Annotated in this window: 44 protein-coding genes; 32 read left to right on the top strand and 12 right to left on the bottom strand. The window is 45.0% G+C overall.

The genetic code is table 11. From position 1 onward, the window contains the following. Window positions 1-11 precede the first annotated feature (11 nt). Window positions 12-800, top strand: coding sequence for an MBL fold metallo-hydrolase (locus tag C8U37_RS11685; RefSeq protein WP_245879832.1), 789 nt, complete (start codon window positions 12-14; stop codon window positions 798-800). Between the two features lie 415 nt (window positions 801-1,215). Next, window positions 1,216-2,493, top strand: coding sequence for a S1C family serine protease (locus C8U37_RS11680; RefSeq protein ID WP_425445665.1), 1,278 nt, complete (start codon window positions 1,216-1,218; stop codon window positions 2,491-2,493). Between the two features lie 919 nt (window positions 2,494-3,412). Here the strand turns inward: C8U37_RS11680 and C8U37_RS11675 are convergent. After that, entirely contained in the window at window positions 3,413-4,081 is a 669-nt protein-coding gene (locus C8U37_RS11675) for a potassium channel family protein (protein ID WP_108033400.1), read from the bottom strand. A gap of 24 nt (window positions 4,082-4,105) precedes the next feature. After that, window positions 4,106-5,485, bottom strand: a complete 1,380-nt coding sequence (locus C8U37_RS11670; protein WP_108033399.1) for a TrkH family potassium uptake protein — start codon at window positions 5,483-5,485, stop codon at window positions 4,106-4,108. Between the two features lie 326 nt (window positions 5,486-5,811). Here C8U37_RS11670 and rlmH point away from each other — a divergent pair, with 326 nt between their 5' ends. The 7 genes from rlmH (at window position 5,812) to C8U37_RS11635 (ending at window position 14,639) form a co-directional block, all read left to right on the top strand. Beyond that, complete coding sequence (gene rlmH / locus C8U37_RS11665; protein WP_108033398.1) at window positions 5,812-6,291, top strand: 23S rRNA (pseudouridine(1915)-N(3))-methyltransferase RlmH; 480 nt, start codon at window positions 5,812-5,814, stop codon at window positions 6,289-6,291. Window positions 6,292-6,571: 280 nt separating this feature from the next. Next, window positions 6,572-7,303, top strand: coding sequence for a MurR/RpiR family transcriptional regulator (locus C8U37_RS11660; RefSeq protein WP_108033397.1), 732 nt, complete (start codon window positions 6,572-6,574; stop codon window positions 7,301-7,303). 225 nt (window positions 7,304-7,528) lie between these two features. Beyond that, window positions 7,529-10,096 (top strand): glycoside hydrolase family 38 N-terminal domain-containing protein, encoded by a 2,568-nt coding sequence (locus C8U37_RS11655; protein ID WP_170100279.1) that lies wholly within the window; start codon window positions 7,529-7,531, stop codon window positions 10,094-10,096. Between the two features lie 28 nt (window positions 10,097-10,124). After that, window positions 10,125-11,750 carry a PTS transporter subunit EIIC gene (locus C8U37_RS11650; protein ID WP_108033395.1) on the top strand — a complete coding sequence of 542 codons (1,626 nt, stop codon included), beginning with the start codon at window positions 10,125-10,127 and terminating at the stop codon, window positions 11,748-11,750. Between the two features lie 102 nt (window positions 11,751-11,852). Continuing rightward, a complete protein-coding gene (manA, locus tag C8U37_RS11645; protein WP_108033394.1) occupies window positions 11,853-12,812 on the top strand; it encodes a mannose-6-phosphate isomerase, class I in 960 nt (319 codons plus the stop codon). Window positions 12,813-12,854: 42 nt separating this feature from the next. Beyond that, on the top strand, window positions 12,855-13,361 hold the full coding sequence (locus tag C8U37_RS11640) for a PTS sugar transporter subunit IIA (protein WP_108033393.1): 507 nt from the start codon (window positions 12,855-12,857) through the stop codon (window positions 13,359-13,361). A gap of 120 nt (window positions 13,362-13,481) precedes the next feature. Continuing rightward, complete coding sequence (locus C8U37_RS11635; RefSeq protein WP_108033392.1) at window positions 13,482-14,639, top strand: glycerate kinase; 1,158 nt, start codon at window positions 13,482-13,484, stop codon at window positions 14,637-14,639. A gap of 384 nt (window positions 14,640-15,023) precedes the next feature. Here C8U37_RS11635 and C8U37_RS11630 read toward each other — a convergent pair whose 3' ends face one another. The 3 genes from C8U37_RS11630 to glgX all read right to left on the bottom strand — a co-directional run bounded on the left by C8U37_RS11630 (window position 15,024) and on the right by glgX (window position 18,655). Continuing rightward, window positions 15,024-15,836, bottom strand: coding sequence for an IS4 family transposase (locus C8U37_RS11630; protein WP_108033391.1), 813 nt, complete (start codon window positions 15,834-15,836; stop codon window positions 15,024-15,026). Beyond that, window positions 15,799-15,987: a hypothetical protein gene (locus C8U37_RS14505; RefSeq protein ID WP_170100276.1), complete on the bottom strand. Its 189-nt coding sequence runs from the start codon at window positions 15,985-15,987 to the stop codon at window positions 15,799-15,801. Before C8U37_RS14505 ends, C8U37_RS11630 begins: the two co-directional genes overlap by 38 nt. Before the next feature lie 511 nt (window positions 15,988-16,498). Next, window positions 16,499-18,655 carry a glycogen debranching protein GlgX gene (glgX, locus tag C8U37_RS11620; protein ID WP_211306224.1) on the bottom strand — a complete coding sequence of 719 codons (2,157 nt, stop codon included), beginning with the start codon at window positions 18,653-18,655 and terminating at the stop codon, window positions 16,499-16,501. 219 nt (window positions 18,656-18,874) lie between these two features. On the opposite strand from glgX, the gene C8U37_RS11615 reads away from it, so the two are divergent. From C8U37_RS11615 to C8U37_RS11595, 5 genes are all read left to right on the top strand, one after another. After that, a complete protein-coding gene (locus C8U37_RS11615; protein WP_108033388.1) occupies window positions 18,875-20,431 on the top strand; it encodes a PucR family transcriptional regulator in 1,557 nt (518 codons plus the stop codon). A 156-nt stretch (window positions 20,432-20,587) separates the two neighbouring features. Beyond that, a complete protein-coding gene (locus C8U37_RS11610; RefSeq protein ID WP_108033387.1) occupies window positions 20,588-22,522 on the top strand; it encodes an oxidoreductase in 1,935 nt (644 codons plus the stop codon). Window positions 22,523-23,131: 609 nt separating this feature from the next. Further along, complete coding sequence (rluF, locus tag C8U37_RS11605) at window positions 23,132-23,839, top strand: 23S rRNA pseudouridine(2604) synthase RluF (protein ID WP_108033386.1); 708 nt, start codon at window positions 23,132-23,134, stop codon at window positions 23,837-23,839. Between the two features lie 138 nt (window positions 23,840-23,977). Then, a complete protein-coding gene (ilvD, locus tag C8U37_RS11600; RefSeq protein ID WP_108033385.1) occupies window positions 23,978-25,690 on the top strand; it encodes a dihydroxy-acid dehydratase in 1,713 nt (570 codons plus the stop codon). A gap of 16 nt (window positions 25,691-25,706) precedes the next feature. Then, window positions 25,707-26,051 carry a metal-sulfur cluster assembly factor gene (locus tag C8U37_RS11595; protein ID WP_245879830.1) on the top strand — a complete coding sequence of 115 codons (345 nt, stop codon included), beginning with the start codon at window positions 25,707-25,709 and terminating at the stop codon, window positions 26,049-26,051. Between the two features lie 117 nt (window positions 26,052-26,168). Here the strand turns inward: C8U37_RS11595 and C8U37_RS11590 are convergent, their stop codons facing one another. Both C8U37_RS11590 and fabV read right to left on the bottom strand, forming a co-directional pair. After that, the gene (locus C8U37_RS11590) at window positions 26,169-26,930 is read right to left on the bottom strand and encodes an AIM24 family protein (RefSeq protein ID WP_108033384.1); all 762 of its coding nucleotides are present in this window, start codon (window positions 26,928-26,930) and stop codon (window positions 26,169-26,171) included. 108 nt (window positions 26,931-27,038) lie between these two features. Continuing rightward, window positions 27,039-28,235 (bottom strand): enoyl-ACP reductase FabV, encoded by a 1,197-nt coding sequence (gene fabV / locus C8U37_RS11585; protein ID WP_211306222.1) that lies wholly within the window; start codon window positions 28,233-28,235, stop codon window positions 27,039-27,041. Between the two features lie 294 nt (window positions 28,236-28,529). Between fabV and licT the strand changes: the two genes are divergently transcribed. From licT to C8U37_RS11570, 3 genes are all read left to right on the top strand, one after another. Further along, window positions 28,530-29,363, top strand: coding sequence for a BglG family transcription antiterminator LicT (gene licT, locus C8U37_RS11580; protein WP_108033383.1), 834 nt, complete (start codon window positions 28,530-28,532; stop codon window positions 29,361-29,363). A gap of 121 nt (window positions 29,364-29,484) precedes the next feature. Beyond that, the gene (locus C8U37_RS11575) at window positions 29,485-31,398 is read left to right on the top strand and encodes a beta-glucoside-specific PTS transporter subunit IIABC (RefSeq protein ID WP_108033382.1); all 1,914 of its coding nucleotides are present in this window, start codon (window positions 29,485-29,487) and stop codon (window positions 31,396-31,398) included. Between the two features lie 45 nt (window positions 31,399-31,443). After that, window positions 31,444-32,871, top strand: a complete 1,428-nt coding sequence (locus C8U37_RS11570) for a 6-phospho-beta-glucosidase (protein ID WP_170100281.1) — start codon at window positions 31,444-31,446, stop codon at window positions 32,869-32,871. A 129-nt stretch (window positions 32,872-33,000) separates the two neighbouring features. Here C8U37_RS11570 and C8U37_RS11565 read toward each other — a convergent pair whose 3' ends face one another. Further along, window positions 33,001-34,251 (bottom strand): dicarboxylate/amino acid:cation symporter, encoded by a 1,251-nt coding sequence (locus C8U37_RS11565; RefSeq protein WP_108033380.1) that lies wholly within the window; start codon window positions 34,249-34,251, stop codon window positions 33,001-33,003. 568 nt (window positions 34,252-34,819) lie between these two features. Between C8U37_RS11565 and C8U37_RS11560 the strand changes: the two genes are divergently transcribed. Both C8U37_RS11560 and C8U37_RS11555 read left to right on the top strand, forming a co-directional pair. Next, complete coding sequence (locus C8U37_RS11560) at window positions 34,820-36,172, top strand: citrate transporter (RefSeq protein ID WP_108033379.1); 1,353 nt, start codon at window positions 34,820-34,822, stop codon at window positions 36,170-36,172. A 27-nt stretch (window positions 36,173-36,199) separates the two neighbouring features. Next, window positions 36,200-37,429 carry an amidohydrolase family protein gene (locus C8U37_RS11555; RefSeq protein WP_108033378.1) on the top strand — a complete coding sequence of 410 codons (1,230 nt, stop codon included), beginning with the start codon at window positions 36,200-36,202 and terminating at the stop codon, window positions 37,427-37,429. An 81-nt stretch (window positions 37,430-37,510) separates the two neighbouring features. On the opposite strand, the gene C8U37_RS11550 is transcribed toward C8U37_RS11555, so the two are convergent. Together C8U37_RS11550 and C8U37_RS11545 are read right to left on the bottom strand one after the other, a co-directional pair. Next, entirely contained in the window at window positions 37,511-38,383 is an 873-nt protein-coding gene (locus C8U37_RS11550) for an alpha/beta hydrolase (protein WP_170100278.1), read from the bottom strand. A 17-nt stretch (window positions 38,384-38,400) separates the two neighbouring features. Next, on the bottom strand, window positions 38,401-40,020 hold the full coding sequence (locus C8U37_RS11545) for a PucR family transcriptional regulator (RefSeq protein ID WP_108033376.1): 1,620 nt from the start codon (window positions 40,018-40,020) through the stop codon (window positions 38,401-38,403). 160 nt (window positions 40,021-40,180) lie between these two features. Between C8U37_RS11545 and C8U37_RS11540 the strand changes: the two genes are divergently transcribed. From C8U37_RS11540 to allD, 5 genes are all read left to right on the top strand, one after another. Next, on the top strand, window positions 40,181-43,180 hold the full coding sequence (locus C8U37_RS11540) for a bifunctional FdrA/YlbE family protein (protein WP_108033375.1): 3,000 nt from the start codon (window positions 40,181-40,183) through the stop codon (window positions 43,178-43,180). Between the two features lie 119 nt (window positions 43,181-43,299). Next, window positions 43,300-44,058, top strand: a complete 759-nt coding sequence (locus C8U37_RS11535) for an oxamate carbamoyltransferase subunit AllH family protein (RefSeq protein ID WP_170100277.1) — start codon at window positions 43,300-43,302, stop codon at window positions 44,056-44,058. 22 nt (window positions 44,059-44,080) lie between these two features. After that, window positions 44,081-45,022 (top strand): carbamate kinase, encoded by a 942-nt coding sequence (gene arcC, locus C8U37_RS11530; RefSeq protein WP_108033373.1) that lies wholly within the window; start codon window positions 44,081-44,083, stop codon window positions 45,020-45,022. A 423-nt stretch (window positions 45,023-45,445) separates the two neighbouring features. Then, entirely contained in the window at window positions 45,446-45,799 is a 354-nt protein-coding gene (locus C8U37_RS11525; protein ID WP_108033372.1) for a hypothetical protein, read from the top strand. 244 nt (window positions 45,800-46,043) lie between these two features. Then, window positions 46,044-47,111, top strand: a complete 1,068-nt coding sequence (gene allD, locus C8U37_RS11520; protein ID WP_108033371.1) for an ureidoglycolate dehydrogenase — start codon at window positions 46,044-46,046, stop codon at window positions 47,109-47,111. A 108-nt stretch (window positions 47,112-47,219) separates the two neighbouring features. Here the strand turns inward: allD and C8U37_RS11515 are convergent, their stop codons facing one another. Then, a complete protein-coding gene (locus C8U37_RS11515) occupies window positions 47,220-47,522 on the bottom strand; it encodes an iron-sulfur cluster repair di-iron protein, ric (protein WP_108033370.1) in 303 nt (100 codons plus the stop codon). A 73-nt stretch (window positions 47,523-47,595) separates the two neighbouring features. Then, the gene (locus tag C8U37_RS11510) at window positions 47,596-48,207 is read right to left on the bottom strand and encodes a DUF4230 domain-containing protein (protein WP_108033369.1); all 612 of its coding nucleotides are present in this window, start codon (window positions 48,205-48,207) and stop codon (window positions 47,596-47,598) included. A 698-nt stretch (window positions 48,208-48,905) separates the two neighbouring features. Between C8U37_RS11510 and tnpB the strand changes: the two genes are divergently transcribed. From tnpB to C8U37_RS11470, 8 genes are all read left to right on the top strand, one after another. Next, window positions 48,906-50,084, top strand: coding sequence for an IS200/IS605 family element RNA-guided endonuclease TnpB (gene tnpB, locus C8U37_RS11505; protein ID WP_425445664.1), 1,179 nt, complete (start codon window positions 48,906-48,908; stop codon window positions 50,082-50,084). 57 nt (window positions 50,085-50,141) lie between these two features. Beyond that, window positions 50,142-50,516: a hypothetical protein gene (locus C8U37_RS11500; protein ID WP_108033367.1), complete on the top strand. Its 375-nt coding sequence runs from the start codon at window positions 50,142-50,144 to the stop codon at window positions 50,514-50,516. A gap of 88 nt (window positions 50,517-50,604) precedes the next feature. Next, window positions 50,605-50,748 (top strand): lmo0937 family membrane protein, encoded by a 144-nt coding sequence (locus C8U37_RS14790; RefSeq protein ID WP_106449974.1) that lies wholly within the window; start codon window positions 50,605-50,607, stop codon window positions 50,746-50,748. Window positions 50,749-51,569: 821 nt separating this feature from the next. Next, entirely contained in the window at window positions 51,570-53,336 is a 1,767-nt protein-coding gene (locus C8U37_RS14775; RefSeq protein WP_108033366.1) for an ammonium transporter, read from the top strand. A gap of 219 nt (window positions 53,337-53,555) precedes the next feature. Beyond that, window positions 53,556-54,191 carry a hypothetical protein gene (locus C8U37_RS11485; RefSeq protein ID WP_108033365.1) on the top strand — a complete coding sequence of 212 codons (636 nt, stop codon included), beginning with the start codon at window positions 53,556-53,558 and terminating at the stop codon, window positions 54,189-54,191. 101 nt (window positions 54,192-54,292) lie between these two features. Further along, window positions 54,293-56,122 (top strand): ATP-dependent zinc metalloprotease FtsH, encoded by a 1,830-nt coding sequence (gene ftsH, locus C8U37_RS11480; protein ID WP_108033364.1) that lies wholly within the window; start codon window positions 54,293-54,295, stop codon window positions 56,120-56,122. An 81-nt stretch (window positions 56,123-56,203) separates the two neighbouring features. Continuing rightward, a complete protein-coding gene (locus tag C8U37_RS11475) occupies window positions 56,204-57,127 on the top strand; it encodes a cation diffusion facilitator family transporter (RefSeq protein ID WP_108033363.1) in 924 nt (307 codons plus the stop codon). Window positions 57,128-57,172: 45 nt separating this feature from the next. Then, a complete protein-coding gene (locus tag C8U37_RS11470; protein WP_108033362.1) occupies window positions 57,173-57,523 on the top strand; it encodes a DUF2200 domain-containing protein in 351 nt (116 codons plus the stop codon). The last annotated feature ends 148 nt before the right edge of the window (window positions 57,524-57,671 follow it).

Here is a 57,671-nt window from a genome sequence, read left to right as displayed (position 1 = left end):
AAAAAGAGGGCATGCGCGTCAGCTATCTGGCGAGCGGCAGTTCCGGCAACTGCACCTATATCGAGACACCCAAACGCAAAATATTGGTGGACTGCGGACTGAGTGGAAAGAAAATAGCCGGTCTGATGGAGAAAATCGATCGGAACCTTGCGGATGTGGACACGATCCTCGTCACGCATGAACACCGCGACCACGTGCACGGCTTAGGCGTGCTGGCGCGCAAGTACCACATGGATCTTTATGCGAATGAAGCGACTTGGAAAGCGATGGATCACATCATCGGCAACGTCAAAACCGAGCAGAAGCACATCTTCGAGATGGGTCAGGTGCTGACCTTGGGCGATGTCGATATCCAAAGTTACGGCGTTTCCCATGATGCCGCGGAGCCGCAGTTCTACTCCTTCCATCATGAAGGCAAGCAGATGGTCATGTTGACCGATACCGGCTATGTCAGCGATCGCTTGCGCGGTCTTTTGCGGGATGCGGATGCGTACCTGATCGAAAGCAACCACGATCTGGAATTGTTGCGCATGGGCGGGTATCCTTGGTCACTGAAGCAGCGTATTTTGGGGGATGAAGGCCATCTGTCCAATGAAGATGGGGCTGCCGCCGTCGCCGAAATGCTGGGCGACCGGACGAAGCGCATCTATCTCGGGCATTTGAGCCGGGACAACAATATCAAGACGTTGGCGCATCATACCGCCGAAAGTATCTTGATGCAAAAAGGCATGGGCGTTAATGAAGATTTTTTTGTATATGATACCGATCCGGACGAGCCGACCGAACTTTTCAGAGTTTAGTCGCGCAGCAGGATTGCAAGCGCAGAAGGGGCGGATCGAGTGATTCCGCTCCTTTTTGCATACGCGGATATGATACAATAAGCTCACTGAGGATCAATTTTCCGAAATATTCTCTTACTATCTTCATAATTTATTCAAAATAAGGAACTATACTGAGTATGTAGAACGATAAGGAGGAATCAACATGGACAGGGACGAAGAAAATAAAAAAAATCCGATCGATCAAGAAGCATACAATGAAACGGAAACTGAGATTGAATCGACTGCCGCCGACGCTCCATCTGCTGATCACATGCAAGAAGACTTATCCGAAGAAACAGAAATAGAGGCAGAATACACGGAGGTCGAAGAAACAGCTAGCGAGGACGTGGTTTCTGAGGAAGAGCCGATACCGGAATCAGCCACAAGGCCCACAATGAACAAAGAGGAACGCGCGCGCGTATACAACAGCGTAAGCGAGAATGAGGATGCATCCAGACGTCCAAAAGACCGCAAAAATTCACCAATCAGGAACGGCATCGTCGGCGGATTGATCGGAGGCGGTATGGTCGCCCTGATCGGTGCCGGCTTGCTGTTCGGTTCGGGCATCCTCGGTAATGGATCCGGAACAGGCGACAGCGGAAATACAGCCATCAATGAAACCGTTACGGACGTTGCCGTCAACATAACCACCGATACGACCGCAGCTGTGGAAAAAGTCCAGGACGCAGTCGTTTCCATCATCAACATGCAGGCGGGCAATCCGAACATGTTCGGCTTCGATCTGCCACAGAACTCTTCTGACACCACAAACGGGACTTTAGAGACATCGAGTGAGGGCAGCGGGGTCATCTATAAGATCGAGGATGACCTTGCCTATATCGTAACCAACAACCACGTCATCGACGGGGCGGATGAACTGGAAATCCTGATGAAGGACGGCACGAAAGAAGTAGCGACCGTCGTGGGCAGCGACGTCTGGACCGACTTGGCCGTCTTGACGATCCCGGCATCGAATGTCACTGCCGTGGCTTCCTTCGGTGATTCGGACGCTGTGAATGTCGGTGAACCGGCCATCGCAATCGGCTCTCCGCTTGGAACCGAGTTTGCCACTTCGGTCACGCAAGGGATCATTTCAGCCAAGAACCGTTCTGTATCCACAGATGTGGATGGCGACAGCATTGTCGACTGGGATGTGACGGCGCTGCAGACGGATGCGGCAATCAATCCGGGTAATTCCGGTGGCGCCTTGATCAATATCGCCGGCCAAGTCATCGGCATCAACTCGATGAAAATATCCGATTCTAATGTTGAGGGGATGGGTTTTGCGATCCCAAGCAACGACGTTCTGACCATCATCAACGAACTGGAACAAAACGGCGAAATCATCCGTCCGATCCTGGGCGTATCCATGCTGGATCTCTCCCAAATTTCCGCGTCCCAACAAAGTTCGGTCCTGACTCTGCCTGATGATGTGACGGCAGGCGTCGTCATTGCGGAAGTCCAAGCCTTGTCCGCCGCCGAATTGGGCGGTTTGGAACAATACGACGTCATCACCGAAATGAACGGCGAAGCCGTAACGAGCATCGTCGACCTGCGCAAAATCTTGTATGCACTGGAAGTAGGAACCGATGTGGAAATCTCCTACTACCGCGAAGGCACGCTGCAGTCGACGACCGTAACCCTGACTGAAGGACAGACTTCAGCCGAATAAGCTGAACAGAAAATGAAATGTTAAACACCCCGGATGGGTTCTCTTGAGAGTAGCCATCCGGGGTGTTTTGCGTTTTTTGGGTGATAGAAGCGGGGCTCTAGGCGAGGGATTTGATCCGATGGGCGGGAAGATGGATAAAAGCCCCAGGAATCCATCTACCAGGGCTGAAATGTGGCCAAAAAGATGAATAAATCAAAAGAATCCATCAATCCGGACCGGTAATGTGAGTGGGCATTTCGGATACAGACTGATAACATCAATTAATCCACCTCCGTACGAAAAATGATGCCGGAAAGAGTAAACATCCACATGAATGTGGATAATTTCTGTGGAAAAAAAGTTTTCATGTGCAAAACGCGTAAATGATGATGGGAGCGGTGCTTTCTGAAAACGGAAGTTATCCACAGAAATCGGGAGAACCTGTGGATTGTTTGGTGGTCGCATGTGAAATAAAGTTAAATAACGTTGTTAAATTAGTGTTTCTGGATAAAAAGATTGTTCAATATAGGGTGTGTGTAACTTTTGGGGTAATGGAGTCAATCGTTTTATAAGCAATCAAGATGATGTGTCCAAAAATAATGCTACCACTAAATAACGGGGGAACGTGTGTACATGTGGATAAGTTTTGTGGATAAGGTGTGAGTTGGGTGTGTGAAGTGGGCATAACCGAAGGGATTATATAAAACTCGGAGCAGTATCAGGGCGGAGTTGTCCGATAACCGGAAAGAATCGGACAAGCAGGTCGAATTTATAAAGAAGGTTGTCCGATAACCGGAAAGAATCGGACAACCGCCCGCTCCGCCGTCCCCGGTAACATCGCCAGACCTTCGCCGCTCCCCGCGGCGCATACGATGTGCATCTCCGCCACAAATAGAACAAAAAAGAGCCGCCTCTAGGAGGCGACTCCAACATGTATAGATTAAGTCAGTTGGTTCAAATAGTCGTAACGTTCAAAAACATCTGATTCGGTGATGCCGACAAGCACGATGTCTTTGTCCACAATATAATCGCCTGAGAAGGATACGTTCAGGTGTTCGCCGCGGTGTTTGCGGAGACCGATGATGTTGATGTCGTATTTGTTGCGCAGGTCCAAATCGCCGAGAGTTTTGCCTACCCATTTGGCGGGAGGATAGAATTCGATGATGGAAGTCTGGGCATCCAGGTTCACCACATCTTCAATGTTTGTGCGCAGGATGTTTTTGGCTACGCGCATCCCGGTTTCTTTTTCAGGCAGGATGACCGTATCGGCGCCAATCGCCTCCAAAACTTCACGGTAGTTTTTATTTTTGGCTTTTGCGATGATATGCTTGATGCCTAATTTTTTGCAGTTCATGACGGCCAGCACGCTGGCTTCCAATACCGTACCGGTGGCGATCACGACCGTATCGCAGTCGGAGAGTCCGATCGATTCCAACAAGGCCAAATCTGTTACATCCCCGATGATTCCTTTTGTGATGAATGGTTCCAGACGGTTTACGTTCTCAGGATCCTTGTCGACGGCGATAACATCCGCATCGAATTCGCTCAACGTTTTTGCGATCGTCGAGCCGAAAATACCAAGCCCCAAAATTCCAACCAATTTACTCATATTTAGATACGCTCCTCTTTGCTATTATCCGATCAGGATAGTTCCTTTAGAAAATTCAACATCTTGCACTTTCTGTGTACGTCTGACTAAGCTGTCCAACATAGTGATCGGGCCAATACGACCGGCGAACATCAGAACCATGATAACGGCTTGACTCAGTTCCCCTAACGTAGGCGTCAAATTGGCGCTGACACCAACTGTCGCGATTGCTGATACTGCCTCAAATAGGATGAAAATGAAATCCACTTCCGGATTCAGGATGCTCAACAGACTGGTACCGATGATGAGTGTTGCCAAAAGGGCCATAAAGATCACGAAAGCTTGACGGACCTGCTGGCGACTGATTGTATGATTTGAGACGTTCACATTGCTCTGTCCGCGCAATTCGTTGAATAGCGTAAGCAGGATGATCGCGAATGTCGTCGTTTTCAGACCGCCCGCGGTACCTCCTGGAGAGCCCCCGATAAACATAGTGAGCACAAACCAGAAGAGTGTGAAAGGGTAGACCAGCGTAAAGTCGATGGTCGCAAATCCGGCCGTCCGCATGGTGACGGTCTGGAAATAGCCGGCCATGAGTTTTTGCGGGAAGGTGAAGGTTCCGATCGAATTGTCATTGTTGTATTCAACCGCAACGAAAAATATTAGGCCGATAAGGATAATCGCGAGGGAAACACTGATCGCCAAGCGGCTGTGCAAGGATAGCGTACGGAAAAATACCCGTATGCTGGGTCTGCACTTCTTGCCCAAATAACATTTCACACTTTTTGATACATCGAACCAGACCGAGAAACCGATCCCGCCCAAGATGATCAGCGAAGTGATGGTGAAATTCACCAATGGGTCATGAACGTAATCGACTAGACTGACGTTACCTAACGTATCGAAGCCGGCGTTACAGAACGCGGAGACTGCCAAGAACAGGGAGGTGAACAAACCCATCGGCCAACCCATTTCCGGAACAAATCGGAAAGACAGCAGGATGAATCCGAGGCCTTCAAAAACGGCTGTATATTTCAGGATATCCGATAGGTATTCCCTGAATCCTCGGGCATCACCGCGGTTGATCCCTTCCTGGACGGCCAGGCGGTTGCGGAGCCCTATGCGGCCCCTTAAACGGGTGATGACGGAAGCAATCAAGGTCATCAAGCCCAAGCCGCCTATCTGCATCAGGATGATCCCGACGACCTGACCGAAGATGGTGTAGGAATCATGGACAGATTCGGTGAACAGGCCGGTCACACACACCATCGATATTGATGTGAACAGGTTGTCGAAATAGGTTGCATTCGAAGTCGGCAGCTGACTGATCGGCAGCGTCAACAGAATCGATCCGGTAAAAATGACAAAAGCAAAGCTCGTGGCAATCTTTTGCGATACAGACCAACTCGAAAATTTCTTTAACACAATGGCTCAAATTCTCCTCTCAAATAGCACGCGAATAGAATTTATTCCTTACATTATAATCCTACTGCATGATAAAGCAACTCAAAAGCATAAGAGTATCTTAAATCATTTGCGGAAAAAAGCAACTGGTTTTCACGCCTTTTTCAGAGGGAAATTGTACTTTTCTTCCTATTATAATAAGAGTGAACAACAAAATTGGTTAATAAAAGAATAGTCTTTGGATTGGTGAAATATTTCCGTCAAAAAACTGTCAAAGAAAAAGACGGTTGCGAAATCGCACCTGTTCCCATAGGATAGTAGATGAATAGAAAAAGGAGCGAATAGCAATGAACATAAAAATCATCACAGTCGGTAAATTGAAGGAAAAATACCTGAAGGAGGGCATCGCCGAATACACGAAGCGGCTCGGCAGCTACTGCAAACTGCAGATCATTGAAGTCGGGGATGAAAAGGCGCCCGAGAACCTGAGCGATAAGGAAATGGAAATCATCAAGGACAAAGAGGGCGAAAAGATCCTCGCAAAAATCCCGGAACAGAGCTATGTCTTCGCGATGGCAATCCAGGGCAAGCAGTACGATTCGGTCGAATTCGCCAACGAAATCGACAAACTCGGCACCGCTGGTAAAAGCGACATCGTCTTCATCATCGGCGGCTCGCTCGGCCTCAGCCAAGCCGTCCTGTCCCGCGCCAACCAGCACATCTCTTTCGGCAAACTCACCTACCCGCACCAACTCATGCGCCTCGTGCTAGTCGAACAGATCTATCGAGCGTTTAGGATTATCCATGGGCATGCATATCATAAATGATGTTTTTGTTTGTGTACGTGTAGAAATCTACGTATTGGCAAGGGCATGTATCCTCTTAATACATTAAATTTTTTTCGCAAAAAACTTTTCTGAATTGCGGATTATAAGTGCCACTCCTCTGAGAATTACCAGTTTCTTGCATCTATTACCCCAAAGAACATCGAAAAACATGGCCACGATAGGTTTTGAAAATTATTAAGCAGAAATTATATAGAAACAGGTGGGAGAATGCAAAAAATACTAAAATTAAAGCCCACCCATATTTCAGGAGGAGAACAACTTGAAATACAGAGTGATACATCAATTAAAAGAGAGAAACTTCGAGCGTCAAGTGAGTAAAAGTGAGGCCGCCGTCTTGGATTATCTGGAAATAAACTTTAAAAGTATCCCGAATTACACGGCTGTTAAGGTTTCCGAAGAAAGCTTCACCTCCCAAGCAACGCTGAATCGAGCTTGTAAACTATTGGGGTTCAAAGGATTCAGTGAACTGAAGTATGCCATCATAGACGATCTTTCCAACATGAATTCATCCGTTGAACGGCATAGTTCAAAAACAGAGTATATATTGGGGAAAATTGATTTCGATAGTGGAGTGAAGTTAGCAGAGGAACTCTACCAAGGCAGAAGGAAAGTTATGCTCTTTGGGCTAGGTAGTTCTCACATTTCTGCCCTATATCTCCAGAGGCAGCTTCTGTATCTTGGTATTCCAGCCATGCTGGTAGAAGAGATGCAGATGCTAAGGAAGTTTCAGGACTATACACTGATCATTTTATCCAGTTCTGGGGAAACACAAAGGTGTATTCAAGTAGCAAAAGATGCAGTAAGGATAGGAATGAAGGTAGTAAGCATAACCAAGAAAGATTCATCCCTCATGAAAACCAGCTCTGTCTGCTTTCTTCATGATGTGCCGGTGGATAAGATGCAAGGTATCTCAAGGGAACAGCAGCTTCATATGATCCTGATGGTCAACGAAGTCATTGACCATCTTAAAGAAAAATATAAGGACGAATAGAACAACAGAAGGCATCCGTTCTGAAAAGCTGATAGTGGTTGTGTAAAAGATCCTCACTAAGCTCTGAATATTGGGTTGGCCAACCAATATTCAGAGCTTAGGAGGATTTTTTTGTATGTTTTAATATAAAATCAATTTGGATAATTATCCAACATATTGGAACCTATGCAGAAATGTAACCGCTATAATGAACCTATGAACAAAAAAGTTTACTTGGAGGTAAATATGAAAAGAGATATTAAGATAATCATGCACACACATTGGGACCGGGAATGGTACTTCACTAAAGACGAAACGAAGGTGCTCCTAAGAAACCATATGGAGGAGGTCATGTCATATCTGGAGAAGCATCCAGATGCCATATATATCCTAGATGGACAGAGCGTTATGATAGATGATTACCTGGAATTGGAACCGAAAGCAGAGGAAAGACTGAGAAACCTAGTGGGTAAGGGGAGTCTCAGAGTCGGTCCTTGGTATACTCAGACAGATCTTCTTTTGGTTCATGGAGAATCCATCTATAGAAACCTGTACTATGGCATAAAAAGGGCCTCGGAGTTCGGCGAGCCCATGAAGGTCGGCTATGCCCCTGATACCTTCGGCCACGCCAGCCAAATGCCACAGATATATAATCAGTTTGGTATTGAATCAACCTTCTTCTGGAGAGGTTTCAGTGAACTGAAAGCTAAAAAATCAGACTTCCTTTGGGAGGGCATCGATGGCACTAAAATAGTTGGAGTGAATCTTGCTGCGGGCTATCAGGGAGCCAAATATCTGGAAGAGAACATAGATGAACTTGAAGATAGAATGAATAAAATCATGCCGGTCCTGGACAAGTACTCTGCAGGAGATGCCAGACTCATCATGAACGGCCATGATCAGATGCCTATCCAGTCCAACATCGAAACAGTCATGGAGAATATGAGGGAAATTTATCCTGATGACAGCATTTCCATATCAGATTTTGAGAGCTATGTTGATTCTCTGGACAAGGATAGCCTAGAGGTTGTCAATGGGGAACTCACCCACAGTAGACACGCCAGAATACATAGGACCATCGGTTCAACTAGGATGGACATCAAGCTTCTGAACTCAGAAATCGAGTACAATCTCTATAATGTCCTTGAACCGCTTGCGGTCATAGGAGAAGATGCGGGCATATCTTATCCTCATGGCGTCGTAGAAGCCATCTTGAAGCTTCTCTTCGGGGCCCATGCCCATGACAGTATCGGAGGGTGTAACTCAGACAAGGTAAATCAGGATATAAAGCAAAGGTTACTCTGTGCCAAGGAAATGATTGATACACAGATAGAGCTTCACTTGAGATTATTGACCATGGCGGACAGAACGAATAACAACACATTGGTCATTGTGAATCCCCTTCCTGAAGGAAGACAGGATGAATATGTGGAGATGGAAATGATTACAAGGACCAAAGGATTCAAGATACTGGACGAAGAAGACAAGGAAGTGCCCTACACTTTGCTTTCTCAGGGCGAGGAAGATGCTGGATTGATTGATAGGCAGGTGGCTGCAAGACTTCTGGATATTAAGGTGTACAGAAGTAAGGTAATGGTTCATGTGGATCAGATGGAAGGTCTAAGCGTCAGATACTTCAAATTCCTTGAAGTGGAACATATCCACGATGCATTGATAGTAGCTGAAGGCAAGGGCATTGAGAATCGCTGGGGAAAACTTTATGTGGCAGACAACATCCTAAATTATGAAGATTATGTAACAGGGAAACTGCACAAAAACATCCTGTCCATAGAAAACAGCGGAGATGCGGGAGATAGTTATGACTATTCACCGCCCCTGAAAGATAGGGTCATAAACAGCTCAACAGCAGGCATCCTTCAGGTAGAAAAGAAATCCGGAAAAGGCATTCAGGAAATGATCTTCACCTGGTCCATGGCAGTTCCATCTGACCTTTCTCAAAGGGAAGAGGGGCCGGATGACATTGAAGCAGTATTCTCAGGAACCTTCAGAATGTTCGATAATGATCCTAAGGTCCATGCCGAAATTAATCATGTCAACCTAGCAAAAGACAGTAGGTACAGATTAGTCATGAAGACAGGGATAGTGTCCGACGAGGTATCGGTGGATGGCTATCTGTCGGAACAGAAGAAACTCGTGTATCTTGCAGAAGAACTCTCCGTATGGGAAGAGGAAAACTGGGTGGAGAAGCCCGTGAGCATAGAAACCTGTCAGAGCTATGTGAGTTTGAAAGAAGAGCGTGGTGAGGCCGTACTTTATACCTATGGGCTGAAGGAATATGAGGTGTTGGAGGATGAAATCCATCTTACTCTCCTTAGAAGCTTCTCCCATCTTGGGAAGAGGGAATTGGTCAACAGACCAGGAAGACCCTCAGGCATAGAGATAGAGACGCCTGACAATGAACTTATGGGTAAAACATTTACCTTCCACGTCGCCTTCTCCTTCCACAAGACGGAATTGAATTTGGGCAAGGAAGCGAAGAAATACCTGAGCCCTATTATGGGATACCAGAGAAAAGAATTCAACAGATTCAATCTCAATGCACGAGAGGAACTTGTGATTTCTAAGGGGAATCTTACCCTTGATCTGGGACAAGCGGTCGTCTCGGCGGTGAAGCTAACCGAAGCAGAAAATGAAATCTTTCTACGGATATTCAACCCCACAGGAGAAACACTGGTCATAAAACTTCCTGAAAAAACCTACAGAGCTGATGCCATGGAAAACAGATTGGAATCCATGGAGATTGCCACTCTAAAACCTCAGGAGATTCTTAACATGATTGTTGATAAAAAGTAAAATCCATTTAATTAAGGAGTGAGTAATCATGTCAAATTTTAAGAAAAACTTCCAAAGTTTCGGGAAATCATTGCTTTTCCCGATCAGTCTATTGTCTTTCATGGCAATCTTCCTGGGGCTGGCAGCAGCTCTTCAGAACCAAAATATCATCGCAACCCTTCCCTTTCTAGGGAATACGGGGTTGCAGACGGTACTGGGTCTGATTAGAAAGCTTGCTGGACTTCCCTTTGGACAGTTGCCGCTACTCTTTGCAATGTCCATTCCATTAGGGATGGTCAAGAGAGATAAGGGTGTGGCTGTCTACGCAGGAACAGTGGGATACATAGCCATGCTGATTGGTATGAGCTACGTTCTCTCGGTCCAAGGAAATACAGTCGACACAACTTCTGTAGCGTATCTGATGGAAACAGGTGGCCTGAGCCAAGTTGATGCCACTCTGCAAAACGCTTTGTTTACAAACGTTCTAGGGATTTTTGTTTACAACACCAATGTTATTGGTGGTATCATCGCCGGACTGATGGCTGTGTATCTGCACAATAAGTACCGTGAGACTGAGCTTCATGCATCACTGACATTCTTCAGCGGTCAGAGATTCGTACCGATTATCACAGCTCTTGTCATGGTAGTGGTAGGTATCGTTTTGACTTTCATATGGCCGTTGGTGAACAACGTCATCATCATGATGGGCAAACTCATCAGTGAGAGCGGACTCTTTGGGGTATTCCTCTACGGTTTCACAGAGAAAATCATCAATCCTACAGGGCTTCACCATATCTTAAACCAAACCTTCCGATTCACAGCCCTTGGTGGGGTTGAGAATATTGACGGACAAACTTTGGTGGGAGCACTTCAGATATACCTTTATCAACTAGACAACCAATTGGAATTCTCAAAAAATGCCACAGCGTTTTTGGCACAAGGTAAGATTCTACACATGGTATTCGGTATGCCTGCTGTAGTTCTGGCTATGTACCGTACAGCACTTCCTGAGAAGAGGGATAAAGTACTCAAGTTCTTCTTGGCCGGTGTCACTGCAGCAATCCTTACAGGTATCACAGAACCTATCGAGTTCACTTTCATCTTCATCTCACCTATCCTTTGGGTCGTTAATGCCATTTTTGCAGGTCTGGCATTCCTTGTTCCAGCCATGTTTGGAGCAGCTATAGGAAACATCCAAGGCGGAATCATTGACTGGTTCGTCTTTGGTGTACTCCAAGGTGGTCAAACCAAGTGGTATCTTTATCTTATCGCTGGACCTATATTCTTCGCCATGTACTATTTCGCTTTCACCTTCATCATTACTAAATTCAACGTCATGACTCTAGGGAGAAGAGATTCCGACTTCAGCGAGGAGGAAGAAACTTCAGCATTCGTGAGCGTTTCAGATCAGGATAGAGCTACTGCAGTGAATATTTTAGAAGGTCTTGGTGGTCTTGACAATATCGTGGATGTGGACAACTGCATCACTAGACTCAGAGTTGAGGTCAAGGATGGAAACCTCATCAAAGAAGACCTCATCAAGAAGACTCAACCGAATGGTATCGTCAGACCAGATGCCAACACTATTCATGTAGTTTACGGCGGAAGAATCACCAAAATCCGAAATATCGTGGACAACTATATATATGAACTGAGAGCAAATAAAATAGAATAAGACACTAAAGGTGAAGGCACAGAATATTCTGTGCCTTCACTCTAATGTTCTCTATTCGTCAAAATGTAACAGATCCATTCAAAATATATTAGGAGGAGAGAGATGCAAGAACCATTATTCATGCGACCAAAACTACAGGAAAAAATCTGGGGTGGAACCAAATTACACGATATTTACGGTTATGAGATTCCCTCTGAGCACACGGGGGAATGTTGGGCAATCAGTGCGCATCCGGATGGTGTCGGCAGCGTCGCAAACGGCGAGTATGCAGGCTTCCCATTGGATGCTCTTTACGAAAAGCATCCGGAATTATTCGGTAACCCTTCATCTGAGGTGTTCCCATTGCTGACAAAAATCATCGATGCCACCGAAGACCTCTCTGTCCAAGTGCATCCCGATGACAGTTATGGTCTGGAGCATGAAGGCGAATTGGGCAAAACGGAATGTTGGTATATCATCGATGCTGATGAAGATTCCGAAATCGTTTTTGGGCACAACGCCTTGACGAAAGAGGAATTTAGGAAGCTGATTGAAGAGGGGAAATGGCAGGATTTATTGCGCCGCGTGAAAGTGAATGCTGGCGATTTCTTCTTTGTGCCGAGCGGAACAATCCATGCAATCGGTGCAGGCATCATGATTTTGGAAACCCAACAGAGCAGCAATACCACTTACCGCGTCTATGACTACGGCCGTAAGGATGAAGCAGGTAATGAACGTGACCTCCATATTGAACAGTCCATTGCCGTTTCCGCGATTCCACATAAGGATCCCGTCAATCGTTTTAAAGTCAAGGCAGAAGCCGACAATACAGTAACGACCTTCATTGAAAGTGAGTATTTCACCGTCTACAAATGGGATATCCATTCCAAGATGACGTTCTCTAAAGATGCCGCCTATACACTAGTCAGTGTCATCGAAGGGGCTGGCAATATTACGGTATCCGATAAAGTGTATGCTTTGAAAAAAGGCGATCATTTCATTTTGCCTTCACCTGTGGGAGCGTGGGTGCTGTCCGGATCAATGCAATTGATTGCATCCACTCCAGGATACAAAAATCTGTAAGAATAAGCGAAGGACAAACAAAACTGAGAAAGAGGCGATAGTATGTTTGGCTTTTTAAAAAAAGATAAAAAAAGAGATGCACAACTTGCTGGAGAGGTAACTTTATATTCACCGGTTAATGGGACAGTAATCCCTATCATAGAGGTCTCAGATCCTGTTTTTTCGCAAAAAATGATGGGTGATGGATTTGCTGTTGTGCCAACCGATGGAAATATTTATTCCCCTGTAAACGGGAAGGTATTAAATATCTTTCCCACGAAACATGCAATCGGCATTCAATTGGATAACGGATTGGAATTGTTGTTGCACATGGGCTTAGATACGGTGAAGTTGAACGGCAAACCTTTTGATATTTTTGTAAAAGAAGGTCAAGAATTAATGCCGGATACATTAATTGCTAAAGTTGATTTAGAGCAGCTAAAGGAATCCGAAAAAGACAACGCGATGGTTGTTGTTATAACAAACATGGATAAAGTGAAAAATTACAGTTTGGCTGTAACCGGTGAAACAACCGCGAACACTAAAGTTGGAAGCGTTGCGTCTAAATGATAAAAAGTGAAAGCTTACCCGAAAACTAAAGAAATGAAGAAAGGGGAGCCTACTCAAAAAAAATATCCAAAAAAATATCTCGATATGGATATTTTCTCATGTTTTGAGTAGCATAGGACGATGGATAAGGACATTAAAGTGGTCATAGCGGCAGACTCCTTTAAAGGGAGTGCCTCCACGATTGAAGTGGAAGAATACATCGAACGCGGCATCAATAAAGTGAGCCGATCAGTAACTATCGTCAAAGTGCCGGTTGCTGATGGCGGCGAAGGCACCGTTGATGCGCTGGTGATCGGTTGTAAAGGGACGTACAGATATGTCGATGTGACGGCACCGCAGGGGAACAAGATAAAGGCGAAATTCGGCATCATCCATGACAACGTTGCGGTTCTTGAGATGGCCGAAGCATCAGGACTTGCTTTAGTCGATGTTGAAAAAGATGATATCTATAAAGCGACAACCTACGGGACCGGTGAATTGATCCGCTCAGCGCTGGATTGCGGTGTCAAGGAGATCTATATCGGCATCGGCGGAAGCGCCACGAATGATGGCGGGGTCGGAATGGCGCAAGCCTTGGGTGTATCTTTTAAGGATGCAGACGGAAATGAGATACCGCTTGGAGCAACTGGCTTGGGGAATATTGAGACGATCGATGTCAGCGAAATCGATACCCGTCTGAAGGATGTGAAGATCACCGTTTTGTCTGATGTGACTAATCCGCTTTGCGGTGAGAAGGGTGCTTCCTATATCTATGGTCCCCAAAAAGGCGCATCGAAGGAAGATGTAAAGAAATTGGAGGCTTCGTTGTTGCACTACGGAGAAGCAATCCAATCACAATTAGGCATCGACATCATCGATAAACCTGGTGCAGGGGCGGCCGGCGGATTGGGTGCTGGGCTGATGGTATTTTGCGATGCCGAAAGCTACAGCGGCATTGAGAAAGTGTTATCGATTTTGGATATCGAAACCCACTTTCGGGATGCTGATTTAGTCATCACAGGCGAAGGCAGAATCGACGCACAATCCCTATACGGGAAAGCACCGGTCGGCATTGCGCGAATGGCGAAGAAGTACAATCTGCCAGTGATTGCAATTGTCGGGAGTAGCGGGGACGATCTCGGGCCTATCTATGAAACAGGTATCGATCTGATTTTGGATATCGTCAATAAACCGATGCAGTTGGCTGAGGCCATCGCCAATGCAGAAATGCTGATAACGAATGCCGGCGAATCGGCTTTCCGGGCCTTTCTGTTAAGCCGCAACGCAGTGAAGCATTAATGAGAAATGAATGCAGAAGTTGCGTTTTCAACGTTTCTTATTAAAATTGAATGGAATCCATTAGGTGTGACCTTTTTGACGCTGACACTGTCAGAACCCGTTTTATCTGATCTAGCTCGTACTAGCTGAGGAAATGCGGCATCTGACCATTACAAAATATAAGAGACATCATAAACGCTATATTTTCTGGCCTTCGTATCAGATAATATGGCGTTTTTTATCACTAGTGTTGCATAAATATTTGTATGGCATCATTTAACTTTGTTCTGAAAAAAAACAAAAAAAATTCTTATGCTCACGCAGAAAGATGACTTTCTCCAGATTGTAATAATGATGCACTATGTTAATTTATATTTATTTCCTCTGCTGGTGGTAAGCGTCTGGTCAGTCTGATCCGGTCGGTTTCCCCCTAATCCTTGTCTCCCCAAGTTCGCTATCTTCCCATAGGGAAGCAAATAGATAGCGCTGGATTGTCAGACTGGAAAGAACAGATTGTGTTTCTAGCTTGACCAAATAGGTGAGAAGCTGCGAAATCAAAGCAAGGTAGACTTGGTTTTTCAGGCCATCCTCATTACGACTGAAGAATTTTTTGATGGTCGTGTGTTGCTTCAACTGCTTGAAAAACAGTTCAATTTCCCAGCGAGCACGATACATTTGACCGATTTCCTCTGAAGGCAGATCGAACTGATTGGTAATGATACGTAGCAGATTCTCTTGCGTGTCCATTACTTCCACCAATCGATAGGGATCTGTCAAGTATCCATTCTTACCACCCAGTACGACCATCTGGTCTTGAAAAATAGTTCCTCCCGAAGGGACTTCGTATTCCTCCCTTACCTTTACAAGACTATTTTTCCTGATGCGGGATATAAAGAAGAATCCGTCATGAGAAAATTTATCGAACAGCTCAAAGTCCAGATAGCCTCGGTCAAAGATATAGGTGGCCAACCTCTCGTCAACTACGATTTCCAGTTGATTGACATCATGAACGGAAGCGTTCGTGATGACTGCACTATCTGGATAGGCATCGCCTTTCCCTATATAAGCGAGACGGAGGTGTACTTTCACACCTGATTTGGTGGTTCGAAACTCTGCCCAAGGGTACCGCGTTTTATTCAGAGAGATTGTCGTCGAATCTACGATAAAAGCTTTTGGAAGTTTACCATTTCTCTTCTGTTTGTTGGCTTGAGACTGCATTGAGCATCAGCTTGAGGAATCGATTGAAATAGAGTTTCTTGACATAGGCATCGGTCTGTCCAATTTTTTCTTGAAGGGTACATGGTAAATTTTCAAAAGAGACAGGTTCAATCCATTTACAAAATGAAGTTTTTCTTTTATGCTTATCCATAGTTAGGGTCCTTTATAGTGGTCTTGGATAAGTCATCTTACCAACCATTGTAAAGGACTTTTTGTTTTTGTCTAAAATTTAGTTTGTATATTTTTTAATGCAACACTAGTGAAAATAGCTATAATAATTTTAATTATAACATAAACTTCTGGTTGTTTATAAAGCGCTTTATAAATATATATCATATCCATGAACCATCAGACAAATAAGAAGACCAAGATTCCATATCCGGATCTCGGCCTTTTCTTTTTGCCTGAATCAAAATCTTGTTCTAATAGAAAAACAGTCGTTTTGTGACCAAGAATATTGCTGAAGAGGTACCAATAACTATTCAGCTTTTTCTATGGTCCCTGATTGATGATCATGTGAGTTGCGGAAATCAACTGGACTACTCTCCAAAATGTGAATTGAGAGCCAAACGAAAGAGACCAAGAAATCTTATGCTGTCAGTGATAGTTTCGATGGTGGCATTCAGCGAAAAAGGGATTCCGCTTGGCGGAAAGCACGGGCTTTATCCGTAAGCTTTTTCGGCAAACAAAAGGATGACCGTCCGCGGCTGCAGCGTCATTTCCGTTCCGATTTTCCGCATTTGTTCCACTTGTGTTGTGCAATCCTCTCCTGCAGGCAAACTGGTGTCGACCGCCAATTTCCAGCACAGCCCATCCGGCAAATCCGGTAGACGGATGGGCTGTTCCATCCAATGGGAGTTGATGCCGAGATAGGCGATTTCGTCTTGGTCATGTTCTGTATTCCGACCGGCCAACATGATGCCGACATAACGTACTTCTGGCGAAGGGTCCAGGTACCAGGGCTCATGTCCGTGGATGCTGGAGTCGGGCAAACCACAGGCGGCGGGCAGGGTGCTGTCGCGCAGGACAGGATGTTCTTTCCGCAAATGGATCATTTTTTTGAAGAACTCGAACAAATCCCGATTCCCTTCAAGCAGATGCCAGTCAAACCAGGAGACTTCATTGTCTTGACAATAGGCATTGTTGTTGCCGCCTTGTGTGCGGCCGACTTCATCACCGGCAAGCAATAAGGGGGTCCCTTGGCTGGCCAGCAGTACGGTGCACGCATTTCGCACCATCCGCTTTCGCAAGGATTGGATGGCGGCGTCTTCCGTTTCGCCTTCGAACCCGCAGTTCCAACTGTTGTTGTAGTCCTCCCCATCCGTATTCGCCCAACCGTTGGCTTCGTTGTGTTTTTGGTTATAGGCAAACAAGTCATGCAGCGTAAAGCCGTCATGGCACGTGATGAAATTCACTGAGGCATTATGTCCCCGAAGGTCTGGGTTGTATAAATCATGGGAACCTGCAATTCGCTCGGCTACGGTGTGGGCCAACCCGGCATCGCCTTTCAGGAAACGGCGGACGTCATCCCGATATTGCCCGTTCCATTCCGACCAGCGCTTGGAGTAGGAAAATTTGCCGACCTGGTAGAGGCCGCCTGCATCCCAGGCTTCGGCAATCAACTTCACATTCGCCAAAATGGGGTCACAGGCCAGATTATTGAGCAAAGGCGGGTGAGTCAAAGGGTTCCCGTTTTCGTCCCTCCCCAAAATGGAGGCCAGATCAAAACGGAAACCATCCACCCGATATTCCGTCACCCAGTAACGCAGGCAATCCAGGATGAAGTTCTGGACGATGGGATGATTGCAGTTGAAGGTGTTGCCGCAACCGCTGAAGTTGAAGTATTTTCCATCGGGCATGAGCATGTAATAAACGGAATTGTCGAGCCCTTTGAAGGAAAGGAACGGACCTTCCTCGTTGCCTTCTGCAGTGTGATTGAAAACGACATCCAAAATGACTTCTATGTCGTTCTCGTGCAGTTTTCTGATCAGGTCCTTCAGCTCGTCTCCTTGCCTATTGTGCTCTGCCTCGGAGGCATAGTCTGAATGCGGCGAAAAAAAGCCGACAGTATTGTAGCCCCAATAGTCCTCCAACCCTTTTTCTTTGGCGACTGTGATGTCATGAATTTCATCAAATTCAAAAATGGGCATCAATTCAACCGTGTTGATCCCCAATTCCTTCAAGTAAGGGATTTTGTCTGCTAAACCGGCGAACGTTCCTGGTAAATGGACGCCGGAAGAAGGGGAATTTGTGAAACCGCGGACATGCATTTCGTAAATGATCATTTCGTTCATCGGGATTACGGGGGAAGTCTGGTTTCCCCAATCGAAATTACTTGCGTAGACTCTCCCCAGATAGTGCGTTTCCCGTTTCTCGTTGCCCGGATCGAAACTTTCCCCGGCTACTACTTTGGCGTAGGGATCCAAGAGATACTTGCTGCCGTCGAAAATCAAGCCTTCTTCGGGACTGTAAGGACCGTCCACCAAGTAAGCATATTCAAATTGGCGAATGTCCAAACCGAAAACAAACATGGAGTGGACATTCCCGATACGGTATTTTTCCGGGAAGGGAATGAGGGCGTATGGTTCCTGAGCACCCTTCTTAAAGAGGGCCAGTTTGATTGAGGTGGCATTGTTGGAATAGACGGTGAAGCTGACTCCTTCAGGCATCATGACTGAACCGAAGCTTTCATAAAACCCCGGGCGAATATCAAAGCCATTCATGTTATCGGTAGGTGTGAAAATTTGGTTCAATGAATGGACATACTTCGAGTAAGCGCCATACTGTTCGGTTTCGTCGGGCTGAAAATTGCTGGACATATCGGATTCCTTCTTTCTCATTCGTTGACATGCGTTGCTGTTTGGGATGGAGAACGGTTCCAATACTATGATTATAATACAGAATTCGTGTAATGGAGACTCTCAACCTAGTCTGACGCTTGGAAGGATTAGGAAAGGGAAAGGGCGTGATGAAAATATTGAAAGCGTTTCGACAGAAAATGGTTTATAATATTTCTACTGAGCTATGGAGGAACCGTAATGAGTCTTAAATTTGAACAGATTATAGAAAAGCTTGAAAATCGGGAGCATTTCGTAACGGCATTTTTCGATAGGGAACAAAAAATTACATCAGCACGCCTGATTGACAATCAACAGCGCTGGGAAAAAGAACTTCTATATATCGGCTATGCCAATCAATTGGATATGGACAATCTAACAGAGAACAGTAATTTTCTTTTGATTTGTACATATGATGAGACGTCGATTTTAAAGGGAAAGCTTAAGGATTCCAAAAGTGGAAACTGGTGTCTTCTGCCGGAAGTGTCCTTAAGTGTGCTTTTTAACCGGGTTCAGGAAATTCTGTCGAATTCCCTGGCATTTGTCCAGAGTTCAGCGGCCCTACTCAACTCAATCGTTCAGGGCAGAGGCCTGAAGTATATTATGGAGATTGCCAGTGAATTGTTGGGGAATCCCGTGATGCTGGGAGATAATAAGCACCGACTTTTGGCCTGTTCCAGGTGTGACGATGTGGAGGACAATGCCTGGAACGAGTATCGGAACAAAGGCTATTGCACTTATGAATATACGGTTAAATATGATTTTAAACCCTTGGTTGAAAAATCTTCTCGGTCAAAAGGTCCGGTAATCGGTAACCTTGGAGAAAGCAGCAGGATAAACAGGATCTTTGCTACTGTTATGATAGGGGATGCCATTGTGGGTAACCTAGCGGTCCTTGAACACAAACGTCCCTTTACGGAAAAAGATTTGGAAGTTGTATCGTTCATCTGTGATCTGATTTCTTCTGAGATGCAGAAAAATCCTCAGTATTTTAACTCGAGAAAAGTCATGTTGGAAAATCTGATCCTGGATTTGCTGAATGGCAATCATCAGGGGAAAGAAAATATTCTGGAGCGGATTAAATATATCAAATGGCGGATGCCTTACAAAATGTATGTGCTGTCTATTGAGTATAATTCCTATGAAGACACGTTTTCTATCATCCCGTATATTAGTGAGACATTGAAAAAGCTCTTAGCGGGGGAAGAAGCCGTTATTTTTGAGAATAAACTGGTATTGATTCTGGGGTGTGGGGAAGGTGTTTATCTTAACGAGCAGGAGCTGAGTGCATTTGACGCTTTTCTGAAGAAGAATACCTTGAAAGCCGGGATCAGTCAGGAATTTAATGATATTTTGGAGCTGAGGCAACACTATGATCAGGCGGTGACTGCCATTTCCCTGGGGAAAAAGGTAGGGAAGGAAGAAAACGTGTATCTTTATGAAGATTATGGAATTTATCATATGATTCAGCTTGCTGGGGGACATCATGATGTGTTGGATTTTTGTCATCCGACGGTACTGAAGCTGAAAAGTTATGACCGACAGCATAGAACAGAGTATCTGAAGACTGTTTATGCCTATGTATCTAATATGAAAAATCTCATCGCAACCGCGGAGCGTCTTTTCATACACCGAAATACGCTATCGTACAGGATGGCCAAGATACGGGAGCTTATTGGGGAGTGCCTGGACGACGATGAAATAGCGATGAAAATCTTTTTATCTTATAAAATTCTTGAATATACGGATAAGCTGTAGACCCTTGTGCAATCGCGACAAGGTCCGCGGCTTTTTTTCTATTTTTCTGCACGATGTAGGAGTAGTAAGATTTGTGATATCATTGAATTGTGAAGAAAAGCACAATTACTATCTAAGCAATTTCAATACCACATCAATGATTTGGGAGGAAGTAAAATGAATTTTGAGAACTTGTTTACCCCATTTAAAATTGGGAAAATGGAAGTGAAAAACCGTATTGCCATGGCACCGATGGGGCTGAATGCCGGACATAAGGACGGTACTATCGATACAGATGAAATCGATTACTTTGAAGAAAGGGCAAAAGGCGGTACAGGGATGATCATCATGGGATGCCAGTTCCTGACTCAGGAACTGGCCCAGGGTTCCCTTGAAGGTTATCTGGACTCAACGTTTGTTATTCCACAGCTGACGACACTGTGTGAAGCGGTTCAACGTTACGGAACGAAAATTGTTGCCCAGTTGAGCTGTGGTACCGGCAAAAATGCGTTTGCCAATATGTACGGCGAACCACCAGTATCGGCATCACCCATTCCGTCCATGTTCAATCCTGACTTAATCTGCCGCGCTTTAACAGTGGAAGAAATTAAGACAATTATGAAGCAATTCACATATTCAGCTAAACTGCTGAAAGATGCGGGGTTTGATGCGATTGAAGTTCACGCCCATGCAGGATATCTCGTTGACCAGTTCATGAGTGCTATCTGGAATAAAAGAGAAGACGAATACGGCGGAAGTCAGGAAAAACGTATGCGCTTTGCGGTGGAAATCGTTCAGTCGATCCGCTCAGCCATCGGTCCAGATATGCCGATTATTTTCAGAATGGCAATGAAACATAATTTTGAAGGTGGCAGAACACTTGAAGAAACACTTCCGTTATTAAAATATCTGGAAGATGCTGGCGTTGATGCCTTTGATATTGATACCGGCAGCTATGAAAATATTGATTATATCTTCCCACCGGCATATCTGGGGGATGCTTGTATGTCTGAGATTTGTGAACCGACAAGAAAAGTAACAAGCAAACCAATCTTAAATGCTGGTAACCATACACCGGAAACCGGGCTGGCTCTGATTGAGGCGGGACATGCGGATTTCGTTCTGATGGGACGTCCGCTGATTGCAGAACCTCACATGGCGAAGAAACTGATGAAAGACAAGAGAGCCGAAGTACGTCCATGTATCCGTTGTAATGAAGAATGTATCGGAAGGATTCTCAACCGTCTGACCAAAATCAGCTGTGCCGTCAATCCGGCTACGGGATTTGAAAAGCGCTTCGAGCTGGTTAAGACCACTGATCCTAAGAAAGTAGTTATTGTCGGCGGTGGCCCAGGCGGTATGGAAGCGGCACGCACAGCGGCTTTGATCGGACATGACGTTACGCTTTTCGAAGCAGCGAAAAGTCTTGGAGGCCAGTTGAGAAGTGCGGCGACACCTTCATTCAAAAGCCAACTTAGAGAATTAGTGACTTGGTACATACATCAGCTGGAAATTCTGAATGTTAAAGTGGAATTAAATACAATGGTTACCGCAGATTCATCTGTGCTTGCTGAGGCGGATGAAATCTTTGTTGCGACGGGAGCGGTACCAGTGAAAGTGAACATCAAAGGGATTGAGAACACAGTTGATATCCTTCAGGCTCATCTGGATGAAAACAGATTGGTAGGCGACCATATCATCTATTGTGGCGGCGGTTTATCCGCATGCGATTCGGCAATTGAAACGGCTATGAAAGGGAAAAAAGTCACCGTTGTCGAAATGCTGGATGAAGTTGCAATCGGTGATCACTTTATAAATAAAGCTTCCTTGATTCCAATGATGATTAACAACGGTGTGACAATCTGTACAGGACACAAGGTGCTTGAGATCCTGCCAAACGGCGTCAACGCGATGAAAAAAGACGGTACAGAAGTGTTTATCGAAGGAACGACGGTTGTAGCGTCCTTCGGTATGGTTCCGAATACCGCAGTTGCAAGAGCAATTGACGAAAAGTATCACAACAAGACACGGATCATTGGTGACTGCAATAATGTCGGAAAAGTGGGCGGCGCTGTACGAACTGGTATGTATGCGGCGATGAGTATCGATTAGAAGAGGTATTAGATAACGTTTCTGGCCAGATTTCTTGAATAAATGACATAGAATAATGATACAGAATTAGTTAAAAGTGCTTAGGTGTATGTGGAGGATAAGAGAAACCAAGTATCAAAATCTCACCGCATTCCAGAATGTGTTGACTGAAAAGCGATTCAGGGATTGGAATACTATTCTGCTTTCCGCTAAACTAGCCAAACTGAAGGCAATTTAAAACTCTGCTGGAAACAAAACTGATTATATCCATGAAAAACCAGACAAATAAGAAGGCCAAGACCCCAAACGCGGATCTTGGCCTTTTCTTTTTGCCTAAAACTAAAAAAGAAAGAGGGATGAATCATGTTTGAATCAAAAACACCCGTTTTGAGACCATGGGCATTGCTGAAGAGGTACCCATTACCACTCTACCACGCAGAATTTTCTGTGGTCCTTGATTAATGATCAAGTGAGCCACGGGAATCAACTGGATTAATTTCAAAAATTTGAACTCCTTCATGATAGAAGTGCACATATTAACCGTATTTCTCTTACAGAGTGTCTTGATTTACGCCCGGTATCAAGTATAGTATGTAGTGAGAATAATCCTCCAATTAAGGAAGTGTCAGTATGCGTATCAATCAATATATCAGTGAAGCGGGAACAACCTCCAGACGAGGGGCCGATAAATTAATTACCGAAGGACGCGTTACCGTCAATGGGAAACGGGCAACAGTAGGCATGCAAGTAGAGCCAGGGGATGACGTGCGCGTAAATGGAAACCAGATTTTTGTAGCGCGGAACAATGTTTATATTGCTTTAAATAAACCAGTGGGCATTACCTGCACGACAGAAAAAGGGGTAAAGGGGAACATTGTGGATCTGGTCAATCATTCGTTCCGGGTCTTTCATATCGGGCGCTTGGATAAAGATTCTGAGGGCCTGATCCTGCTTACGAATGATGGGGACATTGTCAATGAAATTCTGCGTTCCGAGAATCAGCATGAGAAGGAATATGTTGTTTCCGTTGACCGCCCCATTACGCCTGAATTCTTGAAGAATATGTCGGAAGGCGTCAAAATATTGGATACGGTCACGCTGCCTTGTAAAGTAGAGCAACTATCAAAATATGACTTTAAAATTATCTTAACCCAAGGGCTGAATCGGCAAATCCGCCGCATGTGCGAAGCCTTGGGATACAACGTTTACCGATTGCAAAGAACCCGAATCATGAATATTAACTTAGGGACGCTTCCTATTGGACAATGGCGGTATTTATCCAAAAAAGAGAAGGCTCGGTTATTTGAAGACTTAAACTATGAGGCCAAAGAGTGGTAAGCATAAGCAGTAAATTTTTGTGATGTCTTGGATTTGGATTGCCGAGGGTGTACCCCGATAGTTTTTTATCGGCAAAAATGCTACAATTCGATTAATAGTAAGTAGCTTTGCGCATGAAAAATCTGGGAGGGCTTTGGGATGGATAATGAAAAAAACAAAAAAGATCTACGCATAAACAGCTTCGTTTACGATGGGGTTGTGAAGTCGCCAAACCGTGCGATGCTACGCGCGACAGGCATGCATGACGAAGACTTTAAAAAGCCTATGGTCGGAGTGATCAGTACTTGGGCAGAGAACACACCTTGCAATATCCACTTGAATGACTTGGCTGCAATCGCAAAAGACGGCATCAAGAAGCAGCGCGGTTGGCCAATCCAGTTTACGACAGTGACTGTTTCGGATGGCATCGCCATGGGCACACCGGGAATGAGTTATTCGTTGCCTTCGCGTGATCTGATTGCGGATTCGATCGAAATTGCGGTCGGCGGCCAAAATCTGGACGCATTCATCAGCATCGGCGGCTGTGACAAGAACATGCCGGGCTCTGTCATTGCGATGGCCAATGCGAACATTCCATCCATTTTTGTTTATGGGGGCACGATCGCTCCGGGGCAAGATGAGGATGGCAACGACATCGACCTCGTATCCGTTTTTGAAGCCATCGGAAAGTGGAACAACGGCGAAATGACGGAAGAAGAAGTACGGGCGATCGAATGCAACGCCTGTCCTGGACCAGGGGCTTGCGGCGGGATGTATACGGCCAACACAATGGCATCGGCGATTGAAACGATGGGGCTGGGCTTGCCGGGGTCATCGTCAAATCCTGCTGCAACCGGTGATAAATTGAAGGATGTCTTCGAAGCAGGCGAAGCAATCATCGGCTTGATCGAAAAAAATATCCGTCCGCGCGACATCATCACGCGTAAATCTCTGGAAAATGCCGTGGTGATCACGATGGCATTGGGCGGATCGACTAATGCCATCTTGCATATATTGGCAATTGCCCATGCCGCTGAGGTGGAATTTGCGATTGAGGACTTCAATGATATCCAAAAACGGGTACCGCATTTGGCCAATCTGAAACCTTCGGGAAAATATGTCTTCCAAGATCTATACAATGTCGGAGGGGTGCCCGCTGTTCAAAAATACTTGCTTGATAACGGCTTGCTGCACGGTGACTGTTTGACCGTAACCGGAAAGACACTGGCGGAAAATCTGGAAAATGCAGCACCGTTGGCAGAAGGCCAGGACGTGATTATGACGCTTGAAAATCCAAAACGTAAAGATGGCCCGTTGATTGTCTTGAAAGGGAATCTTGCCCCGGATGGCGCTGTCGTCAAAGTTTCCGGACTGAAGGAACGTCGCCATGAAGGGCCAGCGAAGGTTTTCAACACCGAAGAAGCGGCAATCGAAGCGACCCTGAATGGTGAGATTGTCGACGGAGACGTGGTGGTTGTCAGGTTTGTCGGGCCAAAAGGTGGGCCGGGTATGCCAGAAATGTTGTCCTTATCAAGCATCATTTCCGGCAAAGGCATCAAAGTTTGTCTGATTACGGATGGCCGTTTTTCAGGTGGTTCACATGGATTCGTGGTTGGGCATGTCGCACCGGAGGCACAAGATGGTGGCCCGATTGCCTTGCTGGAAACGAATGACACGATCATCATTGACCAGGATACACGCGAATTGACGATGAACGTATCCGATGAAGAGTTGGCCAAGCGACGCGGAAAACTGGTATTGCCGCCTTTAAAAACACGGGGTGTCCTGGGCAAATACGCGCACATCGTGTCCTCCGCATCGAAAGGTGCCGTCACCGACTTCTTCAACCGCAATCCATTTGAGGAAAAGTAAAGGAGGGTGCCGCATAGTGGAAAAGGGCATCACGTACACTGGTCTAGCCGATCAGCACAAGGAAGAACTGGAAGAAAAACTGATGAGCGTCATGGATACGGAAATCGGCCTCGATATCGTCAATCTCGGATTGATTTATGGCATCGACCTGGATGATGATGGGGGTTGTACTGTCCGATTAACGTTCACAGGCGCCGGCTGTTCTTGTTCGGAGCATATTTTGAAGGGAGTCCATGAACAGCTTGAGCCGCTGGATTTCGTCAATGAGTTAAAAATTAAGATTGTGTGGAGTCCCGGCTGGGTGTTGGATCGCATCACTCGCTACGGCCGCATTTCACTGGGAATCAATCCCGGCAGATAAGAAAAAGGATCGGAGCAAAGTGTTTTTGATACACTTTGTTCCGATCCTTTTTGAATGAACTCAAGTATTGCTGGATTCGTAAACGAATTGGTGTTGACAACCATATTGCAGCAAGATTTATCGAAGAACGGGCGCCATCAAAACTTTGCCTGTTCCGCGATAGACGTTAACCAAACCTTCGCCGGATGCGGCTGAACCCAGTAGTGTCTGGCCCGATCTTGATACTGTAAATTCTAGGCTGCCGGACCAAGCGATCGCCATATTTCCATCAATCTTCAATTCATCATTTTCCAACTCTATTTCTATCAGTTCTTCTCTGGGTACATACGATTCAAGTGCGACAATTCCTCCACCAGAAAGACCTAGGTTGAAAAGACCTTCTCCGCCCATTGCAACAGAAGAAAGGTTAGACCTCATAACGGCTTTATGGTTCAATTCTGAATCGCAAGCCAAAAACAATCCATCTTCGATCACTATTGAGCCATTCCAGTCATCAACATCAATAAGCAAAATATGCTTGTAGGTTGGCTCTAATACGAGTTTGCCGGTTCCGGTGTATTCAGGCTTAATTGCAGATTCATTGGTAACCTTTCCTCGAAGAGCTTTTCCAAAAAAATCGCCCACGCCTTTAATACCTGTCGTAGCACTGACATTCCCCACCATCCACTGCATAGCTCCTGATTGAACGGTAATGTCGGAACGGCTGACATCGCATACCAACTGTCTTCTTCTGACGTTCATTTCAGACGCGTAGTATGCAGCTTGAGCTGTCAGATGATCGACACTCAAATCTTTCAAATATTCCACTACCTTAAAAGCGCCCAGCTCTTCGACAATCTTCACGTCATTATTATCTTCAAAATTTTTTATTCTGAACATATTCGTTTTCCTTCTTTCTTTTATAGAAGCAGAAAAGTCTTGACTCTCAGAGCCAAGACTTTTCATTCATTGTTGTGGATAAAGTTTGATTGGAGTCACTGAAATAATTTAATATTCCAATGCCTTCAATTCTTCAATCGTCACGTCTTGCTCAATATAGCCATCAACCATGAATCCACTTAAAATTGAAAACTCTTTATAAAGGATGTCATAAGCTGCTAGTTCGGTATTGAAATTCTCTTTATTCAATTGTTGGATCAGTGCCTTCGTTTGGGCTTGCGTGTCGCTGTCAAGTTCCCAGCTATCCGGTCTCAGGCGGCCAGCTTCGTCATACTCAGCCTTAGTACCATAAACCATGTCGCGATAGATGCGGTCGATGTGCATGATCGGTGTTTCGTGGGTGCCTTTTTCCGTCATGACTTTGTAAAGACCGATGCAATAAACCGGGAAAAACGGAATGACCGAGCTTGCTTTGGTGGTAACGGCAGTGGCCACGACAATTTGAGCTTTTCCGTTGATGTCAGCCAAAAACGCATTGATAGTCTTCGCCTTTTCATCACAGTCTGCTTTAGCAAGACCAAGGGTGCCGCCACCATAGTAAGGACGGTTCAGCTCTGTTCCCAAATAAGAGTAATTTGTCGTGAGAACCCCATCGGCCAATACATCGGCTTCTTTCAACGCTTCCATCCATAATTGCCAGTCTTCTCCACCCATAACTTTGAGCGTACCAGCGATTTCTTGGTCAGTTGCTGGTTCCAGCGTTTCCGTATAGAAATCCTGATTTTGCATATTGATATTAGGGCCAACCACTGGCTCCCCAAGGGCTTTGATTGCGGAAGTGTACGTCTCTCCTGTATCGGGATCAGTCCTTCTGCCGCTTGCCAAGCTATAAACGACCAGGTCCACTTTGCCCCCGAACTCGTTCTTGATATACTCGATGACTTCTTGCTTGCTTTCGTGGCTGAAGGCGTCCTGTACAAAGTTTTTGGCGATCAGATCTTCTTTTTCAGCCGCTTCGCGGAAAGCGATATTGTTGTACCAGCCGGCTGTACCCAGCGACCGTTCGTTTTTCGGTCCTTTTTCATAAGAAACGCCGATCGTATCCGCTCCTGCACCGAATGCCAGGCTGATTCGGGTAGCCAAGCCATAGCTTGATGACGCCCCGATGATCAAGACCTTTTTCGGTCCCTGATAAGTTCCTTTATTTTTCACATATTCGATTTGATTCAGTACTTCTTGCTTGCATCCAAGCGGGTTTACGCCTAAGGCTACATTTCCCCGTAATTTTTGTTCAAATTTCAACATGGTTCATTTCCTCCATTAAAATGTCATAAGGATATAATACCAGAAAATGCTACGCAAGAATAAATTATCTGCTGAAATTTTGGGGATTAGTTAGTGGCGTCTCAAAACTTTCAGGAAAAGGCTTGCAATAGCACTAATTATTTGTTAAGATTCCTCTAGAAGATTTAACAGGATGGGTTGTTACTGGTAAAGCAGGCTACACCACTTTAAATGGATGAATAAACAAAACCATTGTTTATTAACTATTGAGAGAGGGGGAGGCTTGCTTTTTTTTGTTGAAAAGAGAGGACTCAGATGAAAATTGAGAAAATCATAAATAATAATTTAGTCAAATCGCGAAATGACAGAAATCAAGAATTGATCGTGATGGGAAAAGGGATTGGCTTTAAAAAAGACGTCGGAACGGAAATTGATGAATCTCTGATCAGCCAAGTGTATGTCAGCGAAGACAATACCTCATCAAATAAGTTGGCTGAGATATTGGCATCGGTCCCAATTGAAATTATTCAACTGACGAATGAAATTGTAGGTTTTGCACGTGCTTCGCTAGGGAAAAGATTAAGCGATAATATTTATTTGACCTTGACCGATCATATCAGTTTTGCGGTAGAACGATTCAGAGAAGGGATTGCGATTGAGAATGCGTTGCTTTGGGAAATCAAACGGTTCTACAATCATGAGTATCTGATCGGCAAAGAAGCCTTAACGATCATCGAACAACGAATCGGCATAAAATTGCCAGAAGATGAGGCGGGCTTCATTGCGCTTCATTTCGTCAATGCGACAATGGATTCACTTGGGATCGAGAAGGCGGCACAGTTGGCGCAGACGGTTCAGAGTATACTGAATATCGTGAAGTATCACTTTAATATTGATCTGAACGAGTATTCGATCCATTATGAGCGCTTTGTAACCCATTTAAAGTTTTTTGTTCAACGCATCATCAGTGGTACCGAGTTAAAAGATGATGAAGATAGCTTTATGCTGGCCCTAAAAGAACGGTATATGGACGAATACAAGTGTGCCTTAAAGATTGAAAAGTTCATTGAGCAGGATTTTGGACGTTCATTGACCGATAATGAAATCATTTATTTAACGATTCATATCCGTCGTGTCATTAATCAATAATAAACGGGATTGTTACTATTTAATTAGGCTATACCCAAGTAAATGCTACCGCTTAAGCGGCCTAGTCTTTATTTGGGTATTTTTGTTTGGAAAAAATTAAAAAAGGAAAGTTGGGAGTAAGTTGGATTATAAAGATTTAGGCAAGACGATATTGGAAAATGTGGGCGGAGAAGCGAATGTGAATGAATTGACCCACTGTGCAACGCGTTTGCGTTTTAAGTTAGCCGATACCAGTAAAGCGAATATGGAAATATTGAAGAACACACCGGGCGTAGTAGGGGTAGTCAACAAAGGGGGACAATACCAGGTCATTATCGGAAGTGATGTCGGTAAGGTCTACAGGAGCATCAACGAACAAAGTAATCTGGAAAGTAAAACAGGTGCAACTTCCGAGGCCCCGGAAAACCAAACCCGATTTGAAAAAGTGATTGCCGCCATTTCAGGTATCTTCACACCGATTTTGCCTGTAATCACTGCTGCCGGTTTGATCAAAGCGGTGTTGTCCATTTTGACGGTCCTGAAAATCACAGAAAATACCGACATGAACTATCAAATCTTGAACTTTATCGGAGATGCTGGATTCTACTTCTTACCGATTTTCATCGGGGGGACTGCAGCGCGTCAATTCAAAGCAAATCCTTACTTAGGGATGTTGGTGGGAGCAATTTTCTTGCATCCAAACTTCACAGGGATGGTCAACATTGCGAAAGAAACTGGCGAAGGAATCAGTCTGTTTGGTCTGCCGATTCAAGCTGTAGGATATTCGTCATCGGTTATTCCGGTCATTTTATCAGTAGGACTATTGGGTTACGTGGAGCGTTTTGCAGATCGTATCTCGCATAAAACGGTAAAATTCTTTACAGTGCCATTGATTGCGACTTTATTTACGGGCGTAATCGGATTGACTGTATTAGGACCCTTGGGCTCCGTGTTGGGTAATTACTTGGCGGATTTCTTCCGCTGGTTGGAAACATTCGGCGGTTGGGTTGTTCCTACTGTCGTAGGTACTTTCTCACCTTTACTTGTTATGACGGGTACTCACTATGGTTTAGTCTCGATCGGGATAAACAATCGTGCAACAATTGGTTATGACACAGTAGCTTCAAACGGTATGTTAGCGTCAAACGTTGCTCAGGGTGGTGCTGCGCTCGCAATTGCTTTCAAAACAAAAGATACCAATAAAAAAGCAATGGCTTCATCAGCAGGTCTGACAGCTATCATGGGAATTACGGAACCGGCCTTATTCGGTGTGACCCTGCAGAACAAAGCAGCGCTGACTGGTACGATGATTGCGGGTGGTATCGGTGGTTTCATTATGGGTATCTTCGGTGCACGTAACTATGCCGGCGGTTCACCAGGCCTACTGAGTTTGGGAAGTTACATCGGTGAGAATACGTTACATTCTTTCTATGTAGCGGCTGCTACATTAGTGATTTCAGTTATCGTTTCTTTCGTAGTGACGTATATATTATATCGAGATGAAGAAACACTGGATGCTGTACAGCCGGTTGAAACAACCACTGCACAAACAGTTGCAACAGCTGCAGCGAACCCATCAGCGACTCATTCAGATTTTCTGACACAAGATAGCATCGTTGCTCCAATGGCCGGTCAGGTTGTACCTTTATCGCAAGTGGATGATCCTATCTTTGCGCAGGCTATTCTTGGACAAGGCGTTGCAATCATGCCAACAGATGGCTTGATCAAATCACCGATCAACGGTGAAATCGTTACAATATTCGAAACAAAACATGCGATCGGTTTAAGGACAGATGAAGGCATTGAAATTTTGATTCATATCGGTTTAGACACAGTTCAATTAAAAGGCGAACACTTCAAGCAATTAGCGCAAGCAGGCCAACGGGTAACAGTCGGTACGCCCATTGTTGAAGCTGACTTAGAAGCTATTAAAGCTGCAGGCTACGATATCATCACACCTATCGTGATCACCAACACAACTGATTTCAGCGAAATCTTAAGTACAGGCGAAGACAAAGTCAATGCTGGAGATTCCATCATAAAAGTGATTAAATAATGAATTCCATATAAATGCATCAAGGGGGACAAGGATTTGGCAGCAATGAGAAAAGACTTTTTATGGGGTGGCGCAACAGCCGCGAATCAAGCAGAAGGGGGCTATTTATCGGGTGGTAAAGGGCTGGGCACGGTGGATGTCATCCCTCAAGGGGAATACCGCTCAGCAGTGATGCAGGGATTGCGTAACTACAAAGAACTTCCGGAGGGATTATTCTATCCCTCCCACGAAGCGATTGACATGTACACACACATCAAAGAAGATATCGCCTTGATGGGAGAAATGGGCTTCAAGGCTTACCGTTTCTCAGTCGCGTGGTCGCGTATTTTCCCTACGGGTGAAGAAGAGCAGCCGAACGAAGAAGGGTTAGCTTTTTACGAAATGATGATCGATGAGTTACTGAAGCATCATATCGAACCTGTTATCACGATTTGCCACTTTGACGTTCCGTTAAATTTATACAACAAGTATGGCTCTTGGAAGAACCGTAAAATGGTCGATTTTTATGCAAAATATGCGAAAGCATTGTTCGAACGTTTCAATGGGAAAGTACGTTATTGGATGACATTCAACGAAATCAATATGTTGTTGCACTTGCCGTTTATGGGAGCAGGCATCAGTTTTGACGAAGGCGAAAACAAAACGGCTGTTTTATATCAATCGGCCCACCATGAGTTGATTGCGTCAGCGTTAGCAACCAAGATCGCAAAAGAGATCAATCCGGATTTCCAAATCGGCTGTATGATAGCGGCAGGGCAATACTATGCCCAAACTAGCCATCCGAACGATGTGCTGGCAGCTAACCAAAAGAACCAGGATAACTTTTTCTTCATCGATGTGCAATCGCGCGGAGAATACCCTGCTTATGCCTTGAAATTCATGGAACGTGAAGGCATTGAGTTGGAAATGCAAGATGGCGACTTGGAATTATTGCGTAAAAATACAGTGGACTACATCGGGTTCAGCTATTACTCTTCGCGAATGATCGGTACACTGAATCCCGATACAGACGTCACAAGTGGGAATGTCTTTCCTACTTTGCGCAACCCGCACTTGCAAGCCAGTGAGTGGGGATGGCAAATAGATCCAGTAGGGTTGCGTATCACCATGAATGCCTTGCACGACCGTTACCAAAAACCTTTGTTCATAGTTGAAAATGGTTTGGGGGCAAATGACACAGTCGAAGCAGATGGTTCCATCAAAGACGACTATCGCATCGCCTATTTATCGGCGCACATCAATGAAATGATCAAAGCGGTGGAACTGGATGGCGTGGACTTGATCGGCTACACGCCATGGGGGTGGATCGATATCGTCAGTGCTTCTTCCGGCGAAATGAAAAAGCGTTACGGTTTCGTCTATGTCGATCTGGATAATGACGGTAACGGCACTTTCGAACGCTCCAAGAAAAAATCTTTCGACTGGTACAAGCAAGTCATAGCTACGAACGGTGAAAGTGTACGCGTTCAGTAAGCTGCTGTAGAGCGCGTCTAGTTTAGATTGAGACATCTTAAAAATATAGTGAATTAGTCAACAAAAAAGCCAAAGCGACATTTAATTGTCACTTTGGCTTTTTTTTTGTTCAATAGGTATATAGTAATTTCAGGAAACATCCGTTGCTTGGTTCAGGTTTGCTTCTTTGATGCTTTGGTGATCCAGTTCTCCTTCGCCGTAAGCGAGAATCATGGCAATCGTGGCGTCGGCATCGACATTGAGTACCGTCCGGAACATGCCGGAGAACCAATCGATACCAGCTAACAGACCGATGCTTTCCGGCGGCAAACCAAGTGCCGGGATAACGATCGTTAAGGCAACCAGCCCGCCGCCGGGAACCGCCACTGTGCCTAGTGTGGCCAATGTCGACAAGGTGATTGTTTGAATCGCATTTGCTAAAGTAAATTCCAATCCATAAAACTGCGCCAACGTGATAGCGGCGATGGCAAGGAAGAGCGACAAGCCGTTACTGTTCATCGCCATGCCCAAAGGACCGACCAGTTGGGAGATGCGGCGGCTGACCCCGAGTTTGTTCTCCTGATCTTCCATCTTGACCGGAAGCGTAATGGCTGACGAGGTCGTCGTAAAGGCCATTATGGTCATGCGCGACAAGCCCTTAACAATGTGGGCAAGATTCACTTTAGTAATGGCGCTGGTGATCGAAATCCATAGAACTAAGAATATCACAGAACCAATTGCCATCGCTAAGAGAAATTTCGCCAACGGCAAAATCACGGTCAGGCCGATTACACCGGTGACATTAGCCAGCAACGCGAAAATTCCTAAAGGCGCCAAGTGCATCACGGTAGTGACTAATTGGAGAATAACCTCATTTAATTGTGAAATCGCTGCTTTCAGCGCTGTCAAATCCCGACGCGTACTCAACAGACTGATCGATAAGCCGAATAATAAGGAAAAGATAATGACTTGAATCATGTTCCCCGTACTCATTGACTGAACAACATTCGACGGGAAAAACGCTAAAATAACATCGGTGACACTGCCGGTCATAGTCGCAACTTCTGCAGAGGCATCAATTTGCATATCAACTCCGGCTCCTGGTTGAATCAGATAACCCAACACCAAGCCCAAAGTTGCCGCAAGAGCTGTCCCGCCGAGAAACCAAGCAGCCATCTTGCCGCCGAGTTTCCCCAATATTTGTGGATCGAGTGTGCCGACCGCTTCAATCACTGCGCCCATAATCATAACCACCACTGCCATCTGAATCAGCCGCAGGAAAATTTGCCCGATTACTGCAATGGGCGCAATCGCCGGTCCGAAAATTAAGCCGGCCGCAATACCGAATACCATCGCGATCATAATTTGATTGGTCATGCTGATTTTCTTTAAAGATTTCATATATACTCCTCCTTAAAAAGAAATAACAATTCCTTGTGCGTCACAACTGTTGCTTCGATTGTAGATAGCATACCTCCCGTGCGATTGAACTGTAGCAATCTATCGCTTCATTTATCAAACCGTCCCATTTCCTGACTGTTCTTGTTCAGGCTAACCAAGAGAACCTCCTTTAACCGTTTGATTTAAATATATAGCGCTTTCATATCTGGCGCTATGACTTAATACATATAAAATCCACTGCTTTCGTTCAAAATGGTTATAGATTAATCATTGATATTAGTGTATTAAATATATGGATGAATTGGCGGCTGTAAGATTTTCTCACTGACGAACGCAAGGGAGCTCAGGGATCATTTTCCAAGAAATATCGAATCGGGATAATCGGCCCTGCCAATTTTATCCTCCAAGGATAAAATTGGCAGAGGTTTTTATCTTTCATAACAGTTGTATGCGGATACAATGAGAAATATAATGTGTTAAACAGGGGGGACGATAAAATGAATGTGTGCCAAATTTATAACTCGTGCTTCCTTTGTAAAAAATAATTATCAAGAAGGAGTACGCTAACATGAAGAAGATTTTATCTTTTTTAGCCGTTTTCACAGGTTTATCATTTTTAATACCGACGTTTGCATTTGCGCAGTCGGATATCCAAAGTATCCCTGCACCTGAAGGCTTTATGGCTTTTGCAAGTGTGATCCCGATTATCGTCATTTTAGTTCTTTTATTCAGGAAGGTTGATATGCTGATTGCAGGCTTTGTGGGTGGGGTTCTTGCAATGGTGATAGGCGGAATCACTCTCGCGCGAGCGAATGAACTACTGCTTTCTTCCATTCCGACAATGTTGACGATTACAGTTCCGATCATCAATTCAGCAATCGCTACAGCCGTGTTTAAATCTGGGGGCTACAGCTCCGCTTTAGCATTGGTTCGTCGTGCAATCGGTGAAAAGGTTGAATATTTTGCTGCATTTATTGTTATTCTTATGGCGGCTGCAACCTATATGTCCGGTATTGGTGGGGGAACAGCCATGGTATTGGCTCCGTTGGCTTTCGCTGCCGTAGGTGCTATTCCTGAGTTGATCGCTGCAATGTGCTTAGCTGCTGCTGTATCTTTCACAACGTCACCGGCTTCGTTGGAATCCAGTATTGTAACGAATTTAACCGGCGCAAGCATAACCGATTACATCTCCACTATGCGTCCGTTTTGGTTGCTGTTTGTTCTTATCGCGGTTCTTATCGGATTTTTTGGAGCTAAAAAGAGAAAAATTTTATTCCAAGGAGAAGAAGACGAAGCAATCAAGAACAAAACAAATAAAGAACTATTCATCAACACGATTCCGGCAATTTTTCTTTTGTTTGCGGTAATCGCGGGTCCAGTAATCAACAAAGCAATCGGTATGCCTATTCTCGGGCCGTTGGCATATTTGGTCATAACAATCGGCTTGATTGCAGTGTGCACAGATTTCAATTTGAAACAGTCCTCTACCGCGCTGGTTGAGGGGTCAAACTATATTTTGACGCGTTTATTCCAAGTGGGTATATTCATTACGTTCATCAATATTATCGGAGAAACAGGTGCATTCAGTGCGATTGTTGAGACTGCTAAGCTTGCTCCGGAAAACTTCTTGGTGCCTGCACTTGTCATTGCGGGTTATGCGGTCGGAGTTCCAGCAGGTGCGTACGTTGGGACAATTCTGACATTGATTCTGCCGATTGCAGTTTCTTTAAACATTCCGCTATTGGCGGTAGGTTTCATCACGATGGGTGTCGGACTGGGAAGCCAGATGAGTTTCGTGAATATTACGATGCAAGCTCAATCATCCGGTTTTGATATTCCGATCCTTCAAGTGGTTAAAGGAAACAGTAAATGGATTTTGGCTTCTCTGGCATTACTTGTCGTTCTATCATTTGTTTTATAAAGAAAATAATCGGTACGGAGGTAAATTATGGATATTTTGTTGAAAAATGTAATTCTTGATGAGTCGAATGAAACGGTCGATATTGGGATCGAGAATGGGAAGTTCATAAAGATAGGCTCCCAGCTCGATGTTCCTGCTGCGCGCGTCATCGAAGGAAATGGACGCGTAGTCATTCCTGGTTTAGTCGAATCGCATATTCATTTAGATAAAGCATTGATTGCGGATCGTCTTCCAAATAAATCAGGTACTCTTCAAGAAGCACTCTCGGTCACAGCGCAATTAAAATCGACTTTCACTAAGGAAGACGTTGCTGAACGTGCTGAAAAAGCCCTGCAAATGATCATCAAACGCGGGACTACGCACATCCGTACACATGCGGAATTTGATCCATTAGGTGGCTTCCATGGATTTGAAACAATCATGGAATTGAAAGAAAAATACAAAGATTTTGTGGACATGCAGGTTGTGGCTTTTCCGCAAGAGGGCATCATCAAAGCGCCTGGAACAGAGGAAATGATGTACCGCGCAATGGAGATGGGAGCAGATGTGGTCGGCGGTATTCCTTATAACGATACGGATGCTAAAGATCATTTGGATATCGTATTCAAAATCGCTAAAGAGTTTGATAAAGATATTGACTTGCACCAAGACTTTAAAGACGATGCAGAAGGGCAAACAATTGAAATGGTTTGCCGTAAAGTAATCGAAGAAGGCTACATTGGTCGTTTATCGGTAGGACATTTAACGAGTCTTGGCGCGTTGCCGGATGAAAAATTAAACCCGATCATCGAATTGATGGCTGAAGCGCAAATCAATGTCATGAGTTTGCCGATGACAGATCTTCATTTAGGTGGAAGACACGATGAATTCAACGTTCGCCGTGCTGTAACCCCAATCCGTAAACTTCGTGATGGCGGCGTCAATGTTGTGTTGGCAACGAACAATATCCGCAATCCGTTCACACCATATGGAAATGGTGACTTGATGCAGGTTGCAATGTTGGCTGTTCCTGTCGCGCATCTGGGTGGAGCGGATGATTTACCGACTGTATTGCCGATGATCACTACTGGTCCGGCAAAAGCACTAAAATTAGTAGACTACGGGATTGCAGAAGGTAATGACGCAACGCTGGTTCTCCTTGACAGCGTACGCTACCAAGAAGCAGTCATTGACATTCCGGACCGTCTGTTGGTTATCAAGAGCGGTAAAGTAACAGTGGAACTGGACAAAAAAGCTACGTACCACTTTCCCGAATAAGCAAAATGGATAGTAAAAAGAAACGTTACAGAACCTGTTTCAAGGTTTTGTAACGTTTCTTTTTTGTGAATAGGAGCAGAATCAATTTGAGAGCGTTTCATCCAGCCAAGCAATAACATCACGATAAACCTCAAGCCCTAGCGGATTCGAGGTATCCCGGTCAAAGTCGTGTATTTCTGAATCGATGGTGCTCAGCTTAGCAAAAGGAATCTTTTGGCTAAGTATTTTCGATAGCTGGTAAGGAACGTCGGGGTCAGCAGTAGCTGCTGCTAGATAGGTTGGCGGTAACGTTGCTAATTGCTCATCGTTAAGACTATAGTTGCGTGCTTCTTTGATGTCGTCCATCAGGTAAGAAAGCCAAGTGCCGGATTGTCGGGCATAGACATATAAAGCGAAACGCAGTTCTTTTTCTCCGGTGACGATCGGGACACGAGAAAGCAAGCGCTCTACGTCTGCCTTCACAAGGCGCTGATAAGCCAGATAATGCCTGCTGGGGATCCTAAAGCTTGCTTCACGCAAGGAATGATAACCATACAAGCTGATGATTGCAACTGGTTTAACGGTGCTGCTGCTTGCTGTGAGTAAAGCCAAGTAAGCCCCCGCTGAGCGTCCGAACAGCAGATAGTCTGCTGAGTCTAATGACAGGTCAGAAACAGCATGCGTTTGGAACCACTGAAGCCCACTCTGAATGCTGGCTAAAATATCCGGCAATTTCGTCTCCGGAGCTAGCGGATAATCCAATGCCAAGAAATCATATCCGGAACTCAGAAAAAGATTGAGGTAAGGCTCGGGGAGATCATTTTTGTCTCCGTAAAGCAGGCCTCCGCCATGAAGATATACGATTGTTTTATCCTTCCTGTTCATCGCGGAATGGAAGAGTTTTCCTTCTAGCGGAACGGATTGTATGCTAGAAATCGTAAAGGTCATCGCTTCAGTGTCTGGTGGGGTAGTCATTGTGGGCATAGGCCTCCTTATTGTTTGATGATTTTTAATAGTCTTAAACCAATGCTTAGTTGGAGAATTTCTTCGGGATCATTGAAGTCGATCTGATAGGAATTCTTGATTTTTTCGATTCGATAACGGACGGTCTTTGGGTGCACAAACAACAAGGCGGCTGCTTCGATATAATTTTGATTGACGTTCAGAAATGCCTCCAATGTATACAGCAAATCCAGGTTATCTTTATGCATCTGGTTGATTTTTGCCGGTATAAAGCGCACCAATTGGTCCAAATTGTTGGTTTCTGAAAAAATTTGATAGATGCCTATGTCTTGATAGTCTTTTATTTGCAGATTTTTATTGATTAGATGGATGATTTTTTGCGTATCCATCGCCTGTTTATAAGCTGTAGCCAATGATTTCAGATTCGTTGGGTCACTGATGCTGACGTTCGCTTTGAACCCAGAGAAGGGAGGAGTTTCGATCGCTTTTTTTAAGATATAGGCCAACCTTTTTTTTAAGGACTCCGAATCGATTGTATCGGTCGGCAGAATCAGAATGACTTTGTGTTTTCGCGTAACATAAACGAGCGTGTAGAATTCTTTCTTGGAATAATTGACGATAGTGTCCGAGAAGCGCGATGAAAGAGGTGAATAGAGATTTTTGGAACTGTCGTCTTCAGAAAATTCAAAAACGACTACCCGATGTAGGTCGGATTTATTCAAATTCAGATGATTCAGGGTGTCTTCGAATTGCTCTTCATCCTCGATACGACCGTGAAGCAAATCCGAACCGAGTTCATTCGTTTTGTTCATGGTCGTTTGTTTGATGGAATAGTGTTTCACCAATTCCGTCTGAAGGATCCCAACTGCATTCTCAATGGCCATGAAATCGATATCTGATACAGGTTCATTTATTTCGTGGATGATCAGTTCATACTGCTCATAGCCCAAACTTGGGATGGCGACGGCTAATTGGGTATGATTGTCCCCTGAACCATAGTAAGGATAGTTTGCAACGCGTTGTGTGTAATCAAAATTCATGAATTGTCCTTTAGGCAGATACTGCTCAGAAATGATTTTGAAATCAGTAGACTGATTGTCAGTTGCTATCAGTGTACCTTTTATTTTTTCAAAAAGTGAAACCGGATTTTGAATCATTTGTTGCAATACTTTCAGAACATCGATTATTTTGGGTTCCGATAGCGTCATTTTCACAAAATGATTATGGATATCGTAATAGCTGTTCAGCAAGTAAGCTTTGCGGTTAATGATGGTTTCCAAAACTTCTAGGATAATTCGCTCATAAGAAGTTTCTTTAGGAATCTGTATTAATGGCAAATGATACTTCATGCAGGATTCAATGAAAATTACCGGGATTTCATTCAATAGCCGACTTTTTTTGAAAATGAACGCACTTATTCCCAAATCTTTCGCTTTCCTAAAAAAGAGATCAATACGCTCATCGGACAATTTATCCAATGCAAAATAGCTCGTTAAAATGATTTGTCCAGATCGCCCCCAAGCTTCTATATCCGGTGCCTCCATGACCATGACACCACTCACTTCGTTGGCGAGCCCCACGTTGCCTGAAAGTACTTTCGCTTCAGCGAAGGATTGGTACTGCAATATATTCGAAACTGTTAGAATCATCGTATAAGGCTCCTTTTCTTTCTCTTGTTATTTTATAATGCCAGAAAACCAAGGTGTTGTCCATATAGGATAAAAAAAACGTATATATTTAGGCTTTGTATGCAATGAATGCGAAAACATTTTTCCGTATACTAAGAATAACAAAAGAAGGAGGTTCATCATGTTACATACAGTAATCAAACCCAACAGTTATCAGGATTCCATTAATTTGATGCTGCTGACCAATGCAGTAAGCGCCTTGCCAGGTGTCATTCAAGGATCCATTATGATGGGAACAGAGGCTAACAAAGATATCTTCAATAATGCAGGATTATACACGGAAGAGGTCGGTGGCGCCACCCCAAATGATATGGTCATTGTCGTAGAAACTGCCGATGCTACGGTTGTAGATAAAGTCATGACAGAAGTAGACAGATTTCTGAATGATCTTTCTGTAAAGAAAAAATCAGATGGCATAAAATCAGTTAAGAATTGGAATGACGCCAAGGAACAATTGCCGGACGCGAATGTCGCTTTATTTTCCATTCCAGGAATCTACGCGGCTGATGAGATTGAGAAAGCCTTAGACGCAGGCTTGCATGCCTTCTCATTCAGTGACAATGTCTCATTGGAAGATGAAGTTCGTTTGAAAACGAAAGCGCATGAAAAAGGCTTGCTGTTGATGGGACCTGATTGCGGCACTGGAATCATTTCTGGCGTGCCGATAGCCTTCACGAATGTTGTGAAACCCGGCAACATCAGTATTGTCGCAGCTTCGGGAACAGGTATCCAAGAAGTGACGACCATTATCGATCGATTGGGCGGCGGCGTTATCCATGCGATCGGTACAGGGGGTAGGGATCTAAGTTCGGCTGTAAAAGCTATCACAACAAAAGATGCAATCATTGGCTTGGAACAGCACGATCCGACAGATGTCATCGTAGTCATCTCTAAGCCACCAGCAAAAGAAGTCCGCGATGATGTGATGCAATTGCTGCAATCCTTATCCAAACCAGTCGTAGCGATTTTCTTGGGAGAAAAACCAGAAAATCATGAAGGCAATGTATATTTGGCGCATACGCTTGAGGAAACGGCGCAAATCGCTGTAGATTTGTCCCAAGGGAATCAAGTCAAAGAGAACTATTTGGAAGAAATCCATTACAGTGTTGAGAAACCGTTAGAAGCGGGTAAAACCGTAAAAGGCTTGTATTCTGGTGGGACGTTAGCGAATGAAGCCGGTATGTTGATCTCTGAAGCGCTTGAATTAGGTGGATTGATTAAGACAGAAGGATATATTCTGAATGCGAACGGTTTTGAAATCATGGATTTGGGGGATGACATTTATACCCAAGGAAAACCGCACCCTATGATCGATCCAGAAGTCCGTATCCGAAAAATCAAGGAATACAGTAAAGATGCAAACACAGGTGTAATCCTGCTCGACGTTGTGTTGGGATATGGTTCACATCCGGATATGGTAAATGCGTTGTTGCCGACAATCAAGGAAGCTATGGCGCAAGCTGAAAATGATAAGCGTAGTCTTTATTTTGTGGCTACCGTTTGCGGAACGCAAGGGGATCCCCAAAATTACGATAAATCGGTATCTGATTTGAAAGAAGCTGGCGTTTTAGTAGAAACCAGCAATGCGCGCGCTGTGCGATTGGCGCTTCGACTAATGGGTAAAGAATTTGTTGAAGTATCCAAACATACCGTTCCTTATGAAAAAGAAAAACTATCCTTACCAACAATCAGTGCCGGAGTGGATGCTTTGTTGAACAGTACGCCTAGCATCATCAACTTGGGGATCGAAAGTTTTACGGACTCTATATTAGCGTTTGGTGGAAAAACCGTTCAATTCGACTGGAGACCAGTAGCGGGCGGAAATCGCAAGCTCATCAAGATATTGAACGATTTAAACCGCAGAGCAGAAATCGATGAAAGTAATGAAAAAGTAATCGGCAGAATGCGCGATTCACAACCATTCTTGATGGATGTCGTTCCGGCTAAATCGGTCATATCGGAACTGAACGGTAAAGTATTGCTGCATGCTGGACCACCTATCCAATTCTCAGAAATGACCGGTCCGATGAAAGGTTCGTGCATCGGGGCTGTATTGTTTGAAGGTTGGGCTGCTACAGAGAATGAAGCGATCGAACAGTTGGAAAGCGGAGCAATCCAGTTTATTCCTTGTCATCATGTGAATGCTGTCGGGCCAATGGGAGGCATCACGTCTGCTAACATGCCTGTCGTGGTTGTCGAGAACAAACAAGATGGTACATCGGCTTATTGCATCATGAATGAAGGAATCGGTAAAGTTCTTCGTTTTGGAGCGTATTCTCAAGAAGTCATCGATCGTTTGACGTGGATGCAAAATGTACTGGGACCAGTCCTCAGCAAAGCGCTGCAGACTATCGATGGCGGTCTGAACATTAATGTCATCATCGCCAAGGCAATCACAATGGGGGATGAGTTCCACCAACGTAATATTGCGGCTTCGTTGATTTTCTTGAAGGAAATTACACCGGCAATCATTCAATTGGATATAGAGGATACTCTGAAAAAAGAAGTGATTGAGTTTTTAGCGAAAACAGATCAATTTTTCTTGAATATTATGATGGCAACAAGCAAGTCCATGGTCGACTATGCAAGAAAAATTCAAGAAGGAACTGTTGTGACGACGATGACCCGCAATGGCCGCAACTTCGGTGTCCGCATCAGCGGAATGGGGGATGAATGGTTCACAGCTCCGGTGAATACACCGGATGGTTTGTACTTCACTGGCTACAGTGCTGCAGACGCGAATCCTGATATCGGCGACAGTGCTATTACCGAAACAGTCGGAGTAGGTGGCATGGCGATGGTCGCAGCCCCTGGTGTAACAAGGTTTGTCGGCGCTGGCGGTTTTGAGGATGCGCTGCGTGTTTCTAACGAAATGGAAGAAATTTGTATTGCGCATAATCCTAATTTCAGTATTCCGACTTGGGATTTCAATGGGTCACTCTTGGGGATCGATATCCGTAAAGTAGTGGAAACCGGAATCACACCAGTGATCAACACCGGGATTGCTCATAAAGAGGCCGGTGTAGGGCAAATTGGAGCAGGAACGGTTCGTGCGCCGCTAGCTTGCTTTGAGAAAGCGCTGATTGCTTATGCGCAGTCTCTTGGAATCGAAGTCGAATAATAATGAATAGCACCATTGAAATTGGAACCGGGATAAAAAGTAATTATTTATCCCGGTTTTTAACAAAGAATCAAATTGGGAAGGTACATGCGCTATTCAGATCCAGTTTTACGATCACATTGAATGACCAACTTATCCATATCGGATCGATGCAACAATCCTTGTCTGCTTACGGTTTAGCGATTGCGGAAGACGAATTGAAAGCTATTCTTGCGGTTATTTCGCAAGGAGCCATTGTCCGTCTGAAAGAAGAAGTACTGTTGATTTATGCAAATGAGAGGCTGTTCCGGCTCTCAACGTCAGGTTATACATCCGTCAATCTGAAGGTAAGTGATTGCATGGTAGAGGCAGCTTCGCCAAAATGGCACCTTTTGAAAATGGAGCTGGAGAAGCACAACCTGTTGCAGACATCCGCGGTTATCCAAAATGAGTTTGATCGTAGCTTGATTGAGGAACTGATGCAGAAAGAAATCGATTCAACTCAAGAGGCGAATCGTTATATCTCCCATTTTTGGGGCAGGGGAATCGGTTTGACACCCAGTGGCGATGATTTTTTGATTGGCTATGGCATGATGCAAGCTGTTTTTTTGAAACAACATGATTGGATGGATGCTTTGAGAGATTCGCTTGACCAAAAGACAACGACTGATGTCAGTGAGCATTATTACAGCAGCTTGCTGGATGGATACATCAGTGCGCCGTTTTTGGAATTGATCCGTGCGGCCTCGAGTGGAGGCGAACCAGAGCAAATAGCCGTCATCATCAATAACATTACGCAATTTGGGCATACGTCCGGCCTGGATACCTTGTTGGGCATTTATACGGCGATTTGCGGTAACGAAGCGGATGCGAGGAAAAAAGAGCTTGCACATGAATAGGAAGGGAAGTAATGAAACAAATATGAATAAAAAAATTGTAGTCGCTTTAGGCGGAAATGCTATATTGGCGGATGACCCTTCTGCAGAAGCGCAAAGAGAATCTTTACGGTACACAAGTAAAAAACTGGTTAAACTTATCAAGCAAGGCTATCAATTAATCATAACGCATGGCAATGGTCCGCAAGTAGGGAATTTATTACTGCAACAAAAAGCAGGGGATTCTTTGGCGAATCCGGCATTGCCGCTGGATACATGTGTGGCCATGACACAGGGCAGTATAGGATATTGGCTGCAAAATGCTTTGCGGGAAGCTATGAGGGCCGAAAATATCGAGAAAGATGTCGTTTCCATCGTTACCCAAGTTTTGGTGGATGCAGATGACGATGCTTTCTCAAACCCGACAAAACCAATCGGTCCCTTTTTGACAGAAGAAGAGGCAGCATTTTCTAGAATGGCCGATAATAGTACCTATATGGAAGATGCTGGGAGAGGTTGGCGAAAAGTCGTTCCTTCTCCCAAACCCATCCATATCATTGAATCCCCGATAGTCGACGGACTGGTGGAAAAGGGCATCATCACCATATCGGCTGGAGGCGGCGGAATTCCTGTAATTGAAACGCCAGAAGGTTATCAGGGAGTCGAAGCTGTGATCGATAAAGATTTTACGGCTGCAAAATTAGCGGAGCTAGTGAATGCCGACTATCTTATCATATTGACCGGTGTCGATAATGTATATGTGAACTATAATAAGCCGAATCAGAAAAAATTGGAGCGAGTAAAAACCAGCGAAATGCAACAGCATATCCTGGATCATCAATTCGCCGATGGCAGTATGTTACCTAAAATAGAAGCCGTTATCCAATTTTTGGAGAATACCAAAAATGGTAAAGCTGTCATCACTTCATTGGCTAACATAGATAAAATCTTTTCTGAAGAAGGCTCGTTCACGTTAGTGGAGAATTAATGGATTTGTTGGTTTATGTCAATGAACAGTATTTTTCTTAAAGTCAATTGTGAGATGACGAGTACTTTTTTTGTTGGGGTTAAAGCGAGCGCTACCGATGCAAGAAATCTGTCCAATTTAGCATAAAAGTTAAAGCTTAATTATGGAAAAAAGAGCGGGAAAGTCTAAAAAATGACTTTTCCGCTCTTTTTCGATCAAAATTTTTTTCGCCTGATTACAATACCAAACGATAAGCTGAAGAATATCGCTGAGTATATGAGGAGGCACAGTACACCGTTCTGAAAGTTCACTGAAGGATTGATTATCGGACTATTGTAATCGCTGAAGATCAGCACTTTATAGGGATCTGCATACGAGAACGGGAGCAGGTGAATAACACTTTTTAAAGAATCATTCTGCAGAAAAGGAGATTCGACAAGCAGAATGGATGATAAGAGAATTCCTGCATTAATGAGCACGCTCCCTGTGAATAGGGAGATAAAGAAGCTAAGAGACGACAGAAAAAGGATAAACAATAAGAATAACAGCAAGGATCTGCTGTTGAATGCAGTTACTGTCATTGATAAAAACGAACTGTTCTCCCTCATTTCCAATATCCTGGTTTTGCAGCTGGAGAAAAACAACCTGAAGAAGAGCTTGTTTTATGGAATTGATCGGCATCATGCACCATCAGGAGGATACACAGAAGCTGACGGACATCATCCGGATATTCAAGCTTCTGGATATGGAGCGCGTGGCCAACCAGTGCGTGGGCTTACTGGAAACTGTAAGAAATAATAATGCGTGATTTGTATATGCTCCGATTGAGGGGCACATGCAGATCACGAATTTTCCCATTCATTTAAAACATCCAAGTAACCATAGGCAATTTGTGCACTTCAGCTAAATCTATCCGATTTTTCTTATGATATTGTAATCTTATAAAATGGTAGCGCTTTATGGTGAGGCGAGGTCAGTTTATTAGTGAATACCAACATATAAGCCTAGATATCATTAGTGAAAAACGAAGGAGGAATCATTCATGTCGGAAGAAAAATTGATCAAAGTGACTCCGGATGAGTTGCATGCATTGATCCAAAATAAACTTCAAGCAGCTGGTTTGCCGGAAGCCCAAGCTGCCGAAACCGCGAACCATTTGGTGTATGCAGATTTATGCGGTGTGCATTCACATGGTGCGGTTCGGGTCGAGTACTATGCGGAACGCATCCATAAAGGCGGCATCACTTTGGAGCCTGAAATCAGATTCGAAAAAACCGGGGAAAGTTCAGGCGTCTTCCATGGAGACAACGCGCAAGGTCAGTATGTGGCGAATTTAGCCTTGGAACCAGCCATCAAAATGGCGAAGGAATCAGGTGTGGCGGTAGTCGGCGTGTCGAGATGCGGGCACACGGGTACCTTGTCCTACTATTTGCGCAAAATTGCCGAATCAGGATTAGCCGGCATGGCGATGACGCAGTCAGACCCGATGGCTGTGCCTTTCGGGGGCGCAGAAGTGTATTATGGCACCAATCCACTTGGTTTCGGTGCGCCGAGTGCAACCGATACGCCGCTGATTTTTGATATGGCGACCACCGTGCAGGCCTGGGGAAAAATATTGGATGCGCGCTCAAAAGGCCGTGAAATTCCAGCAGATTGGGCTGTCGATGAAAACGGAAAAGCCACAACCGATCCGCATGCGGTGAGGGGACTGATGCCCATCGCCGGCCCTAAAGGTTATGGCCTGATGATGATGGTTGATATCTTTTCGGGTGTCCTGATGAACTTGCCTTTCGGGAAACACGTCAGTTCCATGTACCATGACCTGAATGCCGGCCGGAACTTGGGACAACTCTACATAATCCTCGATCCAGCCCGCTTCGGGGATGCCGATACTTTCAGACAGCACATCAGCCAAACGATGGAGGAATTGAACGCCATCAAACCAGCAGAGGGCTTTTCAAGTGTCCGTTACCCCGGTCAAGGATCCAACGAGCGCTATGAGCGGAACAAGTCTCAAGGTGTGGGAATTCCGGAATCCATCATCAATTATTTGAAATCTGATGTGATCCACAACAATAGCTATGAAGGCTTGAGTGCATTTGCCAACTGATATACCTGTAAACAAAAAACGAACCCTGCAGAATGGACACTCTAAAAAGTGTCTTCTGCAGGGTTCATTTTTTGTATGTCAGAATGAACCTTCACTTCCGCCCGGTGATCAAGCGTGGTAGGTTGCATCCAATTCGGCCAACATCTTATAGACCGCTTCGTAACTTTCGCAGACATCGCCCGGGACCGTGTAGTCATCTGAAACCGCGCGCAATTTGTTGAATTCTTTGTCGAGGTCGGGTTTTTCCGCGCCTGCTGCGTTTGCCTTCTCCATGATGGCATCCACAAGCTTATACACCTCGTGGAATTCCGGATGATTCTCCCCATGGACGCGTGCGACTATAGGCACGTATTGCGCCAATGTGGGAAACAGGACTTCCTTCACGTCATTAAATTTTGACGGATTGGACATCTGAAATCCTTCTTTCTGAACTTTGACTCCATTGTACTAATAATCAACAAAAATACACTTGATCTGCGTCAAATCAATAGAACTCGATGACGATCTCATCGTAGCCGTCTGATTTCAAAAAAGAAGTCAACAAAGATTTTGCGCGCGCATCGGCCTCTTCCAAAAAGCCTTGGCTGATTTTTTCTTCTTCGAGTTGTTTTTTGTGGGCGTTGATTTCGTCAAGAATGGTCTGGGTCGGGTAATCAGAAAAAATCGTGCCTTTCACATCTTCCACAGTCGTTTTTTCGGTCTCCACGACATTGTCAAGAATTTGGGATTTTGGGATCCTGACCGATACTTGATTGGATGCTTCATCATGCGTTACTTGAACATTGGAAAGGTCTGTCCCCGCCTTCAGATAGCCGGAATATTCAATGAGCCGTATCGCCTCAGCGTAGTCGAAATCAGGTAAGCCAAAAAATGAAAAATTTTTATCTGTGCGGCTGATGATGACATTGCTGTATTCGTACTTCAGCGTTGTCCATTCGGATAACGGCACCAATTTCTCCTGAATCAGAGCTGATTCTGAGGTCTTACTAGTTGAGGCTTCAAATAATTTATTTTCATTGAACCAGAAAAAAAGCAGCCCACCAAAAATCGCTACAGACACGATCCACCAAAATATTTTTGTCAATTTTTTCATCATACAATTCCCTCATTCCTTCAAATGGATGTTCTGGTACTATTTCATCAGGATGCACCGCAGTATATAAATACTGTGACGAGAAATCCAATTAACAATATTTTATCATAATATTTCGAGGGAATGGCTGTTTTAAACAAGACGGTACAAAGAGCAGATCCATCTCTCCACCGATGCTAAGCCATCATCGGATGCATTTTTGGCAGGCGCTCTCCAATGGAAGGCTATAAGAAATGAAATATAAACAGCAGATATCGAGGTATTGTGGCAAGGCGTTATTCATGCGCGGAAGTGTAGCTTTGTGGTAAAACGAGGCTGGAAAGAGAGCGCTTCCTTTCGGGCTTCGGAAGCATAAGTATTTCTATATCGGGGAACACAGCTATGCTAGGTGCCACGTCAGTAATGAAATATTAAGAAACAGGTCGCAGTCAAATCGTTTCATTGTCCCTTTTTTCCTTTGGATGACACAGATAGGGGAGCGCTAAAAATGAGAAGGAACAAAGTCTTTATCATTTTCCGCCAGAAGACTCCCACCTCTAGGAATGAAAAGGGCACAGCCCAATGAGTAGGTGGGAGATGAATGGCGGTAGGCGTCAGCCTATTTTTTTTCGAAAAATTTGATACTTCAACGAAGGCACTCTCATTCGACAAAGAACGTACGTTCGTGTATAATGGGTGGTATAAGGAGGCGCATGACAGTGATGATCCACAAAACCTATAAGTTCCGAATCTATCCCAATCAGGAGCAACGGATCCTGATTGGAAAGACTATCGGCTGTTCCCGTTTCGTGTTCAATCGCTTCCTTTCCGAATGGAACAAAATATATGAGGAGACGGGGTTGGGCTTGAATTACTGCGCCTGCTCCGCCAAGTTGACGTTGCTGAAAAAAGAAACGGAGACGCTTTGGCTGCAGGAAGTCGATAGCATCGCCCTGCAGTCAGCGCTGCGGAACCTCAGCGACTCTTTCAATCGTTTTTTCAAAAAGCAGAACAGGGCGCCGCGTTTCAAGAGCAAACGGAACCCGGTCCAGTCCTACACAACCAAGCAGACAAATGGAAATATCGCTGTAGTCGGGAACAAACTGAAGCTGCCCAAGTTAGGACTGGTCAAATTCGCCAAGTCCAAAGAAGTGGACGGCAGGATTATGAGCGCCACTATCCGACGAAACCCTTCGGGCAACTACTATATTTCCATTTTGGCCGAAACCGATATTCAACTATTGCCGAAAACGGGTTCCACTTGTGGTGTCGATGTCGGATTGAAGGATTTTGCTGTCGTTTCAGACGAGACAGCCTATAAGAACCCGCGGTTTTTCCATAAACTGGAGCGAAAGCTTGCAAAGGAACAAAAAATCCTTTCCCGGCGAGCAAAACAGGCCAAAAAGGACGGGCGAAAACTGTTCGAATCGAAAAACTACCAGAAACAGCGCGTCAAAGTCGCCCGGACTCATGAACGAATCCATAATACCCGAACGGATTACCTGCAAAAGACTTCGACCGAAATCGTCAAAAACCACGACGTCATCGGCATCGAAGATTTGTATGTATCCGGCATGCTGAAAAATAAGAAGTATTCTAAAGGGATAGCGGAAGTATCCTGGGCGCAGTTTCGGACGATGCTGGAATACAAGGCAAAGTGGTACGGCAAGCAAGTCGTCGCCGTTGCCCGGAACTTCCCTTCCAGCCAATTATGTTCGTGCTGTGGCTACCAAAATAAAGACGTGAAGAATCTCGCTGTCCGGGACTGGCATTGCCCACAATGTCATGCGCACCATGACAGGGATCTGAACGCAAGCATAAATCTAAAAAATGAAGCTTTGAGGCTTCTAACCGTAGGAAGCTACGGGGATAGCTTAGTCAATAATCGCTCGCTAGAGTGATGTTCCTAAGAATCCCCCACCTCTAAGCGATAGCGTAGGTGGGGGTAGTTCAAGTACATGCTTGTGCTATTTGGCTTCATTTTGCTGGGAGGCTGCACCGTAACCGTTGAGAGAGAACCAGAAACAGTTGAGGAAGCATTGGTAGGGCACTGGGTAAATACCATGGGATCCCCGGATTATTACTTCACTGAAACCGAACTGGTCAAAATGGATGATGAGGGTACGAAAACCGAAATGACGTATGTGGTCGTGGAGTCCAATGAAGAAAATAACACGATAACCATCCGGACGACGGATTCAAAGGGCGGAGAAGAGGATAAAAAAATAGAATTCTCTGATGATAGAGAAACAATGGAAGAGACTAGCTACATCGTGGGTGTCGAATCCGGCAAAGAGGATTATACCTATGTCGACAGCAAAACAAAACCGTAGATTGACTGACATTATTTTTTAACAATGTAGGGGAATAACCTATCGCCAAGGAATAATCTCAAAAAATAAAAGGAATAGGGTGATTCAGATGTTATGGACAATTGCAGCGATCATCTTTGTTTTATGGGCACTGGGATTTTTTACTGCTACCGGAGGAGCATTGATACACGTTCTTTTGGTAATTGCGCTCATTCTGGTCATAGTTCAGTTGATCAGCGGTAAGAGAGTGTAAGTTCTATCAAATTTATTTGAGGAAAATATTGTTATGACGGCACGCTAATTATAAAACGGAAAGCCCATAACGGGTTTTCCGTTTTTGTGTGTTCAGAACATTTGCGATTTCAAAATGAATAACGCCGAAAGCTGACGTCCATGAGCAGGAATACTGCCATGCGGAAGTCATTATTTTGGAGGGAAACAGAAAAAATGGACAAATTGATAAAACAGCAATTCCTCAATAATGTCATCTAATCACCAAATACTCACTTTTTTAAAATTCCCCATTTTATTGATAGAAATCGACATAAAAGCTTATCTGGCAAGCTTTTCACCCCACTCTCATTTGTCGGTCAGTGACAGGTAATGTGAGGTTATTCACAGAGTGATCGCATTGTGGCGGAGGATATGGAGTGAAAAGAAAATACAAATTATGTGTATGTTCTGCAGCTAGAGTACCTGTTTTTAGGGGTATATTATCAACGAACCATCCTGTATCTCTGGATTTGTTCCCTATGGATAAGTCGTAAAATGCTGAATTGATGGGCTTCTCACCGCTACTTCCCTACTCTGACGGAAGGAGCGGTGAGGTGAATCATTCTGCATTCACCGCGGCGTTTATTTTTGCGGACGAACAGCAACCATATACTGAACAGGCAGCTTTTTGAATCACCACTTGTTGAGGGCGCTACCAACCAATTGCGTATAATACCAGCCTTGTGTAACATATAGTCCCATCACTTGTGAGAATCGGAATGACTATCTTCTTTTTTGGCTATATAATTTGCTCCAGAGTTAAAAACAAATTAGAAATTTCAATCAAAGGAGATCAATTAAATGGAAATCAATATGGCGGACACGACTTTCATGTTCCTCGCAACGGTAATGGTCCTGCTGATGACCCCAGCTTTATCTTTATTTTACGGAGGGATGGTCAGGGCAAAAAATGTTCTGAGCACAACCATGCATAGTTATGCAGCTATTGTAGTAGTGGTCATACAATGGATACTTTTAGGTTATTCCTTGTCATTTGGAGGAGACAACGCCATCATCGGCGACTTTTCATTTGCTTTTCTTAACAATGTCGGCTTCTCCCCAGTCGACTATGCACCGACAATCCCGCATCAGTTGTTCATGATGTTCCAATTGGCTTTTGCGATCATCACACCTGCAATCATTTCCGGAAGCGTTGCGGAAAGAATGAAATTCCCGGCGTACCTGGCCTTCGTATTGCTGTGGACAACCTTGGTCTATGACCCGATCGCGCATTGGGTATGGGGCAACGGCGGTTGGATCCGTGAAATGGGTGCTCTCGATTTCGCGGGCGGAACGGTCATTCACGTCAGCGCCGGCATTTCAGCGCTTGTGGCTGCAATCTTCATCGGAAAAAGAACCAACAAAGACTCTGTCAGACCGCATAACATCCCGATGACGATGATCGGCGCCGGCTTGTTGCTGTTTGGCTGGTTCGGCTTCAATGCAGGAAGCGCGCTCAGCATGAACGGCGTTGCAATGAATGCTTTCATCACAACGACTGTATCGGGAGCGGCTGCTGGATTCAGCTGGCTCATGTGCGAATGGGTCCTTCACAAGAGACCGACTGCTTTAGGCTTGGTCAGCGGAATCATCGCCGGACTTGGCTCGATTACGCAAAGCGCCGGTTATGTCAGCCCATTCTCAGCTCTGCTCATCGGTTTCGTCGGTGGGATACTTTGTTTCTTCGCAGTCACTGAATTGAAAAAGAGAATCGGTTATGATGATGCACTTGATGCGTTTGGCTGTCATGGCGTCGGCGGAATTTGGGGCGGAATCTCAGCCGGGATTTTCGCGACATCCACAATCAATCCGGATATAACAGGTGGGTTAGTGGACGGCAATGCTGGGCTGTTGATTGCTGAAATCATCAGCATCGTGGCGGTCACTGCTTATTCAGCCATCATTTCCTTTGCCATCCTGAAGCTGATCAGCCTCGTTATGCCGGTAAGAGCCTCTGAAGAGGAAGAAGAAGATGGCTTGGATTATTCCTTGCACGGAGAAACGGCTTATGGTTCGGTCAGTGCTGCCGGCCTTGCTGTTAGTGCGCATGATTCTGTTGCCATTCCGGCCAGTCCATCCATTTCCCCGAAAAAACAGTTCGGGACAGAAGTTGTCGCTATGGAAGAAGCCGTTGTTGTGGAAAACCACATGAAAGCAATGTCGAGCAACAAGGCACATAAAACTGCCAAAATGACCAAAGTTGAAATCCTGATCAATGAAAGCAAATTTGATCATCTGAAAAAAGCTTTGAACGGCATCGGCATCACCGGCATGACGGTCGTGAATGTGTTTGGCTACGGTGTGCAAAAAGGGCATACGACTTATTATCGTGGGTTGGAAACCGATGCGGACTTGCTGCCTAAAGTCCGGGTGGAAGTCGTGATCAGCAACGTGCCTCTCCAACAAGTGATCGATACTGCCAGGAAAGCGTTGTATACAGGGAATATCGGCGACGGGAAAATCTTCGTCTATGATGTTGAAAATGTCATCCGCGTGAGCACCGGCGAAGAAGGCGCACAAGCGTTGACGTACAATGGGGATGCAGCGTTATTGCGCGCGACTTCCTGATTGAAACAAATTCCTAAGGGCCGCGAGATTGAAATTTTTGTCTCAGGTTCATCCAAATAAAAGATGCAGCACTAGTTAGAGCTTAATTCTGACAAGTGCGGCATCTTTTTCAATTTCGGCAAAGGGGTGGGCAAATTCAGGATAGCGAATCAATACCGCTTGCGCGTCCATTGGCGGTATAATGAAGGTGAACGTAACAGACTCCGGGAGGTGGATTTTTTGGCTAAGAAGAAAGGCGATAATGCAAACGGAATATTATTATTGAAAAAGTGGTGGTTTTGGTTAATTTTTGTTGTTGCGGTGGGAATGATGGGCGTATTCGGTGGGAAGGCGGAAACCGCGGAAACAAACACATCCGATAATGCGGCGGAAACCGCAATAGCTAACTTTAAAGAGATGGCCGCTGCAGCCAGCGAAGAGCAAGCCGAGGAGGCTGAACGTTCAGAGGACGCCGTTCAAGCAGCTGAAGAGAAGGCTGATGCTGAAGCTCAGGCCAAAAATCAGGCTGAAGCGGAGACCAAACTCAAGGATCCCGCAAATTACCGGACGGATGTTACCTATGATCAATTGGCAAAGGCACCCGATGCTTATTATTCTGAAATGATAGCCATGTCCGGGCGGGTCATTCAAGTGATGCAGGGCGAGGGGGCTTCGCAAATGCTGGTGGCGATTGACGATAAGGAAGGGGCTGTCATGTTTCTGGGATATGAATCGAACATCACCGAATCCGGAATTTTGGAAAATGATCTTATCCAATTTTATGGCACTGCGGCTGGGACGATAAGCTATGATTCCACTATTGGAGAAACCATAACGGTACCGGCTGCCTTCGTGAATATGCTTGAAATGCAATAACTTGCAGTCAAAACAAGGGAATCTCTAAATAATGTTTGTTCTAAAACGTGTGGACATCCCACAAGGACTGCGCTTTGTGAAGAAGGGGAGGGAGTAATCTGATGGAATCTAAAATGCCCCCGAAGGTCAATAAACAATGGCTGAATTTTGCTGTGACAACTGTAATTTTTCTGATTGTGCTGAATTTTTTCATTTCCCCGGGTCTGGATGAAAATCCGGTAATGGAAGTTGATTACAAGGCATTTGTCACAATGCTGGAGGAAGGCGATGTCGAGTCAGTATTGGTAGAGGAAAACCGTATAGAATTCACAGCGCTGGACGATGAAGGGGTAGAGAGTACCTTCATTACCGGCAGGATGGAGGACCCTCAGCTCACTGACCGGTTGTTGTTGGCTGATGTAAAGTTCGAGAAAGAGATTATCGAAGAAAGTTCTTCACTGGTTAATTTTTTCCTAATCTGGATTCTGCCCATGGCTTTACTGTATGCGTTTTGGGTATTTATGATGCGCAGGCTGCAGGGGAAAGTTGGAGGGCTCGGCGGCAGCGAAATGAAATTCGGCAAAAGCAACGTCATGATTTATGCTGCATCTGAAACGGGAAAAACATTTGCGGACGTAGCGGGCCAGGACGAAGCGAAAGAAGCGCTTTGGGAAGTGATCGATTTTCTGCATAATCCTCAAAAATACCGGGAAATCGGGGCGAAGATGCCAAAAGGGATTCTGCTTGTTGGACCTCCCGGGACCGGTAAAACGCTTCTTGCGAAAGCAGTCGCGGGAGAAGCAAGAGTTCCCTTCTTCTCTATTTCGGGCTCAGAATTCATGGAGATGTTCGTCGGTGTGGGAGCAGCCAGGGTGCGGGATTTGTTCAATCAAGCTCAGGCGAAAGCCCCCTGCATCGTCTTCATTGATGAAATCGATACGATCGGCAAGAGCCGTAACCTATCAGGGATAACCGGAAATGATGAGCGGGACCAGACACTCAACCAGCTATTGAATGAGATGGATGGTTTCTCCTCAGAAAAAGGTGTGGTTATCCTGGCGGCAACGAACAAACCTGAAGTTCTGGACAAAGCGCTGCTGAGGCCCGGACGGTTTGACCGGCGCGTTCCGCTTGAACTGCCGGATATTGCAGGGAGGCAAGCGATTCTGGAGGTCCATGCAAAATCCGTCAAAATGGATGGAGATGTCGATCTGAAGGAGATTGCCCGGGGTACACCCGGCAGCTCCGGAGCCGATCTTGCCAATCTGATAAATGAAGGCGCTCTCCATGCCATAAAGGAAGGACGCAGCAAGATAACCCAATCCGATCTGGAGTATGCGCTGGAAATCATACTGGCCGGATACCAGCGGAAAAATGCGATCCTCTCGAAGGAAGATAAACGGACAATCGCGTACCATGAAATAGGCCATGCGATCGTTGCCGCAAAACAGACAGATTCGGCACCGGTCAATAAAATCAGCATCATCCCAAGGACATCCGGAGTGCTGGGATACACCATGCAGTCGGAAGAGACCGACCAGGTGCTGTTGAGCCGGGACAAGTTCCTGAATAAGATCATCACCTATATGGGCGGACGCTCTGCCGAAGAAGTCATTTTGAATACGGTCACTTCCGGAGCGGCAAATGATATAGAGGCCGCAACGGCTATCGCGCGCGCCATGGTCACGCGCTACGGCATGAGTGAAAAATTCGACATGATGGCCTTGGAAACAATCAATAATCCTTATCTGGGGACGGATGCGACCTCGTTGGTGTCGAATGAAACCTCCGCGGAAATTGACGATGAAGTTTTGCTTATCATAAAATTCGCCCATGAAAAAGCCAAGGAAATCATCCGGGAAAACTTACCGAAAATGCATGAAATCGCCAACCATCTGCTCGAAAAAGAGACCATGAGCGGCGAGGAGTTCATGGAGATGCTGATGCGGTGAATGTTTGTACAATGAGAATCGACTGGACCGGAACATTGGTTGACATGTGCAAAAAGCTGCCCAGGATAGGAGTGTTGAGCGATGACAGAACATACCCATGCGCCTAGCCAGCCAGACGGTCTGGATGGTGTAAAAGGAAAAAATTTGATCATAACCATGGTCCTGAAGGTTGTGCTGACGATTGCCGAAGTGTTGGGTGGCTGGTTTTCCGGCAGCTTAGCGTTGCTTTCCGATGCACTCCACAATCTGAACGACGTATTGTCCATTGTCATCAGTTGGTTTGCCGTCAAGATGGCAGAAAAGAAACACGACAAGAAAAACACTTTCGGCTACAGACGAGCCACCATCATAGCCGCGGTCATCAATGCCACCCTGCTGATCCTCATGTCCCTTTTTCTTTTCAGGGAAGCTTATTTTAAATTCATCCAGCCTGAGAAAATAAATGCACTGCCGGTCATCGTGATCGCTGCAATCGGGATCGTCCTTAATGCAGTGGGTGTATACTTGCTACATAAGAGTTCAGATGGTGACTTGAATATGCGGGCGGTGTACCTGCATTTTATCAGTGATGCCCTTTCCTCGGTCGGGGTAATGATCGGCGGCATAGTCATCTATTATTTCGAGGCTTATTGGATTGATCCCACATTGACGGTGCTGATTGGCCTGTACATAATCAAGGAAAGTTATGAAATATTGAAAGAGTCTGTGAACATCCTGATGCAGGGGACGCCGAAAACGGTGGACATCGATGAAATAGCGGAGGAACTCGAAAAACTGGATGAGATAAAGGACATCCATCACGTCCACATCTGGGCATTGGACGAGCACACGCTCTTTTTCGAAGCCCACGTAAATTTGCAAAATGATATTTTGGTCAGTGAACTATCCGACATCTACGGGAAGCTGGAACAGGCGTTGAAAGGGCGCTTCGGTGTGACCCACTTGACGATCCAATTCGAATATAACTGCTGTGAGGATGTGGGCAGGGTAATCGACAAAGAATAAGCCAGCGGGAATGCTGAAAACGAATAAAAAACGGAGGAAACAGATATGCAGAACAGCAAATTTTTTGGGATGGCGTTTGCCAGGGTCTATCCCTTGTATATCCAGAAAGTCGAGAAAAAAGGCCGCACCAAAGAGGAAGTTGATGAGGTCATCAGCTGGTTGACCGGATATGATGAGTCAACCTTGAAGCAACAGATTGAGAACCAAGTAGACTTCACAACTTTTTTTGCGCAGGCGCCTGAAATGAACGCGAATGCACCTTTGATCAAAGGCATGATTTGCGGATACCGGGTGGAAGAAATCGAAGATCCATTGATGCAACAGATCCGTTGGATGGACAAGCTAGTCGATGAGTTGGCCAAAGGCAAGGCCATGGAGAAGATACTGAGGAAATGATTGAAACGCGCACGCAATCTAAAAAATGACGAAAAAACCGCAATCAGCTGTTTAACCTAGATTCCCAAAAAATTATAACGTGGTCGGGGGCATTACACCTAAGGTGTTATATAAGTTCTCCTGTTTCTTCGTAACCTCACCCACTCGC

This window comes from Trichococcus patagoniensis, assembly GCF_003051085.1.
GTDB lineage: Bacteria > Bacillota > Bacilli > Lactobacillales > Aerococcaceae > Trichococcus > Trichococcus patagoniensis.
This window is presented reverse-complemented; position numbering and strand designations above follow the sequence as displayed.

Excerpts from the sequence above, each read along its gene's own strand:
- C8U37_RS11685 (WP_245879832.1), top strand. The coding sequence starts at position 12 with ATGCGCGTCAGCTATCTGGCGAGCGGCAGTTCCGGCAACTGCACCTAT.
- C8U37_RS11680 (WP_425445665.1), top strand. The coding sequence starts at position 1,216 with ATGAACAAAGAGGAACGCGCGCGCGTATACAACAGCGTAAGCGAGAAT.
- C8U37_RS11675 (WP_108033400.1), bottom strand. The coding sequence starts at position 4,081 with ATGAGTAAATTGGTTGGAATTTTGGGGCTTGGTATTTTCGGCTCGACG.
- rlmH (WP_108033398.1), top strand. The coding sequence starts at position 5,812 with ATGAACATAAAAATCATCACAGTCGGTAAATTGAAGGAAAAATACCTG.
- C8U37_RS11655 (WP_170100279.1), top strand. The coding sequence starts at position 7,529 with ATGAAAAGAGATATTAAGATAATCATGCACACACATTGGGACCGGGAA.
- C8U37_RS11650 (WP_108033395.1), top strand. The coding sequence starts at position 10,125 with ATGTCAAATTTTAAGAAAAACTTCCAAAGTTTCGGGAAATCATTGCTT.
- manA (WP_108033394.1), top strand. The coding sequence starts at position 11,853 with ATGCAAGAACCATTATTCATGCGACCAAAACTACAGGAAAAAATCTGG.
- C8U37_RS11640 (WP_108033393.1), top strand. The coding sequence starts at position 12,855 with ATGTTTGGCTTTTTAAAAAAAGATAAAAAAAGAGATGCACAACTTGCT.
- C8U37_RS11635 (WP_108033392.1), top strand. The coding sequence starts at position 13,482 with ATGGATAAGGACATTAAAGTGGTCATAGCGGCAGACTCCTTTAAAGGG.
- C8U37_RS11630 (WP_108033391.1), bottom strand. The coding sequence starts at position 15,836 with ATGCAGTCTCAAGCCAACAAACAGAAGAGAAATGGTAAACTTCCAAAA.
- C8U37_RS14505 (WP_170100276.1), bottom strand. The coding sequence starts at position 15,987 with ATGGATAAGCATAAAAGAAAAACTTCATTTTGTAAATGGATTGAACCT.
- glgX (WP_211306224.1), bottom strand. The coding sequence starts at position 18,655 with ATGTCCAGCAATTTTCAGCCCGACGAAACCGAACAGTATGGCGCTTAC.
- C8U37_RS11615 (WP_108033388.1), top strand. The coding sequence starts at position 18,875 with ATGAGTCTTAAATTTGAACAGATTATAGAAAAGCTTGAAAATCGGGAG.
- C8U37_RS11610 (WP_108033387.1), top strand. The coding sequence starts at position 20,588 with ATGAATTTTGAGAACTTGTTTACCCCATTTAAAATTGGGAAAATGGAA.
- rluF (WP_108033386.1), top strand. The coding sequence starts at position 23,132 with ATGCGTATCAATCAATATATCAGTGAAGCGGGAACAACCTCCAGACGA.
- ilvD (WP_108033385.1), top strand. The coding sequence starts at position 23,978 with ATGGATAATGAAAAAAACAAAAAAGATCTACGCATAAACAGCTTCGTT.
- C8U37_RS11590 (WP_108033384.1), bottom strand. The coding sequence starts at position 26,930 with ATGTTCAGAATAAAAAATTTTGAAGATAATAATGACGTGAAGATTGTC.
- fabV (WP_211306222.1), bottom strand. The coding sequence starts at position 28,235 with ATGTTGAAATTTGAACAAAAATTACGGGGAAATGTAGCCTTAGGCGTA.
- licT (WP_108033383.1), top strand. The coding sequence starts at position 28,530 with ATGAAAATTGAGAAAATCATAAATAATAATTTAGTCAAATCGCGAAAT.
- C8U37_RS11570 (WP_170100281.1), top strand. The coding sequence starts at position 31,444 with ATGAGAAAAGACTTTTTATGGGGTGGCGCAACAGCCGCGAATCAAGCA.
- C8U37_RS11565 (WP_108033380.1), bottom strand. The coding sequence starts at position 34,251 with ATGAAATCTTTAAAGAAAATCAGCATGACCAATCAAATTATGATCGCG.
- C8U37_RS11560 (WP_108033379.1), top strand. The coding sequence starts at position 34,820 with ATGAAGAAGATTTTATCTTTTTTAGCCGTTTTCACAGGTTTATCATTT.
- C8U37_RS11555 (WP_108033378.1), top strand. The coding sequence starts at position 36,200 with ATGGATATTTTGTTGAAAAATGTAATTCTTGATGAGTCGAATGAAACG.
- C8U37_RS11550 (WP_170100278.1), bottom strand. The coding sequence starts at position 38,383 with ATGACTACCCCACCAGACACTGAAGCGATGACCTTTACGATTTCTAGC.
- C8U37_RS11545 (WP_108033376.1), bottom strand. The coding sequence starts at position 40,020 with ATGATTCTAACAGTTTCGAATATATTGCAGTACCAATCCTTCGCTGAA.
- C8U37_RS11540 (WP_108033375.1), top strand. The coding sequence starts at position 40,181 with ATGTTACATACAGTAATCAAACCCAACAGTTATCAGGATTCCATTAAT.
- arcC (WP_108033373.1), top strand. The coding sequence starts at position 44,081 with ATGAATAAAAAAATTGTAGTCGCTTTAGGCGGAAATGCTATATTGGCG.
- C8U37_RS11525 (WP_108033372.1), top strand. The coding sequence starts at position 45,446 with ATGGATGATAAGAGAATTCCTGCATTAATGAGCACGCTCCCTGTGAAT.
- allD (WP_108033371.1), top strand. The coding sequence starts at position 46,044 with ATGTCGGAAGAAAAATTGATCAAAGTGACTCCGGATGAGTTGCATGCA.
- C8U37_RS11515 (WP_108033370.1), bottom strand. The coding sequence starts at position 47,522 with ATGTCCAATCCGTCAAAATTTAATGACGTGAAGGAAGTCCTGTTTCCC.
- C8U37_RS11510 (WP_108033369.1), bottom strand. The coding sequence starts at position 48,207 with ATGATGAAAAAATTGACAAAAATATTTTGGTGGATCGTGTCTGTAGCG.
- tnpB (WP_425445664.1), top strand. The coding sequence starts at position 48,906 with ATGATCCACAAAACCTATAAGTTCCGAATCTATCCCAATCAGGAGCAA.
- C8U37_RS11500 (WP_108033367.1), top strand. The coding sequence starts at position 50,142 with ATGCTTGTGCTATTTGGCTTCATTTTGCTGGGAGGCTGCACCGTAACC.
- C8U37_RS14790 (WP_106449974.1), top strand. The coding sequence starts at position 50,605 with ATGTTATGGACAATTGCAGCGATCATCTTTGTTTTATGGGCACTGGGA.
- C8U37_RS14775 (WP_108033366.1), top strand. The coding sequence starts at position 51,570 with ATGGAAATCAATATGGCGGACACGACTTTCATGTTCCTCGCAACGGTA.
- ftsH (WP_108033364.1), top strand. The coding sequence starts at position 54,293 with ATGGAATCTAAAATGCCCCCGAAGGTCAATAAACAATGGCTGAATTTT.
- C8U37_RS11475 (WP_108033363.1), top strand. The coding sequence starts at position 56,204 with ATGACAGAACATACCCATGCGCCTAGCCAGCCAGACGGTCTGGATGGT.
- C8U37_RS11470 (WP_108033362.1), top strand. The coding sequence starts at position 57,173 with ATGCAGAACAGCAAATTTTTTGGGATGGCGTTTGCCAGGGTCTATCCC.